Origin of the sequence: Maribacter aurantiacus (assembly GCF_005780245.1) — a bacterium.
Classification (GTDB): Bacteria; Bacteroidota; Bacteroidia; order Flavobacteriales; family Flavobacteriaceae; genus Maribacter; species Maribacter flavus.
Window position 1 is genome coordinate 115344 of sequence record NZ_VBUK01000007.1, and the last position, 57671, is coordinate 173014.

Below are 57671 nucleotides of genomic sequence, written 5' to 3' on the forward strand. Positions count from 1 at the left end.
CCCTCCTATGTTGGTCACAAATTGCACATCCTTAATCCTATAGCCCAAACCTACGGTGTATTCCTGACCGTTTATTTCCGTCATCAGGTTGTTATCAAAACTCAAGGAGAGCGTACGGTCCGTACGGACTTCCGCCAATACACTAACGGAATTCTGCATTTCAAAATCCAGTCGCACCAAGGGATTGAACTGATCGGTGAGAACCACATTGTTCAGAATCAAATCTGGAAGCACATCCTGATTTTCAGTGTCGATTGCGGGAATACCATCATTTATCAATTGCTCCTTCTCCAAATTGGTCTGGAAGGAATTGATACTGTACGAGGCCCTATACCCATGCTGGATGGAAAAACGCTTGAACTTTTTCTTGAACCACTTGTTCTGCATGAGTCCCGTATACTTAACGTTCCAATTGGGAATGGGAATCTGCCTAAAAACATCCAGGTTAACCCTGTTCACATCCTGACCTGTATAGGCCGCAAAGAAGGCCGGCAACAATACATCCTGTTGGGTCTTTCCGTACCGCTGTGGGAATCCATCCTCGTCCAGAGTGCCAGGATTCTCACCCCGATCCGATACCAACCGATTCGCAATGGTAAGCCTGTTTTCCTTGAACTGTTCAAATGTGGCCGAATCAAACTCATCACTCTTGCCAAAGGCTGTGCCTATCATCATGGTAGAAATACTAAAACTGCCCAATTGGTTCTGGAGTCCGGTCCTATTGTCCAACAAGGCTTCCAAATCATAATTCTCCTGTATGCTACTGGAGTACTGCCTATCGGCTACCAAATCGATGGTAATATCCCTAGTTGGCTGGGCCGTGGCCGTAATGTTCAATTGCTTGTTGGTCCTGCGGATGAATTGATCATTAAAATCCGAGAAAGCGGTCAACCAACCATTTCTGGCGGCCTCGTAACGTACATCCGACTGGCTACCCAAAACAAAACCGAGCGTAGGTCTGGTAGTCCCTATAAAACCGATTGACTGGGTATACCCGGGCAGCACGGTCCCATTGTTCTCGTTGTAGTTGATGTTTAAACGCTTTACCATCGTAACAACATCTACCACTGTATTGAACAATCCGCTGGTTTTGGGCTTTACCTTCTCCTCTACCTTTTCTGCTTGGTCCAGGATACCTGGACGGGGAGGTGCACCTCTTTGGGCCGTTGGGGCCTCCCGCTTCTTCAGGCCGATGAGATCGTAGAACTTCTGCATGGTCAAGGAAGCGGTCAAGGCGTGGGTGTTGGCATTCTGAACCGTATTGATACGGGCATTGGGATCATTTAATGCTTCCTGTGCAACCTCAGCAAGGGCGTCCCCGCCACGTTGCCAATCAAAATTACTGGTGTAGCTGTACTGCGCATTGATAAAGTCCAAAGCCGGTATTTTGGCAAAGGGCACTTCATAGTTCAACTGTATCTGCTGCGAATGTCTATTTGGCTCGCCCAAATCAAAAAAGCCGTCCCATAGTTCAAGGGTCTTGTCTATTTCAGACCGTGGATTCCCATCTTCTTCAAAATAGTTACGGACGATGTTATTGTTCGATGCCGTCATATTGAAACGCAGGGACTTGGTTAGGTTGTAATTGACCGCGTACTGCCAATTGAAAAGGTAGTTCCGTTGTTGTAACTCCGGTAATGGTAATCTATCCACGCCTTCTTCCCGTACGTCCCTAAATCGCTGGGCGTTGAACTGTCTATTGATATTGGAATTCACCGAAAAACTTGCCGGTAGCAGGTTCAAGTTCAAATCCTTTAACCATTTCCAGTACTTGCCCGTAAATAGGGAATCCTTTTTGGCAAAGGGAGCTACCTCCACCGGGTCGAAACTATGGTTATAGACAAAACCGGCATTAACGGATTGATCCCTAAGTTCCGCAATTTCAAAATCCCGATGCTCCGTTTCGTTGTAGGAGTAATTAAAGGTAAAGTTCTCCACATCGTAGAAATTGGCATCGGCCTCTTCACCTCGATCTTTTCGAACCCCTATAAAATTGATGCTGGTCCGCTTGGTATAGTCCTCGGCCTGCTCCCGTATTTCATCCGCCGTTTGCTGGTCTGGTGCGGCATCGATTAAATCGTTCAACTTTAAGTCATCATAGACCGGGTCGAATTCCGGAGTAATCAACTGCTCCGATATTCCATAATTAAAGGGTAATTGTATGCCCCATTTCTTGGGCAATAATTGGCCCACGTTTACATTGGTCACCACATCATAACTTGTGGCGTCCTCCCGGGCCCTTTCGTTCGGCATTTGGTCAATGGACCCAAACCCGGAGGTACTTTTACTGCCCGTTGCCGTAACGTTCGCAAAATCTGCCATGTTCGCATCTACAGCGGCTATAGCGGCCCAACCACCATTGTTGTCCAATCCGGCCAAACGAAGTTCGTTGAACCAAACTTCTCCCCTTGCCGGTAAAATATCCTGGTTTTTGATACCTACCATCATACTACGGATACTACCCAAGGACGGATTTCCCTTAATTCCGATACGCAAGCTACCCGGTGCCCTGTCATCAAACTCGTTTACGGGAACGACTTCCCCGTTTTCCACCTCAAAATAGCGCACCTCGCTCAAATCGCCCCCTTGTATCCAAACCGACTTCACCTTGTTCAAATCGCTCAAGGCAATATTCATTTCGTTGACATCGGGCCATATTTCACTCTCCGAAGCCGCTGTAAACGGAGTAAACTGCAACGGTAGTTCTATTTGGTAATAATTTTGGGTAAAGTCCGTACCAATACGTAAGAAACCTACTAGCGGTGTGGAACTGTCCGCATAATCGCTATCCACGATCTTCTCCGCGTGCATGAACATTTTAATCTTTTGATACTGACGGATGTCGACGTTCAAATTTTTGAACACTCCCCTGGAATCTCGAGGTTCCAATCCTTCCACGACCAACGATAAAGACTGCTCGTTCTGCCTGATGATGGTATTGTTGTTGTTCAATTGCTCCCTGGCAACACCTGGAGGCAATACATAGGGAATAGGAATCCTTCCGCTGTTTTCCTCTATATTTACGGTGTTCACCTCCAAGGTGGTCCCATCGTCCGCGGGATTATCATCGACCAGCGGATCTTGCAATGTCTTTAAGTATGTTCTCCAATCCCCACGTACCAAATCCAGCGTCGCAAACCGAAGTACGGTTGGTCCCGTGAATCCTGTCATATACATACGCATGAAACTGATCGACCTGAAATCCGTTATACCGCCTACGGCATCGGTAAAATCGGTCAGCGGTATTTTATACTGGATCCATCTTCTGTTCAATTGTGTTCCGTTGGGAAGTTCAGGGGTAATGCCTTCTTTGATATCGGTTACATATTTATCATCGATGGTCGTTCCCGGTTTGATTTGTATACGGTATTCATAATAACTATTAACCGTATTCATGGTCAAATCCCGGTCCACATCCTCTACATCGGGCAATGTGGTAGACCCCCTATTGGTATTGGTGACTTGTACGGGCGAGTTTCCATCGGGGTTATTAAAATCCAGATACCGCTCCAAAATACCGCCCTCCCGGTTCAAATAGTACTGATAGTTGTCCAAGGCCGGATCCGGTCCTGGATTGGCATCGTAAATGGCGGCTTCGGCTTCATCGTTCAACCCATCAAATCCCAAATCCTGTAAGGTCCTGTTCGTTTCGCTCGCATCAAAGGCATACACCAAGGATTGGGTTGCGGGCACCTCGCCCCAACTAGTAGGCGCTACAAAATCATTACTTTCCACACCGGGCAATCCATTTTCATATTGTTTTTTGCCGTCCCGTAAAATGTCTTCGGATATATTTCCCAAGTTCAACACCAACTCCCCGGGACTTGTTGCCTCCCCGTCCACATACGGGTCTAACACCCAGAACTGCACGAATTCCACATTGGCCTGTTCAAAGTTGGTACTGCTCAAGGAACGCATAATACCCCCCCATTTTTGATCCGCTTGGGTACCCTGAAAGTCCGGATTGTTATTATACGGGCCTTTTTGATTAGGATAATAGGCCATATCCAAAGTTCCCTGAACCGTAGTCTGTCCTTGGGCTATGTCTATTTGAGGAAAAACCTCATCTATGAATACCCTACGCGTAGGATTGGTAGAAATATCGTTATCCGTAATGGCGGAAGGTCTTTGGTTCGTATAAAAAATAGGGTCGATGGTATACCAAGCCATTTTAGCTCGGCCGTAGCCGTTTTCAAGGTTTGCCGGATCTTCCGGTGAAGTTCCTATCAACTGCCCGCCGGGCACAAATTCCAAAGGGGTACTGGCCAAGGTCCACCCCAAGGAACCCCGGATATCGATCAAGGCTTGGGCCCCTTCAAAATCATCAAGGTAGGTGGTGGTTTCCCCTTGGAAATCCGCATTCTTGGGCGAATTGGGCTTTAACCATGCCACTTCTGCCCTAACCGATACATTGGAAGGCACATCAGTATCGATGTTGGGTAATTTGTTCGCCATTCTGGTCAACCAAGGTACTTCGGTCGAAAAATTACCATTAAGCCCAAAAATGGTATTGTTTACAGGTTCTATTCCAAAATTCGACTTTTGGGTCAGGGGACGTTCATTCAAATTCAATAATGTTCCCCCCAGTACAAAGTTTTTGTTGAACTGATGTTCCAAATTGACCCCTGTGAAACGTCTTGTCTGCTGGCCAAATACCGCATTGTTCTCTACCGATATATTGATGGGCACATTGGAAGCTTCCAGACTTGGATCTAAGATCTGCACGGTTCCCGCCTGATAGTTCACCGTATAATCGATTCCTTCCTGTAATTGTCTGCCACCGGCTGTAACAGTTACGGAACCTCGGGGCACGTTGAAGGCACCAATGGGAATACCGTTGTTCCCCTCGGATTTGTATCTACCCTTTAACAGGAACTTGTTTTTTTCTGGATCCTGAAGCGCTGCCGCCTTGGTGGATTCGTACATATCCCTGAAGACATATTTCTCCTGATTGTCATTATAGGAAGCAGCATTTTCGTAATCTCCCGTACCGCTGTCCAAGGTTTCGAACAGGTACTCCCCAAAAGGTTCCACCTTGGTAAAAATGATTCGGCCTCCTTGAATATCCACCGTTATACCTGGATAGAAATCAAAAAATCCGTCACCGCCAGGCTGTACGTCATTATAGACATTCAATCTGTCCAAATTGAACACGTCCAAAAGGATTCGGTCTTCCAAACCTTCCGGCCAACCAGACCCTGGCCCTTGTACCACTGGAGTAATATAGTTCCTTGGTGTAGGATCGGAATACAGGATATTCATCTTAAAATCATCCTCGCTCAACCGAAATGCGCCCGTGGCATAAATATTCTTCATCATCAAATCCCAAATAGGATCGCTGACATTGGTAATATTACTTTTCAATAGTTTTAACACCAAGGTATTGTTCTCAATTATGGGCGTAGCCCCACCTGAAATGGTGGTCGCATCCACACCTCCGTTAGCAAATTCACCTACCTGATAAACGTTACCGTCAAAGGTGTATTGATAGGCGACTGCCAACACCTCATCGTTGCTCAACCGTTGGTTCAAGGAAATGTATCCCAATTGGGTGTTGAAATCATAATCCCGTCCCTGCTCCAGTTTGCGGGCATTTTCCAAAATAGCGTAATCAAACCCTTGATTGGCCTGATAGCCCGCCACAACCGAATTAAAGCCTTGCTCGACCGTGGCTATTTCCCGAATATTGTCGTTCAACGCGCCTCCACCTGTTGTGATCAAAGTAGGGTCATAGGCATTTGCCCCATTTCTAGGTAGACCGTTCAAAGAGGATGTAAAAAATCCGCTGGATGCGTCCCCTGCAATCAATCCTATTCTAGTCTTTTCCTCATCGGTTGCATCAGAAAGTGGGTCTCCAAACCTAGTTTCCCCCAAATCCTGCAACGCTACCACATTACGTACGTTCAATGTTTGCTGACTCCTGTTGGTGACCCAAACTTCCAAACGGGTAATCTGTATCTTGCTCTGGATAAATGGATACTTTTCCAAAGCCCTGTCATAGTTATCCCGAAAGTACTGCGCCAAGAAGAAGTGCCTGTCCTCGTCATAATCCAAAGCGGTTAAGGAAAACTCATTGATGGTACCACCGCCTTGGGCCACTACAGTATTGTTCTGGGAGCGCTGTTCTGAAAAAACGGCGGTGACCGTTGTTTTACCAAACTGTAATTGCGTCTTTACCCCAAAAAGACTTTGTGCCCCTTGTATTAAGGAGCTGTTCAAAGGCATGTTGACGTTACCTACTTCTATTTTTCTTAAAATATCATCCTCGGTTGGGGTATAGTCCAACTTTACGATATTCTGGAAATCGAAAGTTGCCTCTGTATCATAATTGGCATTTACCTGTAAACGCTCCCCAATCTTGCCTAACATACTTAGACTGATGCGCTGATCAAAATCAAAGGACAGGTTTGTCCTATTACGAGGCGATAGGGAGGGGTTATCATTTTTTTGCCAGATGACACCCAAATCCATGGCAACGGAACCTTGCGGGATTACCTCAATCGTATTCCCGCCAAAAACCGATTGAAAAAAATCATTGTTGATGTAAAAGTTGGGCAAAAGGTTTCTTCGGGCTTCCTCGCTTCCGGCCTTCTTACCGGAATACGCATCGGATTTTTCCTTGAAATAACTTTTGATTCCTTGTTTCCGGACAAGTTCATAGTATTCATCAGGGGTAAGGATTATAGGGTAGCCAATATTGAAATCGCCGATACTTTCATTGTAGATATATCGGTCCAAATTTGGATCATAAATATATTTGGAAACGATACTGTCTGGATTCTCCAATACGATCCTTCCCAGATCGTAGCCTGTCTTTAGCGAATCCAATTCCTGTTCATCCGTTTCCTGGGCCATGGAACGTTCCACAAAGCCAATGAATACAATGAATAGGAAAATACCCTTAAAAGAATTTTTAAGTTGTTTAAATGCCCCTTGTTTCAAACTTGCTATAAATTTTTCAGCGCCAGTTTTATAATGTTCTCTACGCTTAAAGAGGGGTCTTGGGAAATAACCTTATCTACTACCTTTTCAGCCTGTCTTCTAGCAAAACCCAGAACCTCTAAAGCAGATAACGCTTCATCCTTATTTGTATTGTTTGGAGTTAAGGAAACTTCATCTATATCGTAGACTTTTAAAATCTTGTCGCGCAGGTCCAGAATGACACGTTGCGCAGTCTTGGCACCGATGCCCTTTATGGCCTGGATAGCCGGCACGTTCCCATTGGCTATTGCATCCCTGATTTCGACGGGTGACATTGAGGATAACATCGTTCTGGCCGTACTAGATCCTATCCCAGAAACGGATAACAACAACCTGAAAATTTCCCGTTCCGATTTTTCCGAAAAACCGAAAAGGGTATGGGAATCCTCTTTGACCTGAAGATGGGTATAAATATTCACCAATTCGGCATCCGGCAATTTAGAAAAAGTATGCAAGGATATGTTTACGAAATAGCCCACCCCGTTACATTCAACAATTATATGGGTAGGGTTCTTTTCTATTAATTTCCCCTTTAAATGGTGAATCATTTATTTTGGTTGTTGGTTGTTATCCGCTGAAAATTATATCCTCAGAGACCAAGTAATTATTAAACCTTTATTTTGTTATTTTAGCCTGTTTTCTTTTTTCCCTCTCTTGGGCATCAATGACCGCAACGGCCGTCATGTTCACTATTTCCTCAACACTTGCACCTAATTGCATTATGTGTACAGATTTTCGTAATCCCACCATAATGGGGCCGATGGAATCTGCCTTGTTCAATTCCTTCAGCATCTTATAGGTTATATTGGCCGATTCAAGATTTGGAAAGACCAAAGTATTTACCTTTCTGCCCGCCAGTTTGGAGAAAGGGAACTTACTTTCATGAAGCTCCTTGTTCAATGCGAAATCCATTTGTATTTCACCATCGACCACTAAATCTTGATTACTTTGATGTAGAATTCGTACCGCCTCACGCACCTTTATGGCGTTTTGATGTGGCGAAGAACCAAAGTTTGCATAGCTCAAAAGTGCGATTACGGGATCAAACCCAAAGGTAGTGGCCACATTGGCGGTCATTTGCGTAATATCGGCCAACTCTTCCGCATTTGGGTCGATATTTATTGAAGTATCCGCCAAAAAAAGCGGTCCTCTTTCCGTAATCATAATGTTTACTGTGGCAACCCTCTTAACACCAGTCGCCCTACCAATTACCTCCAAAATAGGTTTCACTACGGTAGGATAGGCCCTGGAATATCCTGAAATCATACCATCCGCATCCCCTTCCAGTACCATCATGGCTCCAAAATAGTTCCGCTCCCTCATTTTTATTTTAGCGCTATACAAGGTAGTGCCTTTCCTTTTTCTACTTTCCCAATACTTTGTGGCATATCTAATATGCCGCTCGTCAAATTCGTCGGATAAAGGATCTACAATTGGAATATCGGCATCAAATTCCAGTTCCTTCTTCAACTCCAAAATAATATCCTTTCTACCAAGTAGAATTGGTTCCGCGATACCTTCTTCATATACGATCTGTGCCGCTTTTAGGACATCCAAATGATCCGCTTCGGCAAAAACGATTTTTTTGGGATTTGATCGTGCCCTGCTGTGCAACAAACGAACCACTTTGTTATCGTTTCCTGAACGCAGCATCAATTCTTCCCTGTACTTGTCCCAATCCTCAATGGGTGCCCTGGCCACACCACTATCCATAGCGGCCTTGGCCACGGCCGGTGGTATCTCGTGTATCAATCGTTGATCAAAAGGTTTTGGGATTATGTAGTCCCTCCCGAAGGTGAGTCGGGTTTCCCCATAGGCGATATTCACCTGTTCCGGTACGGGCTGTTTTGTGAGTCGGGCCAAGGCCTTTACGGCCGCCATCTTCATTTCTTCATTGATCCCAGTTGCCCGCACATCCAAAGCGCCCCTAAAAATAAACGGGAATCCCAGCACATTGTTCACCTGATTGGGGTGATCGGAACGGCCCGTGGCCATGATGATATCCTTTCGGGTCTTTATGGCCAGGTCATAGTTGATTTCCGGATTAGGATTGGCCATGGCAAATACAATGGGGTTGTCCGCCATGGAAAGTAGCATTTCCGGAGTTACAATATCTGCTATGGAAAGCCCGATAAATACATCGGCCCCAACCATCGCTTCCTCTAAAGTGTCTATTTTTCTATCCGTAGCGAATTCCTTCTTGGCTTCCGAAAGGTTTTCGGCATCCTTTCTAATAACCCCCTTGCTATCCAACATAACTATGTTCTCCGCCCTTGCCCCAAAGGCCTTGTAAAGCTTTGTACAGGATACGGCGGCCGCCCCTGCCCCACTGACAACGATGGTTACGTCTTCAATTTTTTTCTTTGCAAGTTCGAGGGCGTTCAGGAAAGCGGCCGCGGAAATTATGGCCGTGCCGTGCTGGTCATCGTGCATTACGGGGATATCGAGTTCCTCCTTTAACCTTCTCTCGATTTCAAAGGCTTCGGGAGCCTTAATATCTTCAAGGTTTATTCCCCCAAAAGTTGGGGCAATCATTTTTACGGTTTCGATGAACTTATCCACATCCTCCGTATCCACCTCGATATCGATTCCGTCTATATCGGCAAAAATCTTAAAGAGTAGTCCTTTACCTTCCATTACGGGCTTGGAGGCTTCCGGCCCAATATTGCCCAATCCCAAAACAGCGGTGCCGTTGGAAATAATGGCCACCAAATTTCCTTTTGAAGTGTATTTATAGACGTTCTCTTTGTTTTTAGCAATTTCGAGACAAGGCTCCGCTACTCCAGGGGAGTAGGCCAATGCAAGATCGCGCTGCGTACTATAGGGTTTTGTGGGTACTATTTTAATCTTACCGGGCTGTGGTTTGGCGTGATAGACCAATGCCTCCCTTCGTTGCTTTTCCTTGCTCATTTTCTGGGAATTTAAATAACAAATGTAAAGGTATTACAGAAAACCTGATGAAAAAGAGGCCTTTTTATCGAAAGTATTATAGATTAATAAATGAATCCCTAATTTATAAATCGACAAGGGTTTTTGCTTTCCCTACATTCAATCGCATAGCCAAGAAAGCTGCAATGATAAAAAAGGTACCTGCGAAAAGCATTGCGTTAATTGCCTCACCTCCCAATAGGTATTTATAAATTGGACCGAAAGTGAGCGTTTCTATACCCATAGGGATAACGATCATCATGTTTAAAATCCCCATATAGACTCCCCTTCTTTCCTGAGGCACTACCTTAGAAACCATTGTATAAGGTATGCCCATCATGGCCGCCCATCCAATTCCGAACAATACCATGGGCGCCAATACCAGTAACGGGTCATTAATAAACGGAATGGAAAACAGGGCAATGGCGGTTCCGACCAAACTATAGGCATATACCTTTTTGCCTCCAAATCTTAAAGTCAAGGGCACTAATCCCAGAGCTACCACCATGGTTACTATGTTGTAGGTAAGGCTCATTTGTGCCGACTGCGAAGCAGCTTCCGAAGTGGAATACCCCATAGTGCTTTTGAACAAGGGGGTAATATATTGCCAGTAAACAAATAAAGCATACCATTGGAACAGATAAACCGCCCCGAGTTTCCATAGGAAAACGGGCATGTTTTTTACCGCATCCTTTATTTCGGCAAAAGGTGTAGCAATACGGGCTGCCAAAGGTTTCTTCTTGGCGGAGTTTATCTCCTCCAGTTCTTCGTCCGATGGCGGTATTTCCGGAGTTTTCAATACCGACCATAAAATGGTGGTAATCGAAAGGATACCTCCAATGTAAAAGGAATAATACAGCCAAGTAGGAATGGAACCCGCTACTTCTACCGATTCATCCCCGAACAAATATTGAAAAAGAACGATGGACCCGTTCGCCAATAAAATACCTGCACCTACAAACAAACTTTGCATCTGATATCCAAGGCTGAACTGCTTTTCTGGAAGCTTGTCCCCTACAAAAGCCCTATAGGGCTCCATGGCCATGTTATTTCCCACATCCAAAATCCAAAGAAGGCCTACAGCAAACCAAAGAACCGGACTTGAAGGAAACATGAACAAACATATACTTCCAATGAGTGCGCCTATCAAAAAGTAAGGCTTTCGTCTTCCCCATCTTGGAGACCAGGTCTTATCTGACATGGCGCCAATTATTGGCTGAACCACCAATCCTGTTACCGGTCCTGCGATGTTCAATATCGGCAACATTTCTTCTGGCGCCCCCAAGTAGAGAAAGATGGGATTGATAGCGGTTTGTTGAAGGCCAAAACTGTATTGAATGCCTAAAAATCCCACATTCATATTAAATATCTGCCAGAAGCTAAGACTTGGTTTGGTTAGTTGCATACAATCTGATATTTGATTTTATAGAAAGTAATTACGGGATTGACAAAATACAACAATCCCTTTTTTTGAATCCTCATAAAAAGTCGTCTAGCAATATAGTATAATTAACGAAAAGTAAATATAAATAGAAGGATAATTAGAAATCAAAACCCAGCTATAACGTTGTAGTGGTTTAGGACTCTTTTTGTAGAAATTCAATGTTCCTTTTCAATCCAAAAAATTTGGTCCTTTTCACAGCCGATTTTTTGAACACTTTTTTAAAAATGTCTTCCGTTATCTCCTCCCAGTCCTTTTTGGTCATGGACAACAACTCCGGATGCGGATTGAACAAAGGTTCCTTATGTGGTTTTGAAAACCGATTCCATGGACATACATCCTGACAAACATCGCAGCCAAAAATCCAATCGTCCATTTTAGCTTGGAACTCGGTCGGAATTTCATTTTTGAGTTCTATCGTAAGGTAGGAAATACATTTACTGCCGTCCACGACATAGGGTTCTATAATAGCTTGGGTGGGACAGGCATCGATACAGGCCGTACAGGTCCCGCAATGATCCGTAACAGGTGTGTCGTAATCCAATTCCAAATCGATAATAAGCTCTGCTATAAAATAAAAGGAACCGACCTCTTTCGTCAATAGGTTGCTGTTCTTCCCAATCCATCCCAAACCACTTTTTGCTGCCCACGCTTTGTCCAAAACCGGTGCTGAATCAACAAAGGCACGCCCTTTCACCTCACCGATTTCTTCGGATATAAAATCATGCAATTGCCTTAGTTTGTCTTTGATCACATGATGATAATCCTCACCATATGCATATTTGGAAACCTTAAAGGTGTCTTTTTCTTGAGTTTCTTTTGGAAAGTAATTCAACAACAAGGATATCACTGACTTGGCCCCGTCCACCAGCAAGCGAGGGTCCAGTCGTTTATCGAAATGGTTTGCCATGTACCCCATTTCCCCGTGCATGTTTTTTTTCAACCAGCGCTCCAGTCTTGGGGCTTCCTGTTCAAGAAACTCTGCCCTGGATATACCACAAGACAAAAAACCGAGGCGCTTGGCTTCGGTTTTTATTCGCTGTGACAATATACTTCGGTTCATATTCCGAAGGTACATTAATTTTAATTTAAAATAGTTAATCAGGAAGTAGGCGGTATATAGACCGGCACAACATTTTCAATAGGTTTTAAAGATTTTAGATAGGCAAAAATCGCCTCGACATCCTCATCATTCATACTTCTGTAGGCCTCTACGGGCATTGGAGGCATAATTGGTCTAGAACCATCCAGTCCCTTATATTTTCCCTCTTTAATTGCCTTCTTGAATTGGTCTAATGTCCAGCTTCCTATACCTGTTTCATGAGGCGTAAGGTTACCGGCATAGCTGGTTCCCCAAGGTCCAACTGCAGCCGTTAAATCCCCTGCAAACAAAGCCCAAGGGCCTAAAGGAACATTTTCAGGGATTGGCGGTAAAGCTCCGGAACTGTCAAATCCCATCATGTAACGGTCCATGTCCGGCACAGGACCCATTTCAGTCATTTTCTTGGGCGTATGGCAATCTGCGCAGCCAATTATACTTACCAAATACTCACCTCGCTCTTCTAAATTCACCGTTTTAACGTTTGCTTCCTCTATTACTGCGACCTTCTTTTCCTTAGGCCGGTTGCACGAGGCCAATATCAATACCGAAAAGGTCATGATCGCGATTAATTTATTTTTCATCTTCTTTCTTTTTTGGTTGTTAAATCCGTATAGGCCTAATTATCGGAAGGGTCACTAAAAGGCACATTAGGGTTAAATTCTGCAAATACTCCATTGGGGTTCTCTTCAACGATCCAGGCGTGCAGTGTCCATGAACCTCCCGCCACATTGGGATTGTCATCCCAGTGATCCGCGTCTCCCACAAAACCTTCTGGAGGTGTAGGAGAAATAGCCTTTGGAACCGCGTACTCGACACCTACCAATTTTAGCTGACCTTGTTCATTGGGCACGTACAGGAGAATTTCTGGTTTTTCCATATCAAATTCACCATCGATAAGTCCTACATTGATATAATGGAAGCCCATGTTGGGAACATATATAGATGGATTAAATGGATAAGGATCGGCATAGCCTGCCTTTTTCGCCTGTTCAAAGCTGTGATAGCGCATGGTTGCTCTATTAACTTTTTTCAATTGGGATTCCAATGTTTCCTTCTTTGCTTTTACGGATACCAATTCAAGCTCGTTTTCTGTAGTAGTAGTCTCCTCTTTTGAACAGGAAGTAACTACTATGAGTAATAATAGACTTCCTAAACTTGCAATTGTGCCTTTTAATGTTTTCATAACGATACGATTTAAATGAAATATTATTTGTCCTTTGGGGAACAGTATCGCTAAGGTCAAAAGAAGCTACATATGTGTTTGACAAAAATGTCGCATATCTTAACAGATTTGTCTCACCTAAATAAAAACATTGATTATCAATAGCTTAAAAGCCTCTAATTTCTAATGACAGCCACTTCGCTTGGAGAGATTCCAAACTTTTCCTTAAAGCTCTTGGCAAAATATGAGAGATTGGAAAAACCAACACTATACGCAACTTCAGAAACATTACCAGTACAATTCTGTAAAAGTTTAAATGCGCTATTCAAACGAATTTCGGATATAAGCTGATTGGCAGATTTATTTGTTAACGCCTTTAATTTTCGATGTAATTGGGCACGACTAAAACCCACAGAGCTGGCAAGTAGCTCTACGGAAAAAGAACAATCTTCCAGGTGTTCGTTGATGACCTTAAAAACCTTTTTAAGAAATTCATCCTCCATTGAATTTAAGGAAAGGTCGTCCACCAGGAGACCATCTAACTCCTTCACCTTTATCCAAAGCTTTTCTCTTAAACCTATTAGATTTTTGATACGTACCAAAAGCTCATCGGAAGCGAAAGGTTTGGTTAAATAGGCATCGGCACCCTGATAAAGTCCTTGCATCTTATTGTCCTGGCCGGCCTTGGCGGTCAGTAATATAATGGGGATATGACTCGTCTTGCTATTCGTCTTTAACGTGTCACATAAGGCAAATCCGTCCTTTTTGGGCATCATGACGTCACTAATGATAATATCCGGTATTTCAGTCGTAGCAATCCTCTCACCTTCCTCCCCATCCTTAGCAAGTAAAATTTCATATTGTCCCTCTAAAATGCAGCCCACATAACTTCTTAAATCTTCATTATCTTCTACGATCAATGCAATTGGCAAATCCCTTTTGGACCTATTACTTCCTTTTTCACTAAGCGTGGTAAATGTTTCAAAATACCCTTCTTCAGTATCTGTTGGTGCTTGGGCCTCAACTATCATGGCTGATTTGGGGAGACCTTCCAAAGTAATGGGTATTTTTAAGTAAAATGCGGTGCCTTTCCCTAAGGAGCTTTCTACCTTTATTTCTCCCTGATGCAATTCGACCAACTCCTTTGTCAATGCAAGCCCGATTCCAGAACCATTACGTTCAGAGCCTTCCACTCTATAAAACCGATCAAAAACATTGCCAATATCTTCTTTTGAGATTCCATTACCAGTATCTGAAACAGAAAAGTCAAGATTGCCGTTATTAAAATCAACATTGACGGTAACCTTTCCCCCTTGGCTGGTATACTTGAATGCATTGGATAACAGATTGTTGACTATTTTCTCCAACCTATCAGCATCGAAATAGCCAATTTCCGAATCTGAGCTGAACGTTACCTCATAGAAAATACCGGCACGTTCCGCGGTGCTTTCAAATGAATAGACCATCAATTTTAAAAATGGTATAATATCATTTTTAGTTAGGGAAAGTATTGTCTTCCCACTCTCCAATTTGGAAAGTTCCAATAGTTCATCGACCAAGGATTGCAAACGGGAGGAATTTCTTTGCACAATATTAAATTCCGTTTCACTTAAGGTCACACCTTGTACCCCATTGTCCTTTTGCACTCTTTTGGCATTCTCTAGGGGCCCCTGAATCAAAGTTAGCGGCGTTCTGAACTCATGACTAATATTGGTAAAAAATCGAGTCTTTAGCTCATCTAAATCCTTCATACGAAGAATCTCAGAACGCGATTTTTCCGCTTCCACTCTTTCATTTTCATTTCGCTTGGCTATAGTTTGACGCCTATACGCAATACCGAAGGAATATATAATAATTTGTAAAAAAATACCCGTGGCATAAGGGTCAAGTCTAAATGGGGGATTCATCAAGTCCATTGACCAAAGTGTTCCTATTACGAGAGCAATACTGGCGACAATAGAACCAATTCCAAAATATCTGGCGAATGCATCATTCTTAAGCGCAATAACAATTGACACTATCAAGCTAGCAACGGCATAAACATTTAGAAAAACATAGTGAAAACCTACCCCGGTGAAGGATGTTTGGGGTTCTAATAATAGAACGTAAACAGTTGTTAAAAGTATCTCCACCAAGATGAACAATGCTAGGCCTAGCATCACTCTGTCCAATATTGGAAATTTGATTTTGGAATCTATAAACGCCCTACCAAAAAACCAAAATGAATAAAAAATTCCATTTGCTATTAGTAACCATGTTATGTAGCGAAACTTAGCCAAACCACCAATGATAAACCCTACGGTCATAGCCTGGGTTAGGGTACAAAAAACCAACCAGATACAGAACCAAAGAAAAATAGGTTCCCTCAAATAGATGTACTGCAAAAAATGATAAAGCAATATAATGAACGTAACACCAAATAAAAAAATATTGAAACTACTGTGGTACTGGTTAAACTGATGGTAATAGGGTTGATCAGGGCTTCTAGCAGTCAAATTGAAATAGGCCGGATATCCCATAGCATTGCCTTTAACCTTGATTATAACTTCTACAACCTTATTGACGGGCAGTGAATCTAAGGTAATCGCATTCATAATCCAATTACCCTTATATGTCTTTTCTTTCTTTGGATATTCGACTCCCGTTTTTTGATGGAATATAAATTCCTTGTCTACATACCCATAGACGTCAACGGTTCCATTACTTTTAGTCCATGCCGGTGGACCGATCATTTTATCTTCAAAATGCAAGGTCCAGCCAATTAATGGTTCTTTTGTTTTTAAGCTGAGTTTTCCCCAATAGGTGGTTCCAACCTCTAGATATCGGGGCAATTCATCTCCTTGGAGAAAAGAGAGGGTGGTATCGGCAACAATCTTTTTGGGTGTAAAAACAGCATTGATATCCGGATACACCTTTAGAACGTGATCGAGGGAATGGACCGGATATAATGTGTCCAGCACATAGACGTTTTCTTGTGAAAAGATTAATCCTGAATTGATAAGGCAAAGAAAAAGGGTATACTGAAAGAAACGCATCTATTGCAAACCGATTAATTAGGTCTGTAACAAGATAAAAAGAAAAACGAAACTTCAGAATAAACCAGGCTGTATACCCCCTTTTATCCTTCCCAAGTGCTTGTAGGCCAACTCGGTCACCTCCCGACCCCTAGGCGTGCGCATTATAAAACCTTGTTGGATTAAAAAAGGTTCGTAGACCTCTTCAATGGTTTCTGCACTTTCCGATACGGCCGTGGCCAACGTGGTTATTCCTACCGGGCCTCCCTTAAATTTATCAATGATGGTGGTCAATATTTTATTGTCCATCTCGTCCAAACCATTGGCATCTACATTTAAGGCCTTTAGACCGAATTTGGAAATTTCGATGTCTATTTTACCGTTGCCCTTTATCTGTGCAAAATCTCGAACCCTCCTCAATAAGGCATTACAGATTCTAGGGGTTCCCCTACTTCTTCCCGCTATTTCTATGGCCGCCTCATTGGTGATCGGAACTTTTAAAATATCCGCACTTCTTTGAACAATGGTAGAAAGCAATTCCGTATCGTAATACTGTAACCGACTTTGAATACCGAACCTGGCCCTCATGGGAGCGGTCAAGAGTCCCGATCGGGTCGTTGCGCCAATTAAGGTAAACGGGTTCAGGTTTATCTGGACCGAACGGGCATTAGGGCCCGTTTCTATCATGATATCGATTTTGTAATCCTCCATCGCGGAATAGAGATACTCCTCCACAATGGGACTCAACCGATGGATCTCATCAATAAAAAGTACGTCCCGTTCATCCAAATTGGTTAAGAGTCCCGCTAAATCCCCAGGCTTGTCCAACACGGGACCGGAGGTTATCTTAATACCTACGCCCAGTTCATTGGCCAATATATTTGCAAGTGTAGTTTTTCCCAATCCCGGAGGACCATGAAACAACGTATGGTCCAAAGCTTCCCCCCTTCGATTGGCCGCCTCCACAAAAACCTTTAAGTTTTCCAAGACCTGCTCCTGACCCGTAAAGTCATCAAAACTTACGGGGCGCAAAGCCCTCTCTATATCTAGTTCGGCATCGGAAAAACCGTTTTTGGACGGGTCTAGGTATTCATTCATACACCAACAAAGATAGGGAAACACTCGTTATTTTTTTGAACCACTGTTTTCTTTATTCCATAGAATTTCAGGGAGAAATTTGTATTTTCAAAAAATGGAAAAGAAAATTTACACCCCGGGAATCCTTCAATACATTCCCTTTTTTTATGTTATTTGGTCCGATGACCTCGTATCCGCTTCCGAGGTCAATGTTGTGGAAAGAGCCATCGAAAAGGATACGAGCCTATCGGATATGGAAAAGGTCCTTTTGAACTCTTGGTTACAGGTTAAAAACCCTCCTAAGAATGAGGAATTCAAAAATTGGAAACAGACCATCTCCAATTCGGGCATCAAATTACTGGAAGGGGAAACCTATCCGTTGACAACCTTCAGTCAAAAAGTAGTCTGTCATTATCACGAAACCTGCCCCTTTAACGAGCATCTAAAAAATATTGAAGTCAACTTGGGCATCCAGCCCAATCACTACAATCATTTGTTTGAGGTGGAAGTTGAACACATCGCCAGTGCCAATACGTATGTAGCCGAAGAACTTTCTGTCATCCTTAAGGGTAAACATGCCCAAGTCATTGACCGGTTTCAAGAATTCATTCAACATTCCCTCTTCGATTGGGACGTTCATCGACAAAAAGAAGATTTTAGGGAGGTAGTTCTGGAGCAAGTTAAGTTTTTGGCAGAAAACGGATATGGCGCCATGGCGTATCCGAGTGCATACGGAGGTACGGGCGACATGGAAGGGTATGCAACTATTTTTGAAAACCTAATGTACGTGGATGGTAGTTTGACTATAAAATTTGGGGTTCAATTCGGACTTTTTGGAGGAAGTATCCAAAAACTGGGCACAAAATATCATCACGACACGTATCTAACCGATGCCGGAAAGGCAACCCTCTTGGGATGTTTTGCAATGACGGAAACGGGACATGGCTCCAATGTTAGGGGCATCAAAACCACGGCAACCTATAGAAAGGAAGATGACAGCCTAATTATTAACACTCCTGGTGAAAACGACAACAAAGAATACATAGGCAACGCTTTGCATTCCAAGATTGCCTCTGTTTTTGCCCAGCTCATCGTTGATGGCAAAAATGAAGGAGTACATGCCATTCTTGTCCCACTGAGAAATGAAAAGCATGAACTGCTCCCCGGAATCCGGATAGAGGACAACGGTTACAAGTTGGGTTTGAACGGGGTAGACAATGGAAAGATATGGTTCAACCAAGTAAAAGTGCCCAGAGAAAATTTGCTCAACAAGTACGGTAAGATTACGGACGATGGTGTCTATTATTCGGAAATCGAAAATCCAAACAAACGCTTTTTTACCATGTTGGGAACATTGGTGGGAGGTCGTATCTGTGTGGCCCGCGCCGGTCTGGGCGGGGCCAAAATGGCATTGACAATCGCCGTTAAACATGCCTTAAAGAGAAGGCAATTCAATGACAGCATCAAAATACAGGAAGACCTGTTGATGGACTATCCTACCCATCAATTACGTTTGACTCCCTTGGTTGCCAGTGCCTATGTTTATAATGCCACCTTAGATAAAATGATGGAGATTTATTGCGATGAAAGTCAGCCGGACAAACGGAAGGTGGAAACCCAAGTAGCCGGACTCAAATCCATTATTACCTGGTATGCCAACACTACCATCCAGGAGTGTAGAGAGGCCTGTGGTGGCAAAGGATACCTTTTGGAAAACCGTATTGCCGACCTCAAAGGCGATGTGGACATCTTTACCACTTTTGAAGGGGACAACAACGTGCTCTTGCAACTGGCGGCCAAGGGAGTCCTCTCAGATTTTAAATCGGAATTCAACAGTGCAGGGTTCTCTTCCGTTTTAAAACTGTTGAGCCAGCAATTATCGGATAAATTGGCCACGGTAAATCCCATTTACTCCAACAAGGTGGATACAGAACATTTATACAACCCCAAATTCCACAAGCACGCCTTTGATTATAGAACCCGGAGATTGACGTATACCTTGGCGATGCGCATTAGGGATTACATTAAAAAAGGAGTACCGTCCTATCAAGCATTTCTTAAGGTCCAGACGCATTTATTGGCATTGGGTAAAGCCTATAGCATTGAATTGGCTTATAATACCTACTTGCAATTCACAGAGAACATCCAAGATGAAAAACATAGGGCCCTGTTTCAAAAACTGGGTACTTTATTCGCTCTTTACGAAATTAGAAAGGATGCTTCTTGGTATTTGGAACAAGGTTACATTGGCGGCACAAAATCCAAGGCCATACGACAGCGTGTGGAACGCTTATGCACGGAACTTAGGCCACATATACATGTACTTGTGGACGGTTTTGGTATTCCGGACAATTGTTTGACCGCCCCTATTGCCAATTAATTATTTTCCTTATCGAGTTGTGAAGTATCCAGAAAATCCAAAATGGTAATCTTGGGATTTCCGTACAGACTTGTTTTGGAGGAACCTCTTGATGACAATTGAAAATCCTCCAAAACATTCACTCGGGCATCCGGGGAGTCTTCTAGGATCACGATAGCCCGTTTTGCCTCCAACTGCTCTCCTTTTAGGCTACTTTTTCCGTATAATTTGACCATAAAAAGATCCGTGGCACCCTCCAACTTTGCCGATGCATTTTCATACATGAACAGATTATTGGTAGACCCTGCAGAATATACTCTGACATCGATACGGTCCTTGAGGTTCATTACAAGGGAATCACTGGCCACATTAAAGTCGCCAGAACTAATACCCTCCATATGTATGTTGATAATATCGGCCGTGGCATTAAGTTCCAAACGGGATGTCTCCCTTGTTAGGACGTCCAAGCGATCGCCCGAGATAACATCCTCCATACTTATTTCGCCATTGTTCATGGTGATTTTATTCAGTTCTGTGTAATTAACGGTTATATCAAGCTTTCTTTTTGAAGTGATATTATAAAAGGAAGAAATGAACAAGGTACTATCCTCCACTTTGAACTTTAGGACATCGACCAAATTATCATCCAGTTCCAAGGAATAACCCTCGCTAGAGGACTTTTTCAGGTATACTTTCAAATCATCATCCAGTTGTATTGCATTAAAAGCAGGAAGGCTTTCCCTAACCTCGACCACATTCCTATTTCCCTTTATTTTTGGTTTCCTTTGACCATAAGCCTGAATCCCAAATACTAGGGCCAAAACTATAAACAATAACTTTTTCATCTGTTTTTCATTTATTTACCTTTTAAACGTCCGACAAAATTCACCTATAAACATCTCAGCAGGTATTAAGCATGGGTTAGGCTCATTTCATCATACTAGAAGATAAAACTAAGCACTTTGCTACATAAAGATATTATAAATTAACAAGTGGCAAGCCCAAAATGTTTAAAGCAAAAAAAAATGCCTAACCGAAAAGTTAGGCATTTGAACAAGTTATTTTATGTTAATGCTGCAACTCTTCCTCCCCGTCAAATAAAGGAACATGTTGCTGTACATAATCTTGACCTGGAATGATGTATTCGTTATTTTCATCTACTTTACTATAATCATAGGCCCATCTGTGTACTTCTGGGATAGCTCCTGGCCAGTTTCCATGAATATGCTCTGTTGGAGTAGTCCACTCCAATGTAGTTGCAGACCAAGGATTTTGAGGACCACGCTTTCCGTAGAATATGCTTCTTATGAAATTGAAAACAAAGAACAACTGGGCAGCGGCGGTGATAAGGGCAAAAACCGTCATCAAGGCCTGAACATCGGTCAATTCATCGAACATTGGAAATGCCGTATTCTCATAATATCTTCTCGGAACACCGGCCATACCTACAAAGTGCATCGGGAAGAAAATTCCGTAAGAACCGATTGCAGTAATCCAGAAATGTGCAAAGCCCAAATTTTTATTCATCATCCTACCTTGGAACATTTTTGGGAACCAATGATAGACACCAGCAAAAAGGCCATATAATGCCGAGATTCCCATTACCAAGTGGAAATGCGCCACAACGAAATAAGTATCGTGCACATTGATATCCAACGTACTATCCCCAAGGATTATACCAGTTAGTCCACCCGTTATAAATGTTGAAACCATACCAATGGAAAACAACATACCCGGGTTCATTTGCAGGTTACCCTTCCATAAGGTGGTTATCCAGTTAAAGGCTTTCACAGCGGAGGGAATTGCAATTAACAAGGTTGTAAAGGTAAAAACAGAACCCAAGAACGGGTTCATACCCGAAATAAACATATGGTGTCCCCAAACAATAGTAGAAAGAAAGGCAATTGCCAAAATAGACGCAATCATTGCCCTATAACCAAAAATTGGTTTTCTAGCGTTTACAGCCATCACTTCCGAAACGATACCCATAGCAGGTAATATTACAATATATACCTCCGGATGGCCCAAAAACCAGAATAAATGTTCAAATAATACCGGAGATCCCCCTTGGTAATGTAATACCTCACCTTGAATGAAGATATCCGACAAAAAGAATGATGTCCCAAAACTTCTATCCATAATGAGCAATAATGCAGCGGATAACAATACCGGGAACGAGATTACACCGATTATTGCGGTAACAAAGAATGCCCAAATGGTTAATGGCAACCTGGTCATGGTCATTCCTTTGGTACGCAAATTTAGAACGGTAACAATATAATTCAAGGAACCCAATAGCGAAGAGGCAATGAATATGGCCATAGAAACTAACCATAGGGTCATACCCATCCCAGAACCGGGTTGCGCCATTGGAAGTGCGCTCAATGGAGGATAGATAGTCCAACCAGCAGCCGCTGGTCCAGCTTCCACAAACAATGAAAGTACCATGATAACTGTAGAAACGAAGAACAACCAGTACGAGACCATGTTCAAAAAGCCAGAAGCCATATCCCTAGCCCCAATTTGAAGCGGAATCAATAAATTACTGAATGTACCACTAAGACCAGCCGTTAATACAAAAAACACCATTATTGTTCCGTGCATGGTGACCAAGGCCAAATATATGTCGGCATCCATAACCCCTCCAGGTGCCCATTTCCCAAGTAATGTCTCGAAGAAGACATTCGATTCACCTGGCCAGGCCAATTGCATCCTAAACAAAAGGGACATCGCTATACCAATAAAGCCCATAATAAGTACCCCAGTAATAAAATACTGTTTGGCAATCATTTTATGGTCCTGACTGAATATGTATTTCGTTATGAATGTTTCCTTATGATGATGTCCATGATCATCATGTGCGTGATCATCTACGTGTGCATGTGCTGTTGCTGACATAATCGAACTTTTTCTTTTATAGTATAGACAATTTTTTTCTTATTGGGCACTGGCCGTCATTGTATTTTTAAACGTTTGCTGGCTTGCCATCCATGCGTTGTACTCCTCTTCTGTTTCAACAATGATCTTCATCTGCATGTTGTAATGCGACTTACCACAAATTTTGTTACATAGTAAAACATAGTCGAATTCCCAAGGATCTATTACCTCCCCAGTTTCTACAGATTTTTGAGCCCTAATCTGATTTGTACGCTTTACCTTTTCAATAACGTCAGGGTTTTGCCTCATTTCTTCTGTAGTATACGTAGGTGTAAACGAAAACTCTGTAATCATTCCAGGAACACAATTCATTTGTGCCCTAAAGTGCGGCATATAAGCCGAATGAAGTACATCTTGGGATCTCATTTTGAAATTCACTTTTCTACCTACCGGCAGATGCAGTTCCTTAACAATAACATCATCCCCTGCATACGGATCTGATTCATCCAAACCTAACACATTGGCCTTATCAATATCAATCATACGAACATTGGCACTTCCAAGTGTATTATCATCGCCAGCATATCTGGCCGTCCAGTTAAACTGTTGTGCATAAAGTTCCACAACCAGTGGGTCATCCTCGTCGTTTACGTCCGTAATGTTTGTCCAGGTATACAGACCGTATAGAATCAAACCAGCGAGTACGATTACGGGAATAATAGTCCAGATAAACTCCAAACGGTTATTATCTGCATAGAACAAAGCCCTTTTTCCCTTCTCTCCTCGATATTTAAAAGCAAAATAATGCAAAAGCGCCTGCGTAATTATCTGAACGATAAAGATAATTACCATGGATATCAACATCAACGTGTCATAATCGGACCCATGTTCCGAAGCGGCCTCAGGCAAAAGTACCTTACCATACTTTGCAAAGCTAAAAATGGTAATGCCATAAATAAAGACCAGAAAAGCGAACATAAGATATCCGTTGTTCTTGTTATCCTTGTCATTGGCAACCTCTGAATTATCTGTTCTAAGCTGTGACAACTCAAATATCTTGGTCATTTGCCAAATGGCAATTGCCACGAGAACTAAAACAGCTAAAGTCAATAATGTAGTCATTGTATGTATTGATATTATACTTTAAAACTCACTAATAATGAAAGTGTCTACTTTCTTCAATAAATGGATTCCGCTTTGGTTGCAAAGGTACGTTTGAAAGCGCCCTAAACACCCAGAAAATGAACAATCCAGCAAAAAACAATATAGCCCCAATTTCTGGAATACCAATAAACCACTGATCTCCCACAGTAGACGGCATGATGGCATTAAAGATGTCCATATAGTGTCCGGCCAAAATAACGATACCCGCCATAACAACGAACCAATTGATACGTTTATAATCACTATTCATTAAAAGTAATAATGGGAACAAGAAATTCATTGCTACCATACCAAAGAAAGGCAATTTATAATCCTCGATTCTTGTTACATAATACGTGACTTCCTCTGGAATGTTGGAATACCATATTAGCATGAACTGGGAAAACCAAAGATATGTCCAGAAAATACTGATACCGAACATAAATTTAGCCAAATCGTGAATATGACTATCGTTTACATCGGGTAAGTATCCTTTGGATTTTAAGTAGATAGTAACCATGGCTATTACGGTAATACCCGAGACGAACATACTTGCAAAGATGTACCAACCGAACAAGGTACTGAACCAATGTGGTTCAACACTCATAATCCAATCCCAGGACATAATGGATTCCGAAATAAGGTAGAAAACCAAAAATGCAGCGGAAATCCTAAAATTCATTTTAAAGTTTGAGTTATCATTGGATTCATCCTGTTTCAAGGACAATTTTCTAGAATATTCCCTATAGGCAATCCAACCACCTAAAAAGATAGCCGCCCTAATCAAAAAGAAGGTAGGATTCAAATAACCCGATTTCCCTTGCAACAATTCATCATGGGCAACCACATCTGCGTCCATCCAAATAAACAAGTGGTTCATGTGAAGTACGGACAGCACCAAAATTACGAATACGATAATACCGCCAGGAACCAAATAAGCCGTAATTCCCTCCATAACCCTAAAAAGCAAAGGGGACCAACCTGCCTGTGCCGCCCTTTGTATCGCATAAAAGGCCAACACGCCCAAGGCGATCATCATAAAGAAAAAGGCTGCTACGTACAAGGCCGCCCAAGGTCTATTCTTAAGCTGATCCAATAAATGCTCATCATGTGAGGCACTGTGGTCACCTTCATGACTCGCTGCAGCAGCATGGGAATTTTCCGAGTCGTGCGAAGCAGCGGCTTCATGTCCACCCCCATGTCCATCATCGTGGGCGGCAACCATGGCCTTCGCCTCCTCAACGGTGCCAGGAGCCATAACAAAACCACCAATAATTCCCAATAACCCTACGGCCATTAATATGATGGAACCTAATTTTAGTCTATTCGAAAACGTATACATAGTATTGTTCACCTATTATTTGGTTAAATCTTGTTTCAGCTTCATTACATACTCGGCGACCTGCCACATTTCGGTCGTGTTCATTTGGGATGCGTACGATCCCATTGAGTTCAAACCATAAATCTGAACATGATATGCCGTACCAACTGTAATGTTTCTTGCCGGATCATCATAGCTGGGCACACCAAGTATTTTTTCCCTTTTTACCAAAGTCCCTTGACCATCGCCTTTATCACCATGACATATTGCGCAGTAAATAGTATACATTTCCGCTCCCGCAGCCAAATTGGCGTCCTTGGCCAAAGAATCCAATGGGCTGGAATTTAACCTCGCAAGCTCCTTGCCTTCTGGGGAATTCTCAAATTCATAAGGCAACCAACCCCTGTTGATGGTATTTGCCGGTGGAACCATTGCCTCTTGGTTTGAAGGCAAAATATCCACCTCACTGTAGGCTTCATAACCTACCGGTTCATACATGTTTGGCATATACTGGTAATTTGGTTCGCGCTTATCCTGACAAGCGGCTATAACTACCAATAAACATCCTATGACCGTAATTTTTAGAAAACTGTTCATATTCAATGACTGTTTTTTTCTGATATATTAATTTCTACAGCACCAGTACCCGCAAGCAAATCCTTCAACTCCTGTTCGTTCCCATGAATTTCAATTTCCATAACAAAATGGTCATCGGTAGTTCTTACATCGGGATTTTCAGCTTTCTTGAAAGGCCATAACCTACTGCGCAGATAAAAGGTAATTACCATCAAGTGCGCAGCAAAGAAGACCGTAAGCTCAAACATGATGGGCACAAAAGCCGGCATGTTCTCTATATAACTAAAGCTTGGTTTTCCACCAATATCCTGTGGCCAATCCTTGATCATAATAAAGTTCATCATTACGATGGCAACGGTCAGACCCACACAGCCATATAAAAAGGAAGTAATGGCTATTCTGGTAGGTGCCAATCCCATCGCCTTATCAAGACCATGCACCGGAAAGGGGCAGTAGACCTCTTCAATGTGATGTTTGGCAGCCTTAACCTTTTTGACAGCATGCATTAGCACATCATCATCATTGTAAAATGCTTGTATAACTTTAGATGCCATAGCCTACTTTTTGTTATTTAAAATTTTTGCTTGTCCGGCCCAATCATCACGCTGCGCCCTTCCAGGGAAGGAACCAGTAATCGAGTCCAACAAATCATACTCCTTTTCAGTCATTCTTGCCACCTGGGCAAAGGTATAGATACCGATTTCGTTTAAAGTCGCCTCCATCTGAGGTCCTATTCCCTTGACCTTTTTAAGGTCATCTGGAGATTCTTTGGTAGCATCAAAGGTTCCAATGCTGCTTAATAGCTCGTTTACCCCAACTTTATCGCCCTTGGTTGGCTCAACTTCGCCCATTACCACATCCTGGGTGACAACGGGCTCTTCCTTAACAATAACCCTGTCCGTTGAGATTTGATAAAGCGGCTGACCGGCATCCCTTAGTTTCTTATATTTCTCACCAGATGATTTAAGTATCGACTTAACTTCCGCTTGTGCTATAACCGGGAAGGTTCTCGAGTACAATAAAAAGAGTACAAAGAAGAATCCTATTGTTCCGATAAAAATTCCAATATCCACGAATGTTGGAGAGAACATAGTCCAGGAGGATGGAAGATAGTCCCTATGCAAGGAGGTAACGATAATCACGAAACGCTCGAACCACATACCAATATTTACGACAATGGAAATAAAGAAGGAGAACATAATACTTGTTCTTAACTTCTTGAACCACATGAATTGGGGTGAGAACACGTTACAGGTCATCATGGCCCAATAAGCCCACCAATAAGGTCCGGTAGCCCTGTTCAAGAAGGCATATTGTTCATATTCCACTCCAGAATACCATGCCATGAACAACTCGGTAATATAGGCACAACCAACGATTGACCCTGTAATCATGATTACGATGTTCATTAGCTCGATATGCTGTACCGTTATATAGGCCTCCAAGCTACAAACCTTCCTCATGATAATCAATAAAGTGTTTACCATGGCAAACCCGGAGAAAATCGCCCCTGCAACAAAGTATGGAGGGAAGATGGTCGTATGCCAACCAGGAATTACTGATGTAGCAAAGTCAAACGATACGATGGTATGTACCGAAAGTACCAAGGGTGTTGCAAGACCTGCCAAAACCAAGGAAACTTCCTCAAAACGCTGCCAATCCTTTGCACGACCGCTCCAACCGAAACTTAATAAGCTATATATTTTTTTCTGAAAGGGTAAAATGGCCCTATCGCGTAACATGGCAAAATCCGGCAACAAACCTGTCCACCAAAACACCAAGGAAACGGATAGATACGTCGAAATCGCAAATACGTCCCAAAGAAGCGGCGAATTGAAGTTTACCCACAAGGACCCGAACTGGTTTGGAATTGGCAATACCCAATAGGCCAACCAGGGTCTACCCATGTGGATAATTGGAAAAAGACCGGCCTGGATAACGGAGAAAATGGTCATGGCCTCCGCCGAACGGTTGATAGCCATTCTCCATTTTTGACGGAATAACAACAGTACCGCAGAAATCAAGGTTCCTGCATGACCGATACCTACCCACCATACAAAGTTTGTAATATCCCAAGCCCAGTTAACTGTCTTGTTCAATCCCCAGGTTCCGATACCTGTTGATATAGTATAAATAATACAACCTACTCCCCAAAGAAATGCCACCAAGGCAATGGAAAAAACAATCCACCAATGCTTATTGGCCCTTCCCTCTACAGGAGCTGCAATATCCACGGTTACATCATGGTATCCTTTGTCTCCAAGTACTAAGGGTTTTCGTATAGGTGCTTCGTAATGCGACGCCATAGACTTCTATTATAATTACTTTCTAGTATTGTTATGCTTCGTTGGTATTTCTAACTTTTACGTGATAGAAAACGTTTGGTTTTGTCCCAACATGCTCCAATAAATGGTACATACGGTTACTTTCCTTTAGTTCTGCCACTTTACTGCTCTCGTCGTTTATGTCACCAAATACCATAGCTCCATTATCACAGGCGGCGGAACAAGCAGTTTGGAACTCTCCATCCTGGATTGTTCTTCCTTCACGCTTGGCATCCAAAATTGTTTTTTGTGTCTTTTGAATACACATAGAACATTTTTCAATGACCCCTCTTGAACGAACATTTACATCTGGATTCAATACCATTTTACCCAAATCATTGTTCATGTGGAAATCGAACTCATCATTGTTGTTATACAAGAACCAGTTGAACCTTCTCACCTTATATGGACAGTTGTTGGCACAATATCTGGTACCTACACATCTATTATAGACCATTTGGTTCTGACCCTGTCTACCATGTGACGTAGCCGCAACAGGGCAAACCGTTTCACAAGGAGCATGGTTACAATGCTGACACATAACCGGCTGGAAGGCTACCTGAGGATTATCCGATGGATCTTCCATTTCACCAAAACCTCCTAGGGAACCATTGTCACCCCAAAGTCCATCCAATTCCTCCTTTTTAGTATTGTCCGCCTCAAAAGAATCTTCTGAAGAATAATATCTGTCGATACGCAACCAGTGCATATCCCTAGAAACCCTCACCTCTTTCTTACCTACTACAGGCACGTTATTCTCGGCGTGACACGCAATCACACAAGCCCCACATCCCGTACAGGCATTCAGATCGATGGACAGATTGAAATGATGTCCAATGGAACGATCAAAACTTTCCCAAAGATCGACGGAAGTTGCAGGAACCTCCTGATGGTTCAAAGAAACCTGGGGAACGTGATTCCACTCCGCATGGTCCTTTGTATTGAATATTTCTAAAGTAGTCTCCTTGATAATATCGCCCCTACCCATTAAGGTTTTATGCAGCTGGACACATGCGAACTCATGGTTACCACCAGTCTTTTCGACTGTCACCACCTGATTTGCATTGAATCCTTGGTACAGTTTGAAAGCATTGACACCGGTTTGCATCTCTTCTTTCATTCCTACGGTCTTACCGTAACCAAAAGAGAGACCCACAGATCCTTTTGCTTGACCGGGCTGAACGACAACGGGCACATTTTGAATTGTAACACCGTTGACGGTTAGGTTGACATAATCGCCATCCATACCGCCATTGGCAACATTCACATTCTTAACTCCTAAGGATTCTGCGTCCGCTTTTGAAATAGTGACATAGTTATCCCAGGAAACTCTTGTGATTGGATCCGGAAATTCTTGCAACCATGGATTGCTTGCCTGCTGCCCATCACCCATACCTACTTTTGAGTACAATGTTAGTTCCATACCGCCACTAGTGGCATTGGCCAAACTTCGCACAGCAGAGGCAATAGGCACTGCACTAGTTTCGATTTCTGTTTCTTCTTCAACCGCAACCAGTTCACCTTCAATATCTATTGCAGTGGCTTGAGCGACAAACACCCCATCCTGCAATGCTTGGTTCCAACTTGAACCGTTAAGGATATTGGCACTCCATGTATCCTTAATGTAGTCGTAGTAAGAACTTTCAATCCCCATCCAAGTCAATAAGGCTGACTGGAACTGTTTTGTATCGAACAACTCCTTGATGGTGGGTTGCATTAAACTGTAATGTCCTTTTTTGAACTGGGCATCTCCCCAGGACTCCAAATAGTGGTTGGAAGCCGCTGTGTATTGAACCGCTTCCGAAGTCTCGTTCCAATTGGTAGTAAACAAAACTGAAAGATCTGTTTTCTCAAGACCTTCTTTAAAGTCGGCCGCATTAGGCAGGGAATACATTGGGTTTACACCATCCATAATCAAAGCCCCAACCCTACCGGATTTCATATCGGAAATCAAACTTTCCAATTGTTTAACGCTTCCTTTCCTAATGTATCTAGGAGCTGATGGGTCAAATGCTTTACTTGCCAACATTTTGTTTATCGCCAAAACAACGGACTGTGCATTTACATCATCCAAACCGGTCAAGACAACTGCATTGGAACCCGCTTTCTTAACCTCGGCAGCAATTTGGTCCACAATGGCATCGTACTCAGACGTATTTCCTCCTACTGAGGTTCCGTTTAATTTACCATATAATTTTGCCAGAACGACCTTTTGCGCCGTTGGCGTCAAAGGAAATCTTTTATCAGCATTTGCACCCGTTAGGGACATATTCGCCTCCAACTGTACATGTCTGGACATTTTTCCATTTTTTGGAACACGTCCTTTGGAATATCCAGAACTATATCCTCCTCCTTGCCAATCCGCTAGAAAATCAGCAGAAAAGGAAATGATCAAATCCGCCTTTTCAAAATCATAATCCGCCAAAGCGCGCTCACCATAAGCCTGCTCAAAGGCCGTTAGTGCAGCATCCTCTGAAATAGCATCATAGGATACGTGCTCCACATTTTCATTAGCGGTCATCAAGTCCATAATCAAACGATCCGTTGAAGGACTTGCATACGTCTGCGTAAGCAAAACAACCTTTTTCGAAGAACCCTTAAGACTATTCATTTTTGCGGTTACCGCTGAGTTCAAGGCATCCCATTCAATTGGCTCTCCATTGGCCATAGGACCTTGTAGTCGCGTGCTATCGTACAAAGAAAGTACCGAAGCTTGAACCCTAGCATTAGCGCCACCGCCTACTTTGGCCAAGGTGTTGTTCTCCACTTTAATTGGGCGACCTTCACGGGTCTTGATAAGTACGCTGGCAAAATCAAATCCATTTGCTATGGTGGTGGCATAGTAATTAGCAACGCCGGGAACAATGTTCTCTGGTTGAACCACATAGGGAATGGACTTTATAACGGGCCCCTCACAAGCGGCCAAGGAAGCCGCGGCGGTACTGAAACCAATATATTTTAGGAAATCCCTTCTATTGGTACTTGTTGACGACAAATTTTGTTTATCACCCAAAAAGTCATCCGCAGGAATCTGTTCCACAAATTCATTCTGTCTTAGTGCCTCAACAATGGAATCGTTAGGGTTTAACTCCGCTTCGCTTTTCCAATATTTTTTGTTTGATGCCATACGTAATATCTGTAATTAGCTTCTTATATAAATTAATAGTGACACTTTCCACATTCCAAACCACCCATTTGGGCCGCTGTCAAATTCTCAACACCATATTTCTTGGAAAGCTCTGCGTGAATTTTTTCGTAATACTCGTTACCCTCAACTTTAACGTTTGTCTCGCGGTGACAATTGATACACCATCCCATGGTCAAAGGAGAGTATTGATACATTATCTCCATTTCCTCAACCGGACCATGACATGTCTGACACTCGACACCGGCTACGGAAACATGCTGGGAATGGTTAAAATAGGCGAAATCAGGCAAATTGTGGATTCGGACCCATTCCACAGGCTGTGATTCACCCGTATACTTTTGGTTTTCCTCGTCCCAACCTACAGCCTTATACAACTTCTTGATTTCTTTGGTGTAAAACTCATTGGTATAACCGTTCGCCAAATCCTCAGCCGAAGGCCCCTCAGGATTACCCTTGTACTCGTAAATGGATTTATGACAGTTCATACAGACATTCAAGGAAGGAATTCCGGAGTGTTTGGATACCCTTGCTGACGAGTGACAGTATTTACACTCGATTTTATTATCGCCCGCGTGTATTTTATGGGAATAATGAATGGGCTGGATGGGAGCATACCCCTGATCGACACCGATCTGCATCATCCATCCGTACGCAAAATAAGCACTACCTAACAGTAGAAAAATTACGGTTACCAGTACCAAGAACTGGTTTTGCGCAAAGGCCTTCCAAATTGGAACCCTCTTTTCAGCCCTTTCCTTTTCTATGGAAATTCCATTCGCCTCGGCTATTCTTCGCAAGGTGTTATTTACCAAAAACAACATTACGACCAATAAAGCGAAAACGAGGGCCAAAGCACCCAAAATCATTTCATTGGAAATGCCCCCGGAAGCAGCACCCGCCGTAACCGCAGCAGCTTCTCCGGCAGCCGGGGCTGTAGGAGCCGGTGGCGGAGCAGCGGTATACGCCAATATATTGTCGATATCCTCGTTGGTCAACGTAGGAAAAGCGGTCATAGCCGCTTGATTGTATTCGTTGTAAATCCTTACCGCATAAGCATCCCCGGACTTAATCACCCCTGGACTATTTTTTATCCAGGCGTACAACCATTCCCTATCCAACCCCTCTTCTTCGGCCAAACGGCTTTCGACGTTTGCCAGGGCAGGGCCAGTCATCTTGCGATTCAATGCGTGGCAAGCCGCACAATTTTGATTGAACAAAGCCTTACCGGCAGCCGGATCACCATCGGTCGAAGCAGCCTCTGTTGACTCTACAGAAACATCAGCAGACTCCGCAGCAGCGTCTTGCGCCGATAAAGAAACTGAAAAAAGTAGGCTAACTACTAAACTAAAAACAAAGACTTTAGAAAATTGATTGCGGTACGGTACCTTTTTCATACATAGAATATTTCAATCGGAATCTTGGCACGATTTTAGCCCGCATTTTAACGACAAACGGTAAAAAAATGCCTTAATCGATGGCAAAAATACGACATAGACTTTATTTGGTAAAAGGTTAATGTCTTTATACCTTATAATTTATAATTATTCTAAATAGTTAAAAATGCTAACCCTTTATTCCTTAAAAATTTACATTTGCAAAGGGAACTAAAACATCCCATTTTTAGATGAAAAATGTCATTTACATAGCGTTCACCTTACTTTTTGCAACCTTTGCGAACGCCCAGGAAGGTACTATCTCCATTGATCAGGATGTTCAAATAACACAATTGTTGGAGCTTTACAAGAAAACCTTGGACAAGAACGATTATTACAGGATTCAAGTTGGTTTTGTAAGCAATAACGAAAAGGCCCAAGAGATTAAAAGCAATGTGGAAATCGACTTCCCAGATCTACCCTCACAAATTGATTTCGACTCACCTACATACAGAATTCGAGTTGGTAAATTTAAATCTAAATTGGAGGCTGAGCGCAAATTCAACGAGGTGCGGAAAAAATACCCCAATGCCATGCTCTTAAAACCAAAAAAATCGACCTAAAAGGCCGATTTTTTATTTTATTATTCAATCAATCCGTATCGCTTTATTTCAACTTCTTTTTAACGGCTACCTCTTGGAAGGCTTCCACGATATCATCTACGTTGATGTCATTGTAGTTCTTGATTTGGAGACCACAATCATACCCTTTGGAAACTTCCTTGACATCATCCTTGAAGCGCTTCAAGGATGCCAGTTCACCCGTGTAAATTACTACACCGTCCCTAATTAAGCGAATATTGGAATTCCTAAATATTTTTCCACTTGTTACCATACAGCCTGCAATGGTGCCAATTTTGGATATTTTAAAGGTCTCCCTGATTTCGGCAGTACCGGTAATCTCCTCTTTCATTTCCGGGGAAAGCATGCCTTCCATCGCATCTTTCAAATCATTTATGGCGTCGTAAATAATGGAATACATCCTGATGTCTATCTCCTCATTTTCTGCCATGGCCTTGGCATTGCCCATCGGCCTAACATTAAATCCTATGATGATAGCATCCGAGGCGGAGGCCAATAAAACATCGGACTCCGTAATAGGCCCAACAGCTTTGTAGATAATGTTCACCTGGATCTCATCGGTAGACAGTTTCTGGAACGAATCAGTCAAAGCTTCAACGGAACCATCCACATCACCTTTAAGTATAATGTTCAATTCCTTGAATTCGCCCAAGGCTATACGTCTTCCAATTTCATCCAATGTGATATGACGTTGTGTCCTAACAGATTGCTCCCGCTGTAATTGGGACCTTCTGGCCGCAATCTGCTTGGCCTCACGCTCATCTTGTAGGACATGGAACTTATCCCCTGCTTGTGGCGCACCATCCAAACCTAAGATGGATATAGGCTGCGATGGGCCGACCTTGGTAACGCTCTTTCCTCGCTCGTCCTGCATGGCCTTTACCTTTCCACTGGTTGTTCCGGCCAATACATAATCCCCAATATTCAAGGAACCAGCCTGCACCAAGATTGTCGATACATATCCTTTTCCTTTGTCCAAAAACGCCTCTACTACAGTACCAGAAGCCAATTTGTTGGGATTGGCCTTTAATTCCAATAATTCGGCCTCCAATAATACCTTTTCCAAAAGCTCCTGAACACCCTGCCCTGTCTTGGCTGAAATGTCATGTGACTGAATTTTACCGCCCCAATCTTCCACCAATAAATTCATCTGGGCAAGTCCTTCCTTAATTTTATCGGGATTTGCCGTTGGCTTATCGACCTTATTGATAGCAAATACAATAGGCACACCTGCAGCTTGCGCATGACTTATGGCCTCTTTAGTTTGCGGCATAATATCATCATCCGCGGCAATTACAATAATTGCAATGTCCGTCACCTGAGCACCCCTTGCACGCATCGCCGTAAAAGCTTCGTGACCCGGTGTATCTAAAAATGAAATTTTTTGACCATTGTCCAAGGTGACAGCATAGGCCCCAATATGTTGGGTAATACCTCCGCTTTCACCAGCAATTACATTCTCTTCCCTAATGTAGTCAAGCAAAGATGTCTTACCATGGTCCACATGTCCCATTACCGTAACAATAGGTGCCCTAGGCTCCAAATCCTCGGGAGTATCCGCTTCCTCAACTATACTCTCCTCAATATCCGCCGTTACAAATTCTACCTCATAGCCGAACTCTTCCGCAACAATCGAAAGTGTTTCCGCATCCAATCGCTGGTTCATAGTAACCATGATACCCAATGACATACAGGCCGAAATAATCTCTGTAGTGGAAACGTCCATCATCGTTGCAACCTCACTGGCGGTAACAAATTCGGTAACCTTAAGGATTTTACTTTCCAGTTCTTGTTGCTCCAGGTCTTTTTCCGTTTGCTGACGGTGCTGATCTCTCTTATCCCTTCTATACTTGGCACCTTTGCCTTTTTTGGATTTTCCTTGCAGTTTCTCCAAGGTCTCACGCACCTGCTTTTGAACATCTTCCTCAGTAGGCTCTACCTTGGAAGCCGCAAAGCGTCTATTGCCCTTGCGGTCGTTGGAATTACCACCCTTAGATTGACCGGGACCCGAGGTATTTTTACTTACAATACGCTTTCTACGCTTCTTACGGTCTGAACTGTCCGAACTACTTTTCTCTTCCTTCTTCTTTTTCGGCTTCTGGAATTTGGAAAGGTCTATTTTATCGCCCGTAATTTTTGGTCCGGATAACTTCTTGTACTGGGTCTCCAAGGTTTCGGGCTCATCTGATTTAATTTCAGGCGCTACCTCCTTCGGCTTGTCAGCTACAGGTGTTTCGGCTTGCGGTTTTATTTCTTCCTTCTTTTCTTCGGATACCTTTTCCGGTTCCTGTACCTTTTCTTCCTCCTTTGGTTTAGGAGGCTCTTCCTTTTTCTTTGGGTTCAGGTCGATTTTACCAACCGTTTTGGGTCCGGCAAGCTCCACTTTTCCCGTAAGTCTATTTTCTTCTTGGGCAGCATTTCTTTTTTCACGTGCCAATCTTCGTTCTTCCTGCTCCTGCTCCAATTGGACCCGTATGGCTTCCTTCTCCTTTCGCTTTTCCTCCCCTACCTCTTTTGAAGCAACTTTCTTGCTCTTATCGGTCTGGAACTCGTCCAATAGCACTTGATATACCTCATCGGAGATTTTTGTAGTCGGCCTTGCGTCCACATCATGTCCTTTGCTGTTCAAGTAATCTACCGCCCTGTCCAAGGAAATATTAAGCTCTCGAAGAACTTTATTAAGTCTTATTTTTGGATTATCTGCCATAAATACTGATTCCCGTTCTTTTATTTATCCGCTAATATATAGCTAATCTTCTAATTCTTCTTTTAGGATACGTACAACTTCTATAATTGTCTCTTCCTCCAAGTCGGTACGTTTTACCAAATCGTCCACGTCCTGTTCCAAAACGCTCCTGGCCGTATCCAACCCTATTTTCTTAAACTCCTCAATGATCCAACCATCGATTTCATCGGAGAACTCTGTCAACTCCACATCTTCCTCAACACCTTCCCTGAACACATCGATCTCATAACCGGTCAATTGACCTGCCAGGCGAATATTATGACCTCCTCGACCAATAGCCTTGGACACTTCCTCTGGCTTTAAGTATACCTGGGCGGTCATTTTTTCATCGTCCAGTTTCACTGAGGACACCCTTGCAGGGCTTAAAGCCCTTGTAACCAACAATTGGGGGTTGGAAGTCCAGTTGATTACATCAATGTTCTCATTGCCTAACTCCCTAACGATTCCATGGATCCGCGACCCCTTCATACCTACACAGGCCCCTACCGGGTCTATCCTGTCATCGTATGAATCTACCGCCACTTTTGCCTTTTCACCGGGGATACGCACCGCCTTCTTAATGGTGATCAAACCATCAAAAACTTCCGGTATTTCCTGAAAAAACAACTGTTCCAAGAACAAGGGAGAGCTTCGGGACATGATAATAGTGGGCTTGGCACCTTTCAACTCTACACTTTCAATGATACCCCTAACATTGTCCCCTTTTCTAAAAAAGTCCGATGGGATCTGTCTGTCCTTTGGAAGAATAATTTCATTGCCCTCATCGTCCAACAAAATAACCGCCTTGTGACGGATATGATGCACCTCAGCGGTATAAATCTCTCCCTCAAGATCTTTAAACTGCTTGTATATGGTGGTATTATCGTGCTCATGGATTTTGGCGATTAAATTTTGACGGAGTGCCAAAATAGCCCGTCTCCCCAAATCGATCAACTTCACCTCTTCAGACACGTCCTCGCCTACTTCAAAATCCGGTTCTATCTTGCGTGCCTCAGAAAGAGATATCTCCTCATTGGGGTCTTCCACTTCGCCATCCTCGACCACCACCCGGTTACGCCAAATCTCCAAATCTCCCTTGTCCGGGTTAATAATGATATCAAAGTTATCATCGGACCCAAACTTCTTTTTAAGGGCGTTCCTAAAAACATCCTCCAAAATTGCCATAAGTGTTACCCTGTCTATGAACTTGTCATCCTTAAACTCCGAGAAAGATTCGATTAACGCAATATTTTCCATTGGTTATTACAATTAAAATTTTAATACAACTTTCGCTTTTTTAATATCAGAAAAGGGAATCTCCTCTCTTTTCTGCACTGTAACTTTTCCCTTACCAACAGGTTTGGGTTCCCTAGCTTTCCATTCCAAAACGATATATTCATCATTGGCCTGTGTCAGCTTACCTTCGAATGACGAACCAGAAGTCTCAACCTCCAATTTTCTTCCTATATTCTTTTTATATTGTCTTGGCATCACCATGGGCGCCGTTGCCCCGGCAGAAGCAACTTCAAGGGAAAAGTCCTCCTCTTCCCGATCCAAATTATGTTCAATGGCCCTACTTATCTTGATACAATCATTTACGGTCACACCGGCATCACCATCGATCACTACCTTAATTTTGTTATCCGGGGACACCGTAAAATCGATTAAAAATAACGAAGGATCTTCTTCTAATCCCATTTCCAGTAATTCCTTAACCTTTTCCTTCAACATAAAAAACCAAGTAATAAAAGAGGGGACAAATTGTCCCCTCACGAATACTTTTATTCTTTCAGTGCTGCAAATATACAATATTCTTTGTTGTTTGCAATAAGATGTTAGAATTCAATCAAATAATTTAAGAAAACCCCACACATATTATAGTGGAAATAGTTTTATTCTCACCTCAATCCTCCCAAAAATTGAGCCGTTTGCGGTTTCCCATCCTGACTATTCAGATTATTAATACTATCGACCTCTCTTCTAAACCTTAATATCATTAAGGTATCCAATTGACCTTGAATGCTATCGCGCATCATCTGCCAGTTACCGGCGTTCATTTTTTTGTTGTACTCGGTAATTTTATCGAATCTAGATAGATTATACCTATTGGCCTTCCAGGCATGCTGGGTACTCTTTCCATGCTGTAAATCCTGAAGGTAAATACCCACCCCAAAACCAAGCAACACAACTATGAGAATGATCTTTAAACTTTTTGTGGTCAACTTCATAACATTTAGTTTTATGGGTGGTACAAAGCTAAGTGGCAACCTTTAAGGCGCGGTCGTTTTTCCAATATTTTATTGATGCAATCAATGGACAATGTACGAAATATCAACCAAAAGTCCTTACCACTTTTCTTGAATGTTTACTGGTGGACGCCTTTTGATATATATCTGCGATAGCGGTATCAAACGCCTCCTTGGAAAATGGTTTCGACAAAAAGTTGGAACATCCCAATTTCATTATATAGCTGGCAAATTCCTCCCTAGTGGAACTTGAAATGATATGCAATTTTCTTCCGAACATGGTTACAAAAGAGAATCCATCCAACATGGGCATTTCTATGACCGTCATCAATACATTGGCATGCGAAGTCTGTAAATATATCCAAGCGTCCATGGGATCATTAAATTTTGAGACACTTGCTATCAATGGGTTAGACTGTGCTAATCTTTCCGCAATATTCAACCATATATTGGAATCATCTAGGGTCACAAGGTGTATCTGCATACAATTCAAGATTTGAGACCGTGAATTTAACCGTTTTGAACCAACCAGATAATTTTTAAAGGTGAACTACCAAATTATATGCATCAAAGGTTGGTTTGCGTGAAAATTTAAACAACATATTCAAGTGATAAATTAAAAAAATCCCAACATCTAGGACGCTGGGATTTCATATTCTTATTAGTTGGCCCACTAGGACTCGAACCTAGAATGACGGTACCAAAAACCGGAGTGTTACCATTACACCATGGGCCAATACCTTTAAGAGCGTGCAAATTTAAAACAAAGTTTGGTTTGAACAAACATTTTTTAAGCCAAATAAGTAAAAATACCTATTTCCCTGCCTGTTAAAGGTTTATAAAAATAATGGGTGGGTATCTATATAAATTAGTATTTTCGCCGGATAGCTTTAACCAAGGTTCCATGTTTTCAAAGAACTTCAAAAAATGGGACACCCTTCTTGGGTGGTCCGTCTTTTTTATTGCCTTCATAACTTACTTTATTACCGTTGAGCCAACAAATAGTTTTTGGGATGCCGGGGAGTATATAGCCACATCGGCTAAATTACAGGTAGGGCATCCTCCTGGGGCACCGTTGTTACAGATGATCGGTGCTTTTTTTTCCATGTTCGCCATGGAACCCAGCCAAGTTGCCATGATGGTCAATTTAGTTTCCGGGGTTTCAAGTGCCTTTACAATCCTGTTCATGTTTTGGACCATTACCAATATAGCGCAAAAATTATTGGACGGTAATGACCCCATGACCAATAGCAAAGCAATTGCCATATTGGGAAGTGGTCTTATTGGATCCTTGGCCTTTACTTTTTCAGATAGCTTTTGGTTCAATGCGGTAGAGACCGAGGTATATGCATCGGCCAGTTTGATTATGGCCCTTTTGCTTTGGCTGGGACTTAAATGGACGGACAATCTGGATGACCCTAGGGGCGACCGTTGGCTCGTGCTAATTTCCTTTGTGGTTGGTCTTACCTTTGGTGTCCAGTTTATGGGCTTCTTGGCCATTCCGTCCATTGGACTACTTTACTATTTTAAGACCTATAAAAAGACCACTGTTAAAAATTTCCTTTTGGCCAATATCATCGTTATTGCCATTTTGATGTTGGTCTATAAATTCTCCCTTACTTATGTGCTGATGTTTTTCGGGTGGGGCGAGGTGTTCTTCATCAATACCATTGGCCTCCCATTCAATTCGGGTTCCATAATTATCGGACTTTTGTTTATAGGGGCCTTTTATTTCGGCCTTAATTACACAAGAAAGAACAATTACAAGGTTGCAAATACCATAGTCCTTTGCCTGATGTTTCTTTTTCTGGGGTTCTCATCTTGGTTGATGCTTCCCATACGTGCCAATGCACAGGTGGTCATCAATGAAAACAATCCGGAGGATGCCCGGGCACTTTTGGCCTACTACAACAGGGAGCAATATCCCGGGGTGGACAGCCCTGTTTACGGTTCGTATTATTCAGATATGTTCGCTCCCGCAGGTGAGGATAGGGACGGCACCCCCAAGTATGAAAAGGATTATACCTTGGGGAAATATATTATCGTAAACAAATACAAAAATTCCGAACAGGGTCCCAATCCAGACCATCAGGGCTTATTACCCAGAATGTGGAGCTCACAGCATGCTTCCAACTACATGCAGTATTTTGGCCCGTTGGATTTTAAAATGACCGAATACAATGCAGATTTGGCCGAAGCCATCAATCAAGTGAAGACAGGCTTTGAAAATGGTGAAATAGATGCGGACCAATACATCAGCTTTATAAAAAGATTCAGCGATTATATTGAAGTACAGCCACCTACGGTTTGGGACAACATTAAATACATGTTCGAATTCCAGTTCAACTACATGTATATGCGCTATTTCATGTGGAACTTTGTAGGGAAACAGAACGATGTTCAAGGCCGATACAATGACAACGGAAACTGGCTAAGTGGTATCAACTTTATCGACAGTGCAAGATTGGGTAGCCAAGACAATCTCCCAAGCGACATCCTGAACAATCCGGGCAGGAATACCTACTTCTTTTTACCGCTCCTTTTGGGAATTATTGGATTGGTTTTTCAAGTGTCCAAAGACCCCAAACAGTTCTGGGTGCTCATGGTCTTTTTCCTTTTTACCGGTATTGCCATACAGTTTTACACCAATCCCTATATTTTTCAGCCTAGGGAACGTGACTATTCCTTGGTAGGGTCCTTTTATGTATTCGCTATTTGGATAGGTCTCGGCGTATATGGACTCTACGACGGATTCAAGGATTGGATCACACCAAAGATTTTGGCGCCTGTGGTCGTGGTGGCGTGTCTTTTTGCGGTTCCCACCGTGATGGCCGTTCAGAACTGGGACGACCATGACCGCTCCAATAGGTTTACGGCAAATTCATCCGCAAAATCATACTTGGACTCCTGCCAGGAAGATGCCGGGGCCATTTTGTTCACCATCGGGGATAATGACACCTTCCCGTTATGGTACGCCCAAGAAATAGAAAAATACCGTACGGATGTCCGTATCGTTTGTACAAGCTTGTTCGAAACGGATTGGTACATAGATCAAATGAAGCGAAAGGCCTACGATAGCGACCCAATTCCTTCGCAGATTGAACACGATAAATATCGGTTTGGTTCCAGGGATGTTTTATATCATCAAGGTATTACGGAAAACAGGTGGCCCATTAAGGATTTCATCAATTGGATCGATAGTGACAAACCGCGCACAAAATTGGGTTATTTATTAGAACAACAGGGTGCTGATTTAAGTAACTATTCAGAAAATACCCAGAACATGGTATACTACCCAACGAACAAAATCCGTGTTCCCGTAAACAAAAAGAATGTTTTGGAAAGTGGTTTGGTAAAACCGAAGGATTCCGCCGTAATCGTGGATTATATCGATATTAACTTACCCAGTGTCATTACCAAAAAGAGCATGATGATGTTGGACATCCTTGCCAACAATGACTGGAAAAGACCCCTCTATTTCTCTGGAGGAAGTTTTGACGATGCGGAATACCTTTGGATGAAGGACTATCTGCAATTGGACGGCCTGGCCTATAAATTGGTTCCTATTAGAACCGAAAGACCCAACTCCTTTGAAATGGGCCGTATTGATACAGATTTGATGTACGACATCGTAACAAAATGGGACTGGGGCAACGCCGGCGACAAGAATATTTACCATGACACCCAAACGAGGATTCAAAGTGTAAGTTACAGAGGAAACCTCGCCCGATTGATGGAAGCCCTAATTAAAGAGAACAAGATGGACAGGGCCAAGGAAATTATCGAAATTTCCTTGACCAACATGCCCGTAGAAATTTTTGGTTATTATTCACTGGTTGAGCCTTTTGTGGATGGTTATTACAAAGTTGGGGAAACTACCAAGGCTCGAGAGTTGTTCGGGGTCTTAAAGAAAAAATATCAGGAACGTTTGGAGTACTATGCTTCCACAAGTTTGGACGAACAATACAGTAATATTGACGATATCATAGCCGATATGGAAGCCTACCGAAGAAACATCGATACCGTAATCGCCAACGATGAAAAGGATTTTGCGGAAAAAGAGACTTTGATATTCAACGAGTACATAGACAAATTCCAACATTTCTACAAGGACGAGGATAGTTTTGAAATGCCCGAAGGCGAATATCAGGACGACCCGGATATGATAATAGATACCTTGCCCATGAGCGATACAATCAGTACGGATAAAACTACGACCGATTTACTGCAGGATACCATTGGCAACCCGATCGAATAAAAATGGGGTGAAGGAAAATTAAAAACTGCCGCTAAACGTACTCGTTTAGGATGCCTATGAGGGTTTTTGCGTCTTGCTCGCCACTTTGGCGCCAGACCATTTCGCCCTTTTTATAGATCATTAAGGTGGGAAGACCTTTAACACGCAATGCCTGGGAAAGTTCCTTGTTTTTGTCCACATCGATTTTTATGACCTTACCTTTGTCTCCCAAGGCAGCGGCCACATCGCGCAATACGGGATGCATGGCAGTGGATTGTTCGTTCCATTCTGCATAGAAATCCAACAGCACGGGAACGTTCAAGTCTATAAGTTCACCAAATTTAGACATAGAATCGGCTTTGCGTTACAAGCCAAATGTAGTAAAAAATGTTAAAATACAACGCCGGCCCCATGTATTGTGTAGAACGGGCCGAGTTAAAATCATGTTAAGGTCTTTTTTTTAAGGGTGAGTACCGTAATTTCCGGCCAGATGCCCACCCTTCCAGGATAGCCCAAAAACCCGAAGCCCCTATTGACGTTAATAAACTGCCCCAACTCCTTATAGATGCCCGCCCAATGTGGATAGCGCCATTTGACGGGACTCCATTTCACCCAGCCGGGAATCTCTATCCCAAATTGCATACCATGCGTATGCCCGCTTAAGGTCAAATGATAGTGCTTTTCGTCATGCAATACTTCTTCGGACCAATGGGAAGGGTCGTGGCTCATTAAAATGGTAAAATCGTTAGGATGTATTTGTGCTGAAGCCTTTTTAAGGTCGCCGGCTTTTTTGAAACCACCTTTTCCCCAATTTTCCACCCCAACCAAGGCAATACGGTCCTTCCCTTTTTGGAGATATCTGTGTTCGTTGAGCAAAAGGTCAAACCCCATATTCCGTTGCAAGTCCTTCAAATCCTGTAAATTCTTCTGTTTAGAGGCCTCCGTTTCCCATGCGATGTAATCCCCGTAATCATGGTTGCCCAACACGGAAAACTTACCATCCTTGGCCTCCAAGGTGCTGAACAAATCGGCCCAAGGCAACATTTCCTCGGTCTTGTTGTTCACCATATCCCCTGTAAAAAGTAAAAGGTCGCTCTTCTGTTTATTGATTAGGTCTACACCATATTCTATTTTTTTCCGGTCGTCAAAACTACCACTATGTATGTCCGATATTTGGGTGATCCGGTACCCATCAAAACTATCCGGTAGATCTTCGAATTCCAAGGTATACCTCAGCACCTTGAAATTATACTTGCCCTTGTACATCCCATACAAAAGGGCTCCAAAGGGCAACGCGGCTATTCCCAGCGCTATCATTCCCAAGAACCTTCGTCTTTCCGGGAGACTAAATTCCTTTGATTCCCCAAAGAGTTTTTGGTATACCCCAGAAAGGATTCTGAAAATATCTTCGGAAAACAAAAAGAGTATGATGACCAACTTAAAGGACATCATCGTCAGTAAAAAGCCAAAGGCATAACTTTTAGGCCTGCTCAATACACGACCCGCCTCCTCCCCTGCGGTAAATTGATAAATAAAATTGACCAGAATGGCCAGTGAAACCAAAATATAAACCAGATAGACCCAAGGTTGCCTGAACAAGGACCGTAAAGCCTGAACGATATAAAAACTCAGTCCTAGGTAAATCAGTACAAAAACTATCCAGCGGAGCATTCCTTTCTTTTTTACAAATATATTTTATGTACGACGGGAAAGTGGTGCATTTGGATTTTATTTAACCTTATCGACCACGGCTTTTATCGTTTCAAAGTTTGAAACGCCCAGCTTATCATCGTTCAAAAAGGATGCCGAGTTCATAGAGATGGGAGGCGGTGCGGCCAATGTTTGTCGGAATTTGGTCCCGGACAAATGTATCGCCTCAAATCCCGCTTCCACAATGGACCGGACATTTCCTTCGTTAATACCGGAACCTGGCATGATCGCCACATTTGGAAATAATCTTTTCAAATCGCTCAAAAGGGCCATTCCTTCTAGGGCGGACTTCCCCTGACCGGATGTAAGCACATAATCCACCTTCAATTCCGCAAGTGTTTCCATCGTCTCTTTGGGATTTTTCACCCAGTCGAAAGCTCTGTGAAAGGTAAACTTCATCCCTTGCGCGGCTTCCATCAACGCGGCCGTCCGTGATACGTCCAAGGTAAAATCAGTATGTAAAACACCCGATACAATACCGGCAACACCTATTTGCCTGCACAAGGCAATATCCTCTAGCATTACCTTGTATTCGGCATCGGAATAGGTGAAATCGCCACTTCGGGGTCTGATCAATACATGTATCGGGATGGAAATCCGTTCCTTTACCGTTTTCAGCAATCCATAGGAAGGCGAAATACCGCCTACGGCCAACTCGGAACACAGTTCAATTCTATCAGCTCCCGCCCGTTCCGCATTGATGGCAGATTCAACGGAATTTGCACAGACTTCTACTAGCATCTTCTTATATTTAATTTCTTAAAAGTAAAGAACCGAAGCAATGCAACGAAGAAAGTTTTTAAAAAATTCCGGGGCCCTTACTGCAGGCATGTTGGCAACTCCCATAATAGCGGCACCCAGCGACTATGAAAAGAACCAAAAACCAATCGACACCCAATCAAACGCTACCATTCCCATCGCCATCTGCACTTGGGATTTTGGCAATGCCACGGCAAAGGCCTGGGAAGTATTGAGTGCCGGAGGAAGTTCTCTGGATGCAGTTCACCAGGGCGTAATGGTTGAAGAGAACAATCTGGACAACCAAACGGTGGGCAATGGTGGCAGGCCGGACCGGGATGGAAACGTAACACTGGATGCCTGCATCATGGACAAGGATGCCAATTGCGGGGCCGTTTTGGCCATTCAAAATATTGCCAATCCCATTTCCGTAGCACGTAAGGTCATGGAGGAGACGCCTCATTTAATGCTGGTGGGCAAAGGTGCGGAACAGTTCGCCTACGAACAAGGTTTTGAAAAACAAAATTTGTTGACGGAGCAATCAAAAAAGGAATGGGAGGAGTGGAAAAAAACATCGCAATATAAACCCATCATCAATATTGAGAACCACGATACCATAGGCATGTTGGCCATAGACGAAAAGGGGGATATCGCAGGTGCCTGTACCACGAGCGGCATGGCCTATAAAATGGCCGGGCGCGTGGGCGATTCCCCCATCATAGGTGCCGGACTCTTTGTGGATAATGAGGTGGGTGGGGCCACGGCCACGGGGGTTGGGGAAGAAGTGGTGCGTACCGTAGGCAGTTTTTTGATCGTGGAATTGATGCGCCAGGGAAAATCACCCCAAGAGGCATGTGAGGAAGGCGTAAAACGAATCATAGCCAAGAACAAGGACAAGCAGGATTTCCAAATTGGCTTTATCGCCATAAACAAGCAAGGAGAAACAGGTGCCTATTGTATTCATCCGGGTTTTACTTACAGAACGTATACCAAGCAAGGACATGTGAACAATCCTTCGGGGAGTTATTTAAAATCTTAAGATGGCAATCCGAATTAAGTCAGGCAATAGACATAATCTTGATACTATCCTCGAACGACTCGTTAAGTTAGTACGAGTAGAGGACGGAATATTGGTTTATAATGATGCATTCGATCACCACCATTTGAATTGGATGTTACATTCTTTAATTGAATTTGGAGAATCTATTTCAGACAATTCCAAAACCAAGATTTTAAACAAAGCTATTTCCACAATCTTGAAAGAACAAAATCATGAAAAAGAATACTTCATTGAGAAAATAAACCATTATCTAGGAGAGCACAACAATCAAAAAATCAAAACTTATTATTTACTAGCAGGTTTATCAATTAGCGGCCTACCTTTTCGAAAAATTAAAATTAGTGACTCTACTTTAAGAATCCATGGGAAAGGTTTCCCTAAAATATTTAGAAAAGCAAGAATCAAATCTATAATAGTAAATCGATTTAATACCGACCATCCGAATTTTTTAAAGATATCTCTAAGTTGCGATTCGAAGAACTTTCAAGATGCTTATAAATTAGGTATAGAGATATTTGAGGTTTTTAGAGCTTTCATTTGTTTATTATTGAATAAATCAATTCAAATAAGATTTGGAAGAAACAATACCAAAGCTATAAATGAAATCTTCGCAACCGAGTTATTTACCTTACATAATGAAGAAGGTAATTGTCCAGACGAAAAGTATTATTGGTTTAATTCCTATCCTAAAGAAATAGCCATATTTGATCCTGAGAACGGGATGGAAAATATAAAAAAGCCACTTAAAGCCTATATTAGATCATTCAACAAATGCAAACCGAAACATCAAACAACCTTAAAAAAAGCTTTGAATATCTATGTAACTGCTTTTGACGAGGAAAATAAACATCTTTGCTTCATAAAAGCTTGGACTGTTCTAGAGACTCTTACTAACACGGATCAAAATGATTTGCTAATAAAACGTGTATCATCAATTTTTAAGAATAAAGAATTTGTAAAGCAGGATTTAGAATGTTTAAGAGAATTTAGGAATGAATTTGTACATCAAGGAAGTCATCAATCGGATCCGCTAGTTGCATGCTTTAGAGTTCAGAAATATATCAGAACTCTTGTAAATTTTAATTTAAATTATGCAGGCTTTCTAAATAACATAAATGAGTCGGCACTTTTTCTTGATAATTTCACTCCTGACCTAAGAGATTTAAAAAACAGGAAAAGAATACTTGAAAGAGCCATAACTTTAAAGTCTAAAATTTAAACCCAAAAAAATGTCGGAACAAAAAAGACTGTTTTTACTGGACGCCTATGCGTTAATTTTTAGAGGCTACTATGCCCTGATAAAAAACCCTAGAATCAATTCCAAGGGGATGGACACCAGTGCCATTATGGGTTTTATGAATTCCTTGTTCGATGTGATAAAGCGTGAAAAACCGGACCATTTGGCCGTCTGTTTTGACAAAGGAGGCAGTACTGAGAGAACGGAACTTTTCCCGGAATACAAAGCAAACCGTGACGAAACCCCCGATGCCATACGGATTGCGATACCCTATATCCAGGATATCCTAAAAGCTATGCATATACCTTCGGTTATTTTGGAAGGTTGGGAAGCGGACGATATCATCGGCACCCTGTCAAAACAGGCCGAAAAAGAAGGCTATAAAGTGTTTATGGTAACTCCCGATAAGGATTTTGGGCAGCTGGTTTCCGAAAATATTTTTATGTACCGACCCGCCCGTATGGGCAACGGAATCGAGATATGGGGAATCCCCGAGGTCCAAAAACGCTTTGGGGTAGAACGCCCGGAACAGGTAATCGATTACCTGGGCATGATGGGCGATGCCAGTGACAATATCCCCGGCCTGCCCGGTGTAGGCGACAAAACGGCCAAAAAATTCATTGAGCAGTTCGGGTCCTTGGAAGGGCTTTTGGAAAATGCGGACCAGCTTACGGGAAAAATGAAGGAGAAAATCATTGAAAACGCAGAACTGGGTCGACTCTCAAAAAAACTGGCTACCATTTGCACGGATTGCGACGTTACTTTCAATGCCGAGGACTACGAGCTTTCCGTTCCGGATAGCGAGGCCGTCCAAAAAATATTCGAGGAACTGGAGTTTCGAAGACTAAAGGAGCAATTCATCAAAATATTCTCAGGGGAAGAGGAAACTACGGAAACCCAAGTGACCAGCACGGAAACGGCCCAAAAAATAGCTTCCTCCGCAGGTAGTGGCCAATTTTCCCTTTTCGGTGGGGATGGAGCTTCCCCTGCAACTATCAAGGATACTTCCAGTAGAAATACCATTGCCGATGTTCCCCATGTGTATCAAAGTGTGGCCCCGGGAATGGCCATGAAGTTGTTCCTACAGAATTTAATGAAACAGACCTCCGTCTGCTTTGATACGGAAACCACTTCCATCAATCCTTTGGAGGCGGAATTGGTAGGTATTGCCTTTTCCTGGGAGGCGACAAAGGGTTTTTATCTTCCGTTTCCAGAGGAACGGGACAAGGCCCAAGAACTCATCGAGGAGTTACGCCCGTTTTTTGAATCGGAGAATATTGAAAAAATCGGCCAGAACCTAAAATATGACATTAAGGTCTTGGACAAGTATAATATCAGGGTTCACGGTAGACTTTTTGATACGATGTTGGCCCATTACCTAATCAACCCGGATATGCGCCATAATATGGACGTACTCTCCGAAACTTATCTGAACTATACCCCCATTTCTATAACGGAGCTCATCGGCAAAAAGGGAAAAAACCAACTTTCCATGCGGGAAGTACCTTTGGAAAAACAAACGGAATATGCCGTGGAGGATGCGGATATCACCTTTCAACTCGCTCAACATTTTAGACCGGAATTGGCGGAAGCCAAAACGGACGGACTTTTCGGGGATATCGAAATACCCTTGTTAAGGGTCTTGGCCGATATGGAACTGGAAGGTATCAATTTGGACATCGATTTTTTAAAGTCCCTTTCCAAAGATCTGGAAAACGATATCGCCAATCTGGAACAACAAATTTATGAGGCCGCCGGGGAAGAATTCAATATTGGATCGCCCAAACAGCTGGGCGAGATCCTTTTTGACAAAATGAAGTTGGTGGACAAACCGAAGAAAACCAAGACGGGGCAATATTCCACGGCAGAGGACGTACTTTCCTATCTGGCCAAGGATCACGAAATCATTCGGAATGTGCTGGATTACAGGGGACTTACCAAACTAAAGAGCACCTATGTGGATGCCTTGCCGGAACAGGTAGAACCTTCTACCGGCAGGGTACATACGGATTATATGCAAACCGTTGCGGCCACCGGGCGTTTGAGCAGCAACAACCCCAATTTACAGAATATTCCCATTAGAACGGAAAGAGGAAGACAAGTTAGAAAAGCATTTGTCCCAAGAAATGGGGATTACACCTTATTGGCAGCGGATTATTCCCAGATAGAACTGCGCATCATTGCCGCCCTAAGCCAAGAGGATACCATGATCGAGGCCTTCAAAAACGGGGAGGATATCCATGCATCAACGGCCTCCAAGGTTTTTAACGTGCCCTTGGAAGAAGTAACGCGGGAGCAACGAAGCAATGCCAAGACCGTAAACTTTGGAATTATTTATGGGGTTTCGGCCTTTGGGCTAAGCAATCAGACGGACCTATCACGTTCAGAATCCAAAGATTTGATAGATACCTATTATAAAACCTACCCGAAGCTTAGAAACTATATCAGCGAACAGGTGGATTTTGCCCGTGAGCACGGATACGTACAGACCGTTCTGGGCCGTAGGCGCTATCTAAAGGATATCAACGGAAGCAATGCGGTTGTTAGAGGAGCCGCCGAGCGAAACGCCGTGAACGCGCCAATTCAAGGAAGCGCGGCCGATATCATTAAAATAGCCATGATCAATATTCATAAGAAATTGATCGAGGGCGGATACAAATCCAAAATGCTGCTTCAGGTACACGATGAATTGGTTTTTGACATTTACAAGCCCGAATTAGAAACCCTAAAGCAGGTAATTAAATCCGAAATGGAGAATGCGTATGAATTGGCCGTTCCCCTGGATGTTGAACTGGGTATGGGAGAAAACTGGCTGGTAGCCCATTAAAATCGGTAGATATAGAAACAAAAAGGCACCCTGCTAAGGTGCCTTTACTATTTATTTTTTCCGAAAGTCTTAGTTCAAACTGTTGGCCCACTTATGGGACATCGTTTTGGACCTTTTGAAAAGGTTCAAAAAGGGTTTAAAATAACTGGCCAAGGAATATGGTTCAAAATCGAATCGTAGGATAACTTTTTTGGAATCGTTTCCGGTGATGGCCAATCCATTTTGTATTTTGAAATCCATATACGGAAAACCATAAACCGCCTCCATATCCTTTTCCTTATTGAAAAAATAATTTCCTTTTCCATTTAGGTAAAAACGGAATGTACTATAATTCCCAACAGGAAGTTCCAAAGCCTCCTTGGTCTTTAAATACAAACCTGTATGCATCCCCTTTAGGTTCAAAGCCTTGTTGCCCTTGAAATTGGGCATTTCATGTTCTTTGCCCGCATTGTCCAAAACGGAGATATGGGAAACGTTCAATAACATTTCGGACACTCCCTTATCAATGGCTATGTCACTTATTAAGGTCAATTCTTCAATCCTATTTCCTTTGTTGTCCCATTGATCCATCATATCCAAAGAGAATGGTATCGATTGCCAAATTGTTGGGTATACTCTTCTATATTTCATAAAGCTGTATATTAAAATTATACGGTACAAAATTCAGAATCGTTTTTGGGGGCCAAAACAAGAATCTTCACATATTTCTATGCTATATTAACCTGAGTGCCCTATTTTAATAAGATATTAGGTCAAAATAACATTTTATTGGCATCGCCAAAGGGTTTAATACCCCGAGGTAGTTTACTGATGATTAAGGTGTATCCCAAGAGCCATCAAATCAAAAAGTTAATTACTCTTAAAAAGATACTATTTTGAATTTGTAAGGCGTTTTAGGTATTGTTTCTAAAGGTTGGCAGTGCCATGAAAAGAATGATTTTTGTTTCCCTTTGTTTGTTTAGCACCTTGCTGTTTTCACAACAGAAAAAGGCTGTGGACGATGCATCTGCCGTACAGGAAATAATAATCTTCCCAAATCCCGCTACTACGGTCGTAAATGTCCTCGGCCTCAAGAACGCACCAAAGGCTTCTATTGTTCTATCGGACACGTATGGAAATACATTAAATAGTTATCAGTGGGAAATAAAGAACAATGCCTTGAACATTCCAGTTGCAAACCTCGACCCCGGGATCTACCTGCTTTCCATCATTTCACCGGAACAAAAGGTTCAGAAGAAGTTCGTAAAGCAATAATTAGTCGAAAACAAAATTATAGGTCAGTGCCAGTAAGGGGCTATTCAGAACGGAAAGTTCGTAAGACCCCAATGGACTATCCAGAAATACCGCACCATCCTCGGCGCCCTGTCTTTGTGTGTAGTACACATTAAATGGATTTCTCCTGCCATACACGTTGTAAATGGTAAAAATCCAATCCCCTTTCCATTTTCTGTTGGGGTTTTTACCGTAGGATACCTTCCATGAAAAATCCAGCCTGTGGTACGGGCGTAATCGGGCATTATTTCTTTCCAAAAATATAGGGACGTCCAAATCCTCGATTTTAAAAACGCTGTTGGCTACCGTATAGGGCCTACCTGTTTGTGCGGTAAAATTGAAACTCCATGTATTGTAGGGATCGCCCTCCAAATTAACCGTTCCGTTGAATACATGAGGTCGGTCAAAATCAGATGCAAACCATTCGTTATTGTTGATTCTATCCGCCAAACGTTCATTTTGGGACCGTAATAAACTTCTGGACCATGTATAGTTGAACCATCCATTGAATTTACCCTTGGGTTTCCTAAAACTCAATTCTACCCCGTACGCCTTTCCTTCTGCCTGAACGATATCCCGCTCCAAATATTCCTGCAAAAAGAAGTCGGCACCCGGTTTATAGGTAAGATTGTTATCCGAGGTCCTATAATAGCCCTCCAAACCGAGTTCAATGGTATTGTCCGCTACACCTGTATAAATACCAAAACCATACGCGTCGCTACTTTGGGGAACGATATTGGGGTCCGAAGTCTTCCAACGTGAGGTAGGCAAAGGGGTCGTTGAATTATACACATTTTGTAGGTATTGGTTCAATCTAGCAAAACTCGCCTTGATGGAGGTTACCTCCCCAAGTTTATAGTTGAGCCCCAATCGTGGTTCCAAATCATTATACGTTTTTACACCGGCACCTTTCTCAAAAAAGGTGGTTCCCAAAAGTTCTCCCGTAATATCATCAAAAGAACCCTGGGTATAAGGACCCACAAACACAAAATGATTAAAACGCAGGCCTGCGGAAAATTTAAGCCGCTCACCCAACAACCAATTCAGATTTCCATAGCCCGAAAAAACATAACTATTCTCCTGCGCCAAATCAACGGGCAAAATACTATTGCCATTGCCAGGGTCTAGATTGCCAGGTTGAATGGTGTACTTATTGATTTGGACCCCAGCGTAGTAATCGACCTTTTCATTTATGGTATTTGTCAATTCCGAAATAAAGCTTAAATAATTAATGCCAGAGTCAAACTCTATTTCATTATCGCTCTGTTGTTCTGGAAAAATGGTTTTGGGATTATAATCGCTCATCACCAACAAGGTCCTAAGAATACGGTCATTGCTAAAACTATGTGTCCAATTAAGGGTGCCGTTCAATGTCCTAAAATCAAATTGGTTATTTTCCGCATTGATATTTTGGATCTTGGTTATCAGATCCAACTGATAGAAATCCTTTGTGAAAAAGCCCGTAAAAGATATCTGGTCCTTTTTCGTGGGCAAATACAATAGTTTTAGGGTAGCATCCTGAAAATTGGCCTTGGTATTCTTTAAACGTTCAGAAAATAGTGGCAACAGGAAATCCGTAAAACCCGCCCTGCCCCCAAGGCTCACCATCAATTTATCCTTTATCAATGGAGTTTCAATGGCCAACCGACTTGAAATGATACCAACTCCGCCGCTCAATTTAAATTTATTCGTATACGGATTTTTGACCTTTACATCCAATACGGAAGTTGTTCTTCCTCCATATCGGGAAGGAATATTTGCCCGATACAAATCTACGGATGAAACCGATTCTGGAGTAAATACCGAAAACAAACCGAATAAATGGGTGGGATTAAAAACAGGCGCATAATCATACAGTAATAGGTTTTGGTCCAAAGAACCGCCCCGTACCGATAGTCCGTTACTAAGTTCCCCAGCGTTGTTTACGCCAGCTAACAATGTCATACCTCGCAGCACATCAAACTCCCCGATCGCGGCAGGTATTTTTTTAAGCTCTTGGGCATTCAGTTCCAACGCGCCCATTTGCGGGGTTTCCAAATTGTCCAAAATTCGTTTGGCACGTACAACAACCTCCGAGAGCTGCTCTTCCTGCGGCCATAATTTAACCGTAACCACCTGGCTTCGATTTAGACCGATGTTTAAAACCTCTTTGGTAAATCCAATATAATTTACGGTTGCCGTGTAATCCCCACGTGGCAAATCAATTGAAAACCTACCGGCCCCATTGGTTATTCCCCCACAATTACATGGAGTTATGGAAATCTGTGCGTTTTCCATGGGAAGATCCGTCTCCTCGTTCAGCACTATTAGGGATAAGGTGAAATCTTGGGCATGGGCTAGGAAAGCTGAAAAGAATATCGCTACAAATAAAATGGATTGGTTTTTTAGTCTCATTTGCTTTGTTTTACTGCCAACCCTCCGGTTCAATTGCGGTTCTATATCTCGATTCTTCACATGGGGCCAAATTGGTGGCAGGAGGGGGATAGGGTGAACCTATGGTAGGTTCCAAGGAAACGGCTGGTGGCTGTCTGGTCGCAATAGCAGCTTCGTTGATAAGTTCCCTTTCTACATACACATTGACTATAGAAGAAGCGGCCGCGGTAAACCTGCCCAATACAATTTCCTGAGAATCATCAGCATTGTAAAGATTACCAATTAAGGCCGCTGGCGGCGGGGCATTAAACCCCGAGGCATTGTCCACAATATCCTTCAAGACCTTGTAATATTTATGGGCAGCGGGGGTCAGGGAGAATTGTTGTACTTCTACCACCATGTTTTCCTTTGTATACAATGGTAAAGAACCCACTTCCAAACCGGTAACCGTTTTCCCGTTCGAAAATGTATCATCAAAGATGTTGACAGATTCAGGGTAACGTATGGACCAACATTCCGTTTCACAGATATAGTCGAAGTATCTGTACAATCTACCACTCAAATCATACGGGACACAGCCTCCTTCTCTATATATACCCTCGTTACAACGTATGCAATAGTCCAGATTTTCAAAGGAGCGATAACTCCAATAGTAATTGTTTTCGGAATTTGAAGGATCGTCAAAACTGACTGAAATCTTGTGCCCAGGTATAAATCGGTTTGCCGAGGGCCTAAACTCCAACTCAGGATCGTAATCGATTGAAACATCGGTTATGGGCACAGGGGTTAAAACAATCTCAGGCTCAGACTCGTATATAGTGCCATTGGGCATGACAACAATGAGCTTCCAACGTTCCCCAGGTACCACCTTAAAATCCTGAGGTGAGAGGTATGCATCTTCAGATTCAAAAAAACTAACAGTTCGCCCCGTATCCTGGTTTTCCACATGTACCGAAGCCCCGGTTATGAATTCCAAACCCCTAACCCCAAATTCCGTGACAGATTCATTTATGCCAACATAGGAAGAACCGGCATTGGAACTGGCAAAACCCTCTATAAAAATAAGCCCATCCTCATAATCAAATTCCGGAGAAACTGGATCGATGCATCCAACAAGAAAAAAAGAAAAAATCAGGATTCCGGTAAGGGGCCTCACAACAAAATCAAAAAAAATACTGTTGAAAAATTTACTTTTGAATGTGAGCGACCGAATGGGTATCATATTAAAATTGTAAAATCAAACTTTTTCTTTCACTACTGCAAATAAGGGAAAGATACCATTTTAAATAATAAGCTCTCATAATTACCTGATCATCCTTCAGACCAAAATAAAAAAACCTTCCAATTTCTTGGAAGGTTTTAGCATCGAGATTTGTTATTTATCGTCGTTGAAAGACCAATTGTCCTTCCTCATCAAATTCCGGGATTTGGAGATCCTCGGCATCTACCAGCATGGTATCCCCGTTAATGGTTACATTGACTTCCACTACCTCTCCATTTACGTTCACAAAACTTACCACATTATTTTCGTAGGTATAGGTACTTGTCTCGGTTTCAAAGGTTGTGGGGCATGGAATATCGAAACCAGAGGTTGTATCAATTTCAAGATAGTCGGTTGAATTTGTTGCCGATGCCGTCAAATCGGCATTAAACTGTAACGTTATAATAGTACAGTTTTGATCCGTTAGGTATGCAAGGGCTTCCCTGGCAAAAATGGCATTGTCACTTGCCGTATTTTCATCGACACGAAGCTCGGTCGCCTCCCAGGCACCCACAATATTTGCAGTTGCATCAATATCTGAGCCGTTCCCTTTGTCGGAACTACAGGAAATGGCCAAAAAGGCTGTTGTAAGAATCGTCAAATACGTCTTTTTCATTTGTTTATTTTTATTGTTTGTCATAGATCATGCTTTGGCTACGTTCAGCACAGGGTTGTAATTATACACATCATTTCATTTGTTTAGCATGGGTGTTCAAGAATCTTCGATTTCGCCATCGTGAAGCTTATCGGGACATCTCAGTGGGTATTAAGACTTGTAATAGCTTACTACATATCTTTTATTTTTTGTTTATTATGTACGTTGGTTTTGCTATTAAATGGAACGCTTTCTACCTGAAGCAATTAAATCGAATATATCCATCTCATTTTTTCCAATTAACACCTTGCTTGAACTAAAATTTCACCTAATTGATTATTAATTCTTTAAGTACATATAATAACATCATGTCAAGAGTACGTAATCCAAAGTTTAGAACGTCCAAGTTGATAGAATATTTTCCTGGAAACAATTAAAGTCTTCCATTCAAAAATATTTCAGTTCCGGCGAAAGTATCAGGGTTACCCTCACAAAGCTTTAACGCTTTAATTTTCAAATTTAAATTAACATAATTTGCCAAATATCATTTTCTTCCAAGTACTGGGAACAACTATTTTTATCCTTTCCTATCGAATCAAAAATTAGTCGTGGAAAAATCTGAAAATATTTAGAAACAAGTATTTGCAATTCATTTTAATAATTGTACATTTGCAGCCCATTTCACGGGATTGAATAGAATAATAGTTAAAAACAGTAGCAGTGGATACACTAAGTTATAAAACCATATCCGCCAACAAATCAACCGTAAACAAAGAATGGTTGTTGGTAGATGCCGAAGGAGAAACGTTAGGTCGTTTGTCTTCAAAAGTGGCTAATTTATTGAGAGGAAAGCATAAACCAAGTTTTACTCCACATGTTGATTGCGGTGACAATGTTGTAGTCATCAATGCTGAGAAAATTACCCTAAGCGGCAATAAATGGGCAGACAAAACGTATCAAAGGTATACGGGTTATCCAGGAGGACAGCGTTTCACAAATGCGAAGGTTTTGTTGGACAAAAACCCAACTGCCATTATCGAGAAAGCTGTTAAGGGCATGCTTCCAAAGAACAAATTGGGCGCGGACCTTTTCAGAAACCTTAAGGTGTATGCTGGTGCCCAACATGGTCAGGAAGCACAAAAACCAACTGCGGTTAATTTAAAAGATATTAAGTAATGGAAGTGATTCACAAAATAGGTAGAAGAAAAACTGCTGTTGCCAGAGTTTACCTTTCCCAAGGAAATGGAACTATTACCATAAACAACAAGGATTTAAACGTTTATTTTCCAACCGCTACGTTACAATATAAGGTAAAACAACCTTTTACACTTACGGATACTACGGATAACTTTGATGTACGGGTAAACGTATTTGGCGGAGGAATTACCGGTCAAGCCGAAGCGATTCGATTAGCAATCTCCAGAGCCATTTGCGATGTGGATAGTGAAAACCGCACAATCTTGAAACCCGAAGGCTTGTTGACAAGGGATCCAAGAATGGTTGAAAGGAAGAAATTCGGTCAGAAGAAAGCCCGTAAGAAATTCCAATTCTCCAAGCGTTAATCCAACGATTTTTTCAAAGCATCCGTCATTTGGCGGATGCTTGTTTATATTAATCTTGCCGGTGCAATTCCGGTATTTTTATTAACAAGTTCATTGAAAGTCCGCTTTTCGGACACTTAAAAATCCTTCATTCCATTTAAAATGAAGGTAACTTAGTTTAGCATCTAAATGATGAAGGCTTCCTTCTTTAAATTAGGATACCACTTTGTCATTGCTATTTCAAAAGAACGTAAACTAAATTTAAAAATGGCGAAAGTCGAAGTAAAACAATTATTAGAAGCAGGTGTGCATTTTGGCCACCTTACCAGAAAGTGGAACCCCAACATGGCTCCTTACATCTACATGGAGCGTAACGGTATCC

The 57671-nt window shown here is 42.4% G+C and carries 40 protein-coding genes and 1 tRNA gene (2 of these 41 cut by a window edge); 10 read left to right on the plus strand and 31 right to left on the minus strand.

Annotation, left to right across the window (positions count from 1 at the left end):
• The 9 genes from sov to ruvB form a co-directional block, all read right to left on the minus strand.
• A protein-coding gene (gene sov, locus FEK29_RS12440; RefSeq protein ID WP_138258764.1) for a T9SS outer membrane translocon Sov/SprA crosses the window boundary here: on the minus strand, window positions 1-6942 show its 5' portion. Its footprint begins 276 nt before the window's first position; 6942 of the gene's 7218 nt are visible here — the first part of the coding sequence; the start codon lies at window positions 6940-6942; its stop codon lies beyond the left edge, outside the window.
• Window positions 6943-6947: 5 nt separating this feature from the next.
• A complete protein-coding gene (gene ruvA / locus FEK29_RS12445) occupies window positions 6948-7529 on the minus strand; it encodes a Holliday junction branch migration protein RuvA (protein ID WP_138258765.1) in 582 nt (193 codons plus the stop codon).
• Window positions 7530-7596: 67 nt separating this feature from the next.
• Window positions 7597-9891 (minus strand): NADP-dependent malic enzyme, encoded by a 2295-nt coding sequence (locus FEK29_RS12450; RefSeq protein ID WP_138258766.1) that lies wholly within the window; start codon window positions 9889-9891, stop codon window positions 7597-7599.
• A gap of 103 nt (window positions 9892-9994) precedes the next feature.
• Window positions 9995-11314, minus strand: a complete 1320-nt coding sequence (locus FEK29_RS12455) for an MFS transporter (protein ID WP_138258767.1) — start codon at window positions 11312-11314, stop codon at window positions 9995-9997.
• Between the two features lie 172 nt (window positions 11315-11486).
• Window positions 11487-12413, minus strand: a complete 927-nt coding sequence (gene queG / locus FEK29_RS12460) for a tRNA epoxyqueuosine(34) reductase QueG (RefSeq protein WP_138258768.1) — start codon at window positions 12411-12413, stop codon at window positions 11487-11489.
• Window positions 12414-12451: 38 nt separating this feature from the next.
• A complete protein-coding gene (locus FEK29_RS12465; RefSeq protein ID WP_138258769.1) occupies window positions 12452-13033 on the minus strand; it encodes a c-type cytochrome in 582 nt (193 codons plus the stop codon).
• A 35-nt stretch (window positions 13034-13068) separates the two neighbouring features.
• Window positions 13069-13635 (minus strand): hypothetical protein, encoded by a 567-nt coding sequence (locus FEK29_RS12470; protein ID WP_138258770.1) that lies wholly within the window; start codon window positions 13633-13635, stop codon window positions 13069-13071.
• Window positions 13636-13790: 155 nt separating this feature from the next.
• Window positions 13791-16649 (minus strand): hybrid sensor histidine kinase/response regulator transcription factor, encoded by a 2859-nt coding sequence (locus tag FEK29_RS12475; RefSeq protein ID WP_138258771.1) that lies wholly within the window; start codon window positions 16647-16649, stop codon window positions 13791-13793.
• A 54-nt stretch (window positions 16650-16703) separates the two neighbouring features.
• The gene (ruvB, locus tag FEK29_RS12480; protein WP_138258772.1) at window positions 16704-17726 is read right to left on the minus strand and encodes a Holliday junction branch migration DNA helicase RuvB; all 1023 of its coding nucleotides are present in this window, start codon (window positions 17724-17726) and stop codon (window positions 16704-16706) included.
• A gap of 94 nt (window positions 17727-17820) precedes the next feature.
• Here ruvB and FEK29_RS12485 point away from each other — a divergent pair, with 94 nt between their 5' ends.
• Window positions 17821-20085, plus strand: a complete 2265-nt coding sequence (locus FEK29_RS12485; RefSeq protein WP_138258773.1) for an acyl-CoA dehydrogenase family protein — start codon at window positions 17821-17823, stop codon at window positions 20083-20085.
• Here the strand turns inward: FEK29_RS12485 and FEK29_RS12490 are convergent.
• From FEK29_RS12490 to FEK29_RS12530, 9 genes are all read right to left on the minus strand, one after another.
• Entirely contained in the window at window positions 20082-20909 is an 828-nt protein-coding gene (locus FEK29_RS12490) for a GIN domain-containing protein (RefSeq protein ID WP_138258774.1), read from the minus strand. The genes FEK29_RS12485 and FEK29_RS12490 overlap by 4 nt on opposite strands.
• Window positions 20910-21132: 223 nt before the next feature.
• Window positions 21133-22962, minus strand: coding sequence for a cytochrome c oxidase subunit I (locus FEK29_RS12495; protein WP_138258775.1), 1830 nt, complete (start codon window positions 22960-22962; stop codon window positions 21133-21135).
• A gap of 39 nt (window positions 22963-23001) precedes the next feature.
• Window positions 23002-24063 carry a cytochrome c oxidase subunit II gene (locus FEK29_RS12500; RefSeq protein WP_138258776.1) on the minus strand — a complete coding sequence of 354 codons (1062 nt, stop codon included), beginning with the start codon at window positions 24061-24063 and terminating at the stop codon, window positions 23002-23004.
• A gap of 31 nt (window positions 24064-24094) precedes the next feature.
• Complete coding sequence (locus tag FEK29_RS12505; protein WP_138258837.1) at window positions 24095-25426, minus strand: urease accessory protein UreE; 1332 nt, start codon at window positions 25424-25426, stop codon at window positions 24095-24097.
• A gap of 15 nt (window positions 25427-25441) precedes the next feature.
• On the minus strand, window positions 25442-26002 hold the full coding sequence (locus tag FEK29_RS12510; protein ID WP_138258777.1) for a c-type cytochrome: 561 nt from the start codon (window positions 26000-26002) through the stop codon (window positions 25442-25444).
• Between the two features lie 2 nt (window positions 26003-26004).
• Window positions 26005-26535, minus strand: coding sequence for a DUF3341 domain-containing protein (locus FEK29_RS12515; RefSeq protein WP_138258778.1), 531 nt, complete (start codon window positions 26533-26535; stop codon window positions 26005-26007).
• 3 nt (window positions 26536-26538) lie between these two features.
• Window positions 26539-28287, minus strand: coding sequence for an NrfD/PsrC family molybdoenzyme membrane anchor subunit (gene nrfD / locus FEK29_RS12520; RefSeq protein WP_138258779.1), 1749 nt, complete (start codon window positions 28285-28287; stop codon window positions 26539-26541).
• A gap of 31 nt (window positions 28288-28318) precedes the next feature.
• Complete coding sequence (locus FEK29_RS12525; protein ID WP_138258780.1) at window positions 28319-31432, minus strand: TAT-variant-translocated molybdopterin oxidoreductase; 3114 nt, start codon at window positions 31430-31432, stop codon at window positions 28319-28321.
• A 32-nt stretch (window positions 31433-31464) separates the two neighbouring features.
• Complete coding sequence (locus FEK29_RS12530) at window positions 31465-32847, minus strand: cytochrome c3 family protein (RefSeq protein ID WP_138258781.1); 1383 nt, start codon at window positions 32845-32847, stop codon at window positions 31465-31467.
• 230 nt (window positions 32848-33077) lie between these two features.
• Between FEK29_RS12530 and FEK29_RS12535 the strand changes: the two genes are divergently transcribed.
• Window positions 33078-33449: an SPOR domain-containing protein gene (locus FEK29_RS12535; protein WP_138258782.1), complete on the plus strand. Its 372-nt coding sequence runs from the start codon at window positions 33078-33080 to the stop codon at window positions 33447-33449.
• Between the two features lie 43 nt (window positions 33450-33492).
• Here the strand turns inward: FEK29_RS12535 and infB are convergent, their stop codons facing one another.
• The 6 genes from infB to FEK29_RS12565 all read right to left on the minus strand — a co-directional run bounded on the left by infB (window position 33493) and on the right by FEK29_RS12565 (window position 39174).
• Window positions 33493-36174: a translation initiation factor IF-2 gene (gene infB / locus FEK29_RS12540; protein WP_138258783.1), complete on the minus strand. Its 2682-nt coding sequence runs from the start codon at window positions 36172-36174 to the stop codon at window positions 33493-33495.
• A gap of 42 nt (window positions 36175-36216) precedes the next feature.
• Window positions 36217-37449, minus strand: a complete 1233-nt coding sequence (nusA, locus tag FEK29_RS12545) for a transcription termination factor NusA (RefSeq protein ID WP_138258784.1) — start codon at window positions 37447-37449, stop codon at window positions 36217-36219.
• Between the two features lie 12 nt (window positions 37450-37461).
• Window positions 37462-37923 carry a ribosome assembly cofactor RimP gene (gene rimP / locus FEK29_RS12550; protein WP_138258785.1) on the minus strand — a complete coding sequence of 154 codons (462 nt, stop codon included), beginning with the start codon at window positions 37921-37923 and terminating at the stop codon, window positions 37462-37464.
• Window positions 37924-38090: 167 nt separating this feature from the next.
• Complete coding sequence (locus FEK29_RS12555) at window positions 38091-38420, minus strand: hypothetical protein (protein WP_138258786.1); 330 nt, start codon at window positions 38418-38420, stop codon at window positions 38091-38093.
• A 103-nt stretch (window positions 38421-38523) separates the two neighbouring features.
• Window positions 38524-38922 (minus strand): response regulator, encoded by a 399-nt coding sequence (locus FEK29_RS12560; RefSeq protein WP_138258787.1) that lies wholly within the window; start codon window positions 38920-38922, stop codon window positions 38524-38526.
• A 181-nt stretch (window positions 38923-39103) separates the two neighbouring features.
• A tRNA-Gln gene (locus FEK29_RS12565) sits at window positions 39104-39174 on the minus strand.
• A gap of 168 nt (window positions 39175-39342) precedes the next feature.
• On the opposite strand from FEK29_RS12565, the gene FEK29_RS12570 reads away from it, so the two are divergent.
• A complete protein-coding gene (locus tag FEK29_RS12570) occupies window positions 39343-42696 on the plus strand; it encodes a DUF2723 domain-containing protein (protein ID WP_138258788.1) in 3354 nt (1117 codons plus the stop codon).
• A gap of 31 nt (window positions 42697-42727) precedes the next feature.
• Here the strand turns inward: FEK29_RS12570 and FEK29_RS12575 are convergent, their stop codons facing one another.
• The 3 genes from FEK29_RS12575 to FEK29_RS12585 all read right to left on the minus strand — a co-directional run bounded on the left by FEK29_RS12575 (window position 42728) and on the right by FEK29_RS12585 (window position 45126).
• Complete coding sequence (locus tag FEK29_RS12575) at window positions 42728-43024, minus strand: thioredoxin family protein (RefSeq protein WP_138258789.1); 297 nt, start codon at window positions 43022-43024, stop codon at window positions 42728-42730.
• 92 nt (window positions 43025-43116) lie between these two features.
• Window positions 43117-44346: a metallophosphoesterase gene (locus FEK29_RS12580; RefSeq protein WP_138258790.1), complete on the minus strand. Its 1230-nt coding sequence runs from the start codon at window positions 44344-44346 to the stop codon at window positions 43117-43119.
• 57 nt (window positions 44347-44403) lie between these two features.
• Window positions 44404-45126, minus strand: coding sequence for a copper homeostasis protein CutC (locus FEK29_RS12585; protein WP_138258791.1), 723 nt, complete (start codon window positions 45124-45126; stop codon window positions 44404-44406).
• Window positions 45127-45166: 40 nt separating this feature from the next.
• Here FEK29_RS12585 and FEK29_RS12590 point away from each other — a divergent pair, with 40 nt between their 5' ends.
• Genes FEK29_RS12590 through polA form a run of 3 tightly spaced genes read left to right on the plus strand, consistent with a single transcriptional unit; the run spans window position 45167 to window position 50247 of the window.
• Window positions 45167-46162, plus strand: coding sequence for an isoaspartyl peptidase/L-asparaginase family protein (locus FEK29_RS12590; RefSeq protein WP_138258792.1), 996 nt, complete (start codon window positions 45167-45169; stop codon window positions 46160-46162).
• A gap of 1 nt (window position 46163) precedes the next feature.
• Window positions 46164-47402: a HEPN domain-containing protein gene (locus FEK29_RS12595; RefSeq protein WP_138258793.1), complete on the plus strand. Its 1239-nt coding sequence runs from the start codon at window positions 46164-46166 to the stop codon at window positions 47400-47402.
• A 10-nt stretch (window positions 47403-47412) separates the two neighbouring features.
• Complete coding sequence (polA, locus tag FEK29_RS12600) at window positions 47413-50247, plus strand: DNA polymerase I (protein WP_138258794.1); 2835 nt, start codon at window positions 47413-47415, stop codon at window positions 50245-50247.
• Between the two features lie 69 nt (window positions 50248-50316).
• Here polA and FEK29_RS12605 read toward each other — a convergent pair whose 3' ends face one another.
• Window positions 50317-50877, minus strand: a complete 561-nt coding sequence (locus FEK29_RS12605) for a hypothetical protein (RefSeq protein WP_138258795.1) — start codon at window positions 50875-50877, stop codon at window positions 50317-50319.
• A gap of 294 nt (window positions 50878-51171) precedes the next feature.
• Here FEK29_RS12605 and FEK29_RS12610 point away from each other — a divergent pair, with 294 nt between their 5' ends.
• Entirely contained in the window at window positions 51172-51501 is a 330-nt protein-coding gene (locus FEK29_RS12610; RefSeq protein WP_138258796.1) for a T9SS type A sorting domain-containing protein, read from the plus strand.
• Here FEK29_RS12610 and FEK29_RS12615 read toward each other — a convergent pair whose 3' ends face one another.
• The 3 genes from FEK29_RS12615 to FEK29_RS12625 all read right to left on the minus strand — a co-directional run bounded on the left by FEK29_RS12615 (window position 51502) and on the right by FEK29_RS12625 (window position 55769).
• Complete coding sequence (locus FEK29_RS12615) at window positions 51502-53913, minus strand: TonB-dependent receptor (RefSeq protein ID WP_138258797.1); 2412 nt, start codon at window positions 53911-53913, stop codon at window positions 51502-51504.
• Between the two features lie 10 nt (window positions 53914-53923).
• On the minus strand, window positions 53924-55114 hold the full coding sequence (locus tag FEK29_RS12620; protein WP_138258798.1) for a DUF4249 domain-containing protein: 1191 nt from the start codon (window positions 55112-55114) through the stop codon (window positions 53924-53926).
• 157 nt (window positions 55115-55271) lie between these two features.
• A complete protein-coding gene (locus FEK29_RS12625; RefSeq protein ID WP_161595359.1) occupies window positions 55272-55769 on the minus strand; it encodes a lipocalin family protein in 498 nt (165 codons plus the stop codon).
• A gap of 699 nt (window positions 55770-56468) precedes the next feature.
• Between FEK29_RS12625 and rplM the strand changes: the two genes are divergently transcribed.
• From rplM to rpsB, 3 genes are all read left to right on the plus strand, one after another.
• Window positions 56469-56924, plus strand: coding sequence for a 50S ribosomal protein L13 (gene rplM, locus FEK29_RS12630; protein WP_138258800.1), 456 nt, complete (start codon window positions 56469-56471; stop codon window positions 56922-56924).
• Window positions 56924-57310 (plus strand): 30S ribosomal protein S9, encoded by a 387-nt coding sequence (gene rpsI / locus FEK29_RS12635; protein ID WP_138258801.1) that lies wholly within the window; start codon window positions 56924-56926, stop codon window positions 57308-57310. Before rplM ends, rpsI begins: the two co-directional genes overlap by 1 nt.
• 246 nt (window positions 57311-57556) lie before the next feature.
• A protein-coding gene (gene rpsB / locus FEK29_RS12640; protein ID WP_138258802.1) for a 30S ribosomal protein S2 crosses the window boundary here: on the plus strand, window positions 57557-57671 show its 5' end (the start). It continues 1019 nt past the right edge of the window; 115 of the gene's 1134 nt are visible here — the first part of the coding sequence; its start codon is at window positions 57557-57559; its stop codon lies off the right edge, out of view.

What these genes read in the sequence shown, in the direction of transcription:
- FEK29_RS12500 (WP_138258776.1), bottom strand. Translation starts at nt 24,063, where the DNA reads ATGACTACATTATTGACTTTAGCTGTTTTAGTTCTCGTGGCAATTGCC.
- FEK29_RS12515 (WP_138258778.1), bottom strand. Translation starts at nt 26,535, where the DNA reads ATGGCATCTAAAGTTATACAAGCATTTTACAATGATGATGATGTGCTA.
- FEK29_RS12530 (WP_138258781.1), bottom strand. Translation starts at nt 32,847, where the DNA reads ATGAAAAAGGTACCGTACCGCAATCAATTTTCTAAAGTCTTTGTTTTT.
- queG (WP_138258768.1), bottom strand. Translation starts at nt 12,413, where the DNA reads ATGAACCGAAGTATATTGTCACAGCGAATAAAAACCGAAGCCAAGCGC.
- FEK29_RS12490 (WP_138258774.1), bottom strand. Translation starts at nt 20,909, where the DNA reads ATGAAAAAGTTATTGTTTATAGTTTTGGCCCTAGTATTTGGGATTCAG.
- FEK29_RS12465 (WP_138258769.1), bottom strand. Translation starts at nt 13,033, where the DNA reads ATGAAAAATAAATTAATCGCGATCATGACCTTTTCGGTATTGATATTG.
- FEK29_RS12535 (WP_138258782.1), top strand. Translation starts at nt 33,078, where the DNA reads ATGAAAAATGTCATTTACATAGCGTTCACCTTACTTTTTGCAACCTTT.
- FEK29_RS12510 (WP_138258777.1), bottom strand. Translation starts at nt 26,002, where the DNA reads ATGAACAGTTTTCTAAAAATTACGGTCATAGGATGTTTATTGGTAGTT.
- ruvB (WP_138258772.1), bottom strand. Translation starts at nt 17,726, where the DNA reads ATGAATGAATACCTAGACCCGTCCAAAAACGGTTTTTCCGATGCCGAA.
- ruvA (WP_138258765.1), bottom strand. Translation starts at nt 7,529, where the DNA reads ATGATTCACCATTTAAAGGGGAAATTAATAGAAAAGAACCCTACCCAT.
- FEK29_RS12505 (WP_138258837.1), bottom strand. Translation starts at nt 25,426, where the DNA reads ATGTATACGTTTTCGAATAGACTAAAATTAGGTTCCATCATATTAATG.
- FEK29_RS12485 (WP_138258773.1), top strand. Translation starts at nt 17,821, where the DNA reads ATGGAAAAGAAAATTTACACCCCGGGAATCCTTCAATACATTCCCTTT.
- nusA (WP_138258784.1), bottom strand. Translation starts at nt 37,449, where the DNA reads ATGGAAAATATTGCGTTAATCGAATCTTTCTCGGAGTTTAAGGATGAC.
- FEK29_RS12495 (WP_138258775.1), bottom strand. Translation starts at nt 22,962, where the DNA reads ATGTCAGCAACAGCACATGCACACGTAGATGATCACGCACATGATGAT.
- FEK29_RS12575 (WP_138258789.1), bottom strand. Translation starts at nt 43,024, where the DNA reads ATGTCTAAATTTGGTGAACTTATAGACTTGAACGTTCCCGTGCTGTTG.
- rimP (WP_138258785.1), bottom strand. Translation starts at nt 37,923, where the DNA reads ATGTTGAAGGAAAAGGTTAAGGAATTACTGGAAATGGGATTAGAAGAA.
- FEK29_RS12455 (WP_138258767.1), bottom strand. Translation starts at nt 11,314, where the DNA reads ATGCAACTAACCAAACCAAGTCTTAGCTTCTGGCAGATATTTAATATG.
- FEK29_RS12625 (WP_161595359.1), bottom strand. Translation starts at nt 55,769, where the DNA reads ATGAAAAAGACGTATTTGACGATTCTTACAACAGCCTTTTTGGCCATT.
- FEK29_RS12580 (WP_138258790.1), bottom strand. Translation starts at nt 44,346, where the DNA reads ATGCTCCGCTGGATAGTTTTTGTACTGATTTACCTAGGACTGAGTTTT.
- FEK29_RS12475 (WP_138258771.1), bottom strand. Translation starts at nt 16,649, where the DNA reads ATGCGTTTCTTTCAGTATACCCTTTTTCTTTGCCTTATCAATTCAGGA.
- FEK29_RS12615 (WP_138258797.1), bottom strand. Translation starts at nt 53,913, where the DNA reads ATGAGACTAAAAAACCAATCCATTTTATTTGTAGCGATATTCTTTTCA.
- FEK29_RS12605 (WP_138258795.1), bottom strand. Translation starts at nt 50,877, where the DNA reads ATGAAATATAGAAGAGTATACCCAACAATTTGGCAATCGATACCATTC.
- rpsI (WP_138258801.1), top strand. Translation starts at nt 56,924, where the DNA reads ATGGAAGTGATTCACAAAATAGGTAGAAGAAAAACTGCTGTTGCCAGA.
- FEK29_RS12620 (WP_138258798.1), bottom strand. Translation starts at nt 55,114, where the DNA reads ATGATACCCATTCGGTCGCTCACATTCAAAAGTAAATTTTTCAACAGT.
- FEK29_RS12590 (WP_138258792.1), top strand. Translation starts at nt 45,167, where the DNA reads ATGCAACGAAGAAAGTTTTTAAAAAATTCCGGGGCCCTTACTGCAGGC.
- nrfD (WP_138258779.1), bottom strand. Translation starts at nt 28,287, where the DNA reads ATGGCGTCGCATTACGAAGCACCTATACGAAAACCCTTAGTACTTGGA.
- FEK29_RS12525 (WP_138258780.1), bottom strand. Translation starts at nt 31,432, where the DNA reads ATGGCATCAAACAAAAAATATTGGAAAAGCGAAGCGGAGTTAAACCCT.
- FEK29_RS12610 (WP_138258796.1), top strand. Translation starts at nt 51,172, where the DNA reads ATGAAAAGAATGATTTTTGTTTCCCTTTGTTTGTTTAGCACCTTGCTG.
- infB (WP_138258783.1), bottom strand. Translation starts at nt 36,174, where the DNA reads ATGGCAGATAATCCAAAAATAAGACTTAATAAAGTTCTTCGAGAGCTT.
- FEK29_RS12450 (WP_138258766.1), bottom strand. Translation starts at nt 9,891, where the DNA reads ATGAGCAAGGAAAAGCAACGAAGGGAGGCATTGGTCTATCACGCCAAA.
- FEK29_RS12585 (WP_138258791.1), bottom strand. Translation starts at nt 45,126, where the DNA reads ATGCTAGTAGAAGTCTGTGCAAATTCCGTTGAATCTGCCATCAATGCG.
- polA (WP_138258794.1), top strand. Translation starts at nt 47,413, where the DNA reads ATGTCGGAACAAAAAAGACTGTTTTTACTGGACGCCTATGCGTTAATT.
- FEK29_RS12595 (WP_138258793.1), top strand. Translation starts at nt 46,164, where the DNA reads ATGGCAATCCGAATTAAGTCAGGCAATAGACATAATCTTGATACTATC.
- FEK29_RS12470 (WP_138258770.1), bottom strand. Translation starts at nt 13,635, where the DNA reads ATGAAAACATTAAAAGGCACAATTGCAAGTTTAGGAAGTCTATTATTA.
- FEK29_RS12560 (WP_138258787.1), bottom strand. Translation starts at nt 38,922, where the DNA reads ATGCAGATACACCTTGTGACCCTAGATGATTCCAATATATGGTTGAAT.
- FEK29_RS12555 (WP_138258786.1), bottom strand. Translation starts at nt 38,420, where the DNA reads ATGAAGTTGACCACAAAAAGTTTAAAGATCATTCTCATAGTTGTGTTG.
- FEK29_RS12570 (WP_138258788.1), top strand. Translation starts at nt 39,343, where the DNA reads ATGTTTTCAAAGAACTTCAAAAAATGGGACACCCTTCTTGGGTGGTCC.